The following is a 49,213-nucleotide window of genomic DNA, read 5'->3' on the forward strand; positions in this document are numbered from 1 at the left end:
TTTATTTACATAATCCCTATTATTGGTTCAGGTTGTGCCGCTGCAAAGCCGGTCAGAGCCTGTCCCGGCCGCGTTATCCCGTCCCATCCCGCGCAGGTGTTCAGCCTGACCAGTGCTGACCCGGACCACAGGCCGGTTACGGTTCGGTCCACTGTTCGCACAGTCTGTGATCTGACGATGCGCCCGCCAGTTAGACAGACCCGCTTGACAAAAGATATATACATACATGTAGGTAACACAGTAAGGGCGTAGCCCTGTAAGCGAACTGACGGAGGACGTGACGGATGTCTGATACCCGCACCCGCATTCTTGACCTTGCAAACCAGCTGACCCAGTCGAGAGGTTTCAACGGGTTCAGCTATCTCGATCTCGCAGCCGAAATCGGTATCAAGAATTCAAGCATCCATTACCACTTCAAGGCCAAGTCAGATCTTGCCCTTGCCATGGTTGATCGGCACCGCGAAACGACGGCAGAATCGTTTGCGCGGCTCGATCACGACATCGACGATCCACGTGAGCGGCTGCTCAGTGTCGTAAGGTATTTTGAGGCGGATCTGCGGGATGGGAAAATCTGTTTGTGCGGGATGATGGCTGCGGAATTGCAGTCGGTCAGTGAGGAGGTCCGGCGCGAACTTGCACTCTATTTCCGGAAATTTCAGGACTGGCTGTCCAAACAGCTCTCTGAAATGGGCTATTCGGATCCTCCGCGTGCGGCATTGCAGTTTCTGAGCGCTCTTGAAGGGTCGCTTCTGCTCGCACGGCTTCAGGGTGACGTCACGGTCGTCGGCCAGGCGCTTGACGGTTTTGTGAACGGCTGACTTTCGTTTTCGGCTTGTACCTACATACATGTAGGTTGATATAAGCATCCTGACGAACCTAACCCCTGCCCCCGGAGATTCTCATGACAAGCCTGACACAGATCAACGAAGCCGACGAAGCCCACAGTTTTGCGGAATACAAAGCGGTTGAAGCCGCGCTGAAACCCTACATCGATGCGGCACTGACCGGCGATGGCGCTCTGGTGCGCACTGCCTTTCTGGACCATGCCCACGTCGTCGGGTCGGTCGACGGCACCTTTTACGATATGGACGCCGATACATTTGGTGGCGCCGTCTCCGAAGGCGGCCCGGCCCCCGACGTACAAAGTCACATTGCATGGATCAATGTCTCCGGCCCCGCGGCGGCCGCCCGTGTCGAATTCCTGAACTGGGGTGGCATGCGCTATACCGACTTCTTTGTTCTCTACAAAAAAGACGGCGTCTGGAAGATCAGCGGCAAAGTTTACGACTCGCACGCCAGAAACGAGAACGCTCAAAACCTGACCTCCTGAGGCGTACCTTTGCGCCGGCAGAACTGCACCACGTAACAGTGTCTGCAAGCAGGGCCTGATCGCACAGAAACCGGATCAAAGCGATCAGACCCCGGATCGACCGCTGACCTGATCCGGGACAGAGAAAACACGGGCAAAACCCTGTAATGACCATCGGACCGACCGTTGCTGCTCCAATGTAGACAGCAGCGGTTCCGCCTTCCGGTCTCAGGCGCATTCCCGTTGCTCTGGAGGTAAGCGAAATAACGATCCGCTCGCCTGATCGCGCACTTAACACTTAATACAGGTGTTTTCGGCCTCCGGGCGTCATAACAAAATATCATCCGCGCCACAGAATTCACTGGCCGCACAGGTATTGCGGCAATCACGATCACAATGGTCATTTGTGACGCTGATGCGTTTCGAAACCCTGATGGCTGACGTACCGGTGTGCGATGACGGCATCAGAAAAGACGTCCGGACCCCCCCTGAGAAAGGCTGGACCAGGCCTGCACCCCACCCATAATCAGACAGAAATGAAGGCTTCAGTTCACATTCCGGGATAAATGCGCTTCCAGTGCCGCCAGACCTTCATCAAGGTTCGTGCGCCCGAATCCCAGCCGCAGGCGGTCCGTCGGGGTTGGTCCCAGATCTGATGTGTAAATCGTGCTGGGAAGAAACAGGACTCCGCTTTGCTCGACCAGCGCGGCGCAGAAAGCCTCGACCCCGTCCGGACCTTTGTAGCGCGGAAACGCCATGCAGGATCCATCGGGGCGGCGCCAGTCGAACAGGTCCGGATAGCGGGCAAAGAAGGCATCCCATTTCGACAGATTCTCATCCACAATGGCACAGTTTCGGGCAAGGATCCGGTCCCTGTTGCTGAGCGCAATCATCGTCAGCCGTTCACTCGGGCCGGAATTGCAGATGGACAGATAGTGCTTCAGACGCTCCATCTTTGAGACGATCCCGGAATCCTGACAGGCGATCCAGCCGATGCGCAGCCCCGGAAGACCAAAGGACTTTGACATCACATTCAGCGACAGACCGCGTTCATATACGTCTGCGACAAACGGCAGATGCTGCGTTCCGGTTTCGCCCAGCCCATTGAATATCTCATCGTGCAGGATGTAGATGCCGTGCTTCCGGCAGAGTTCGATCAGGGCCATGTACCGATCCGGAGGTAAAATCGCCCCCGTCGGATTGTGAGGGAAATTTATCGTGACAAGTCTGGTATTCGGCCGAATGGCTGCCGCGACACGATCGATGTCCAGAGACCAGTTATCTTCCGGATCAAGCGGTATGCCTGTCGCCTCACAAATTGATACGGGCAGTGTTTCGTGGGACTGGTAATTCGGCGTGACGACGATTGCGTGACTGTCTTTTTCAAGGATCACATTGTTGGCTGCAAAGATGCCTTCACTCGCGCCGGCAAAGCACAATACATCCGATGCAGTCTGCTTTTCGTAGGTCGCGGCAATCTTCCCGCGCAGATCGGGTGCGCCGAATGTTTCGGTATAGCCCAGCCACATACCCTCAAAGGCGTCGCGTTCTTCGGGTGTTGCCATCGCCAGCAGATCGCGCATGGACATGGCTTCAGCATCCGAGGCGGTCATGTGGTAACGCGCTTTGAATTCCCACTTTGAGAAATGCGTTTCCAGTCGAAAATCCGGTAAAGTAGGCATAGGTTCGCGGACCTGTGTATGGAGTTCTGACATGATTAGCCTGACGCGCTCCGAAATCGAAGCACTTATCGATCTGCCGGCTGCCGCGGATGCAATTGAGGCCGCGTATCGTGCGGCAAGTTCAGGCGACGTCAACCTGCCGCCGGTGGGGCACATTACCTTTCCGGACCGTGATGCGGACTGCCACATCAAGTATGGCCATGTGAAGGGAGACCGGACTTTTGTGATCAAGGTCGCGACCGGCTTTCCCCAAAATGATCAGCGCGGTTTGCCGGGCGGTAATGGCATCGTGCTCGTGATGTCCGCAGAAACCGGCACCGTTCAGGCAATCCTTCACGACGAGATGGTACTGACCGACATCCGGACAGGTCTGGGTGGCGCCGTCGCCAGCAGGACGCTGGCCCGGACTGACAGTAAACGGGTCCTGGTGGTTGGGACTGGGCCTCAGGCGCGTCGCCAGATCGAGGCGCACGCGGTGCTGATGCCACAGCTGAGTTTTGCAGTCTGGGGGCGTGACTCGGGCAAAGCCGCACAACTGGTTGTCGAAATGTCGGACAATTTTGATGTGACGTCCGCGCCAGACCTTCAGATCGCTGCCCGGCAGGCCGACATCATCGTCACCGCCACAGGATCAACAACGCCCTTACTCGTATCGGACTGGGTACAGCCAGGAACGCACATAACGGCCGTCGGCGCCGATGCGCCCGGCAAACAGGAACTGGATGTGGCGCTGATCGCACGGGCCGATGTTCTGGCCGTCGATCTTGCGTCGCAGTGTCTGGACCACGGCGAGGTATCACATGCCGCTCAAAGCGGTCTGATCAGACCGGGTGATCTGACTGAGATAGGCACGCTGCTGCAAGGCTCAGGGTTGGGGCGAACTGATGAGCGACAGATCACAGTCGCTGACCTGACAGGCATCGCAGCACAGGACATCGCCATGGCAAATGCAGTCCTGCATGCGTGGCGCATGCAGAATCTGTGAACCCGCCCCAAAACCATCACAGAGCCGACAGGAAACCCACGACCGGCGTCGCGATCGTGATGCATCCCGGAACCAACCGCCCATAAGCATCTGAAAAACAGTTAAAATAAACCACTCACGAAACCGTTACGGGCAAATCTCTGTTTCCTCTTGAGTAATAAGACGACCGGTCATATTTAGATTTCGTGCTCATATGAACTGTCACGTAATCAATAGGAACTCCCATGTCTGACACACCTGAAAAACTTCTCAACCGCCGTTCATTTCTGTCCAGCGCAGCCACTGTTGCAGTTGGTGGCGCAGCAACAACCTCTCTGGTTTTGCCGGCAAAGGCCGACACTCCGATCGTGGGCGCACAACTCCCGAACGTGTATCGCCGCAAGCTGGGCAACTACGAAATTACTGTGCTCGGCGACGGCTATCTCGATCTTCCGCACCAGATCTGGGCGGGCCTCAGCCCCGAGCAGATCGACGGCTACCTCGATGACGCCTTTGTGCCCACCGGATCATTGCGCAATGGTGTGAATGCATACCTGATCAATACCGGCGAAAAACTGATCCTTGTTGACAGCGGCGCACGCGATTTGTTCGGCCCGAACGCGGGCCTGCTTCCCGGTAACCTCGCAGCAATCGGTGTGAGCCCGGAAGACATCGACGAGGTCCTCATCACACACGTTCACCCCGACCATGTGGCTGGCCTTTATACGGCAGATGGCAGGATAACCGTTCCGAATGCTGAGATTCTCGTGGATGAAGCCGACCTTAATTTCTGGATCAGCGAGGCGGGGCAAGCCCAGGCCATCGACATCGCAAAGCCATGGTTCGACATCGCGCGCGACTGGAAAAACGTCTACGATGGCCGGATCAGGACCTTCCGGGGCGAGACAGATTTCGGTGACGGCATTTCCTCCTTCCCACTGCCCGGCCATACTCCGGGGCATACCGGTCTGCGCATCGAAAGTGCCGGTGAAACGCTGTTGATTCTGGGTGACGCGGTCATCAGTGCCGCTGTGCAGTTTGCGAACCCTGACGCCTCTGCAATCTGGGATACCAACGCAGAAGAGGGTAAAAAGTCCCGTCGTACCATCTTCGATGTTGCGGCCCGTGACCGGACGCTGGTCACCGCCACCCATCTGCCGTTCCCCTCCTTCGGATACGTCGATCGCCGTGCAGACGGGTCTTACCGGTGGGTTCCGGAAGAGTGGCGTTACGCGACCTGATCTGTGTCCCAACACCTGAAACGGGCGGCGGCATGGTCGGCGCCCGAAACACCCCCCTCCCCCAAACCACGGAAAAAAAATCATGCGTGCGATTATCGCAGAAAAGAACGGGGGCGCTGAGGTCCTCAAAGTCAGAGACGTGCCAAAGCCCACACCCGGGATCGGCGAGGTCCTCGTCAGAGTAAAGGCAGCCGCCGTAAATCCATTCGACGCCCAGGTTCGCCGCGGTGACTACGCCGCCTTTATGCCAACGCCCCACAAAATGGGCGTCGATGTGTCCGGCACCGTCGCCGCTGTCGGAGAAGGCGTTGACACTCTCGCGGTTGGTGACGACGTGTTCTACAGCACACGTGTCCTGTCCAACGAAGGGGGTTATGCCGACTATCATGTCGAACAGGCCCGGCTGATCGCAAAAAAGCCCGCAGACCTTTCCTTTGTCGATGCTGCAGCCCTTCCAATCGCCGCCGGCACGGCCTGGGTCTGTCTGATCGAGCGCGGCCGTCTGAAAGCAGGGGATCGCGTACTGATCCATGGTGCCTCCGGCGGAGTCGGGTTGTTTGCGGTGCAGATCGGACGTCTTGCCGGCGCCCAGGTCGTGGCGACCGGTCGCAATGATGCGCACGAGCTTGTCCGGAGCCTCGGCGCTGACACAACAGTTGACTACCGCGATGTCGATGCCTGGGACCAGCTCGCGGCCTGTTCAGGTGGTGGCTATGATGTCATCCTCGACCTTGTCGGCGGGGACACCATCCAGAAATCGCTCAGTCTGCTGGCGTCCGGCGGGCGTATCGTCAGCATCGTCGACCAACCGGATCCGCAAAGTCTGTACGAGGGTTGGGGCGTTAATGCTGAAATCCATCTGGTGTTTCTGACACCTGACGCGGACCGCCTGGCCCGGCTTGGGTCACTGACGGCGCGCGGGTTGCTCAAACCTGTGGTCGAACGCACATTGCCGCTGGAACAGGCCGGCGACGCACACCGTCTGATCGAAGCCGGTGGTCGCCAAGGAAAAATTGTACTCGTCACGTCCTGACAGGACGGTGTACTTGAAAGACAGGTGCGGGGGAGTTCTGTCCCGCGCCTGTCCATCACAGGGTAAAGACCAATGCCAAGACCAAGCCACAAAGACAAAATCATTGATGCCGGTTTAGCGGTCTTTCACGAATTCGGTTACCACGCCAGTGGTGTGCAGACGGTTGTGGACCACGCGGGCGTCCCCAAAGGCTCGTTTTACAATCACTTCAAAAGCAAGGACGAACTGGGGCTCGAAGTCCTGAATGCATACTGGCGACAGTCCGAAGACATGCGCGCGGCGCTCAGGGCCTCAGACAAAAGCCCTCTGGACCGCATTGATGACCATCTTGCGTCCTTTAATGTGACCCGGTCCGGCTGCCTCGTCGGGAACTTCACAAGCGAGATGGCGAATGAACCGCAGTTCCGCGTCGCGCTGCGCGAGGTTTATGCGAGCTGGATTGCAGATTTTGAAGCCTGTATCGCAGAGGGCCAGAACGACGGAAGTATCCGCAATGATGAAACGCCCAAAGCGCTGGCTGCATTCATTGTGACGGCGCTGGAAGGCTCTGTTCTCAAAAGGAAACTGGAAGACGATGAGCAGACGATGGTCAGTTTCCGAAAAACCATGTTGCTCTTCCTGCGCGCGGGATAATCCTCGGCATGATGCCGGCGGGTCGGTGATTTCTGCACAGGCGTAACGGGGCATCTGATCGCCGGCGCACCCACGACAGGGCCAACACATCATCAAAGACCAGTCAGGCACCTGATCCGTCGGCTTTCTTCTCCGGAAACCCGCGCCCTTCTTTGACCTGTCAGCCCTTTTGTGCCGGCCAGGACGCGGAAACCTTGCAGGGCATACAAAAGTCTGGTCACGATGTGCTGAAGAAATCCTGTCCCGTCCGATTCAGTACGTCCAATTTGTCGCATACCATCGTATACCGTCGACCTTCCCGCTGGCTTTCGTTATCAGGGCCCCAACTCTAGTCATTAGGAGCACCTCATGTCCGATATTATTTACACCAAAGTCGACGAGGCACCGGAGCTGGCTTCTGCGTCACTTCTGCCGATCATCCAGAAATATGCCGGCGCCGCGGGCGTCAGCGTCGGAACAAAAGACATCAGCCTGGCCGGGCGCATTCTGGCGACGTTTCCGGAACACCTGAGCGAAGAGCAACGCCAGTCTGACGATCTGGCCGAACTCGGGCGGCTGGTCAAAACGGCCGGGGCAAATGTGATCAAGCTGCCCAATATCTCGGCCTCTGTACCGCAGCTGGTCGGCGCGATCAGAGAGCTCCAGTCACAGGGCTTTGCCCTGCCTGACTACCCCGAAGCACCGCAGACTGACGACGAAAAAGCCATCCGCGCAAAATACGACACCATCAAGGGATCAGCGGTGAACCCGGTCCTGCGCGAAGGCAACTCAGACCGCCGCGCGGCCAAAGCCGTAAAAAGCTTTGCCCAGGCGAATCCGCATCGCATGGGTGACTGGTCCGCCGACAGCAAAACGCATGTGTCTTCAATGTCCGGCAATGACTTCTTCTCCAATGAAACCTCCGCGACCCTCGACAGGGCAACAGGCGCGAAAATTGTTCTCGAAACCGCCGCGGGAGAGACCGTTCTCAAGGACGGACTTGAATATCCCGCGGGGACTGTCGTCGACGCGACGTTCATGAGCGCCGCGGCCCTCAAGGACTTTCTGGCTTCTGAAATTGCAAAGACCAGGGAACAGGGCATTCTGTTCTCGCTGCACCTCAAGGCAACCATGATGAAGGTGTCCGACCCCATCCTCTTCGGACACGCGGTCAAAGCCTTCCTTGCACCGGTTTTCGACAAGCACGGCGACGCCATGGCGGCCCTCGGTGTAAACCCGAATTCCGGCCTGGGCGACCTGCTGGCGCGGGTCGGGGACAACCCAGAAATCATGGCCGATATTGACGCCTGCATGGCAGACCGCCCGCCGATGTATATGGTCGATTCCGACAAAGGCGTGACCAACCTGCACGTCTCGTCCGACGTGATCATCGACGCCTCGATGCCCGCGCTTATCCGCGCCGGTGGCAAAGGCTGGGGGCCGGACGGCAAAGAGGCCGACGCAAACTGCGTGATCCCCGACAACTCCTATGCGCCGGTATATGACGAAGCGATCAGCTTTTTTAAGGAAAACGGCAAACTGAACCCCGCTACTGCAGGGACAGTTCAGAACATCGGCCTTATGGCGCAGAAGGCCGAGGAATACGGCTCGCATCCGACCACATTCGAGATCCCCGAGGCCGGTACGGTAAAGATGATCCTCGATGACGGCACGGTCCTGCATCAGCACACCGTTGACGCCGGCGATATCTGGCGCTCGTCTTCCGCCCGCCAGGCGCCGATCGAAGACTGGGTCAATCTGGCCATCTCGCGCCAGAAGGCCGAAGGCTGCCGCGCCATCTTCTGGCTCGACGAAAACCGTGCGCATGACGCCGAGCTGATAGCTTATGTCAGGCCGATCCTCGAAGCTCAGGGCGTCGCCGGAAAATTCGAGATCATGGCCCCGCGCGAAGCCACCCGCGCGTCGCTGGAAACGATCACCAAAGGCGAAAACACCATCGCCGTCACAGGCAACGTGCTGCGCGACTACCTGACAGACCTGTTCCCGATCCTGGAACTGGCAACCTCTGCCAAGATGCTCTCGATCGTCAAGCTGATGAACGGCGGCGGTCTGTTTGAAACCGGCGCCGGCGGCTCTGCGCCGAAACATGTCCAGCAGCTGGTCGAGGAAAACCATCTGCGCTGGGACAGCCTGGGCGAATTCTGCGCCCTCGGCGAAAGCCTGATTTTCCTGGCCGATGCCAAAGGCAACGAAAAGGCCCGGATCCTGGGCAAGGCTGTCGAGACGGCGACACAGGGCATCCTCGACCATGACCGCTCACCCTCGCGCAAGGTCGGCGAGCCGGATAACCGCGACAGCCACTACTGGTTCGCCCGGTACTGGGCCGAGGCGCTGGCCGCACAGTCGGATGATGCAGACCTCGCCGCGTATTTCACTCCGATCGCCGGCGCGCTTGCCTCAAACGAGGCGCAGATCCTGACCGAGCTCGCAGCCGTTCAGGGGCCGGCAGCAGAACTTGGCGGGTATTACCACACAGACCCGGCCATGACCGCAGCGGTCATGCGCCCGTCGGCGACGCTGAACGGTATCATCGGCGAACCCGCCTGATCCGGGGCTGTGACCGCGTGCCCTCAGCGGGTGCGCGGTCAGGCCACTCACGGCACCCAACCCTGCGATCCGGCATCGCGTGATGCTCAGATACGGCGCTGACGGGCATTCAGCCCCCTTCCGGCCTCTGACACGCACACCAGGCACCCCGGACAACCGCCGACGACAATCCGTGCGGAAACCGGCCTGAAAACCAGGTGACATATTTCGCTCTTTGAAGTTTACTTCTCCCCGGGGAACTTTGGTGAGAGCTGTTGTCGCAGAATAATTTCCGGATTTTCATCTCGTCATCGGGAGATCTGAGTGATGCGAGGATGCAGATAAACGAGCGCCTCACCCGCTGGCTGAAAACAGTTGGCCGCGACAGGGATATCCAGCCCTATCTCTGGGAGGAAGAGACCGAAGAGGGCCTCAAACTCTCCGATAGAATGAAAATCCAGCAGCAGATCATCGACACGATGTCTGCCGAGGTGCCCTTCACAATCTGCATTTTTGGCGAACGCTGTGGCGTTCCCCTGCAGGACGATCTGCCGCCCGAATGGCTGCACCGTCTTGACAGCTGGCGCGCCACAGAGGATCGCCCGGGCCTCGTACATCCATGGCCCGAGAGTAAGGAGAAGCAGGCCCGTCTGCTCAGAAACGGTTGTTTCCCTCTGACCGGAACAGTTTTCGAACTGATTTCCGCCTGCGCCATGCCCGAGGACGACGATAATCTGATCATCGGCTACGCCGCCAGCGGATATGTCGGAGATGCAGATGAGCCGGGCGATCTGTTCTTTAACGAAGAAAAGGAAAAGAAGCGCCTCGAACAGGGTGGCGGATCCCCCAACGACAAAAAGAAGATCAGTCAGGAACGATATGACCCACAGGTTCAGGGCCTTTTCAACCTGCTGAAATATCTCGGCAAAAATATCTGCGACCCGCAATGTTACAGCTGCGAGGCTGAAATGGTGCAGTCCGTTGTTACACGGGCGACCGACAAGCTGCGCGACCGGTATGACCTGACCACGGCACAGAACCCGTTCAAACTGTCGCTGGAACACTGGGCCGTTGATGATCCCAATGACCTGCCGGGCCGCAACAGACTGGTCACAAAGGTGATCGATGATCTCAAAGGTCCCGACAGCCCCTTTGTCCTGATTACCGGGCCCAGCGGATGCGGGAAATCATCCGTCCTGCAGCGGGGGGTCCTGGGAAAACTGCAGCAGGACGGCAGGGCAGTGATTGCAACACGCCCCACAGAGCTGGAGATCCACGGCAACAGGGACAGGCTGGACGCGTTCTGGAACCTGATCTGTGAACAGATCGAAGGTTGTCACCTGACCCGCCTCGTCCGCCTGGGGCGGGACAAAAAGATGGCCGACCATCTTGCGCAGGTTCTGGACCGTACCGGAACAGAGCTGGTGATCGGCCTCGACCAGTTCGAAGAGATGCTCGACGAAATGAACCTGGCCTCTTCTGACGAGGACCGGTCCCGCGGCTGGTGGCTTCTGCTGCGGTTTCTCAGCCGGATTGCCGGACTGCCACAGGTCTCACTCGTGGCAACACTGGAAGCAAAGCGCGAGGCAACATTCCACTCTCTCGACATCGAGAAAGTGATCGGGCTGCGCTATACGACACGGAGCGCCGCGGTCGGACCGGACGATATCGAAGCCATTGCCGCGCACGGGTTTGAACTCGGCAGGCTGCCGCTCGACACGGACATTCTGCAGGAAATCAAGAAAGCCTGGAACAGGTTCACCGGACCGGGCGCACAGCAGGCCAATGCCCCGTCACCACTGCCGCTGGCCTGCCTGTGGCTGGCCGAACTGTACGAAAAATTCGATGACAGGGCCGGCGTCACACCGGCACGGGCCGGCGGCACGGCGGCCGGAGATATGGCCCGCGCCGCCCAGGAGCCGGCAGCTCTGACCCTCGAAGACATCGGTGGCGCGCAGGCCGTTGCCTTTGAAGGTATCATCGCCAGACTTGCCGATCACGCATGGCGGGACGCCCGCCGGGGAAACCTGCCCGAAGGCGACATCGCGGAAAATGCCGAAAAATATATGGGGCTGATCGCTTTCCTGGATCCCCTTGTCGCCATGAGCGGGGACGGGCAGATGCGGCTGCTCAGCGCGCCGCGCGATGGTGGCGGCAGGTACCTCGAGCAGATCTTTGACGCCTTCATCGCGGCAGGCCTGCTGGTGCAGGCGGGTCGGGTCGGGCGCGTACGGCTTGTCCACCAGGCGGTCATCGACCGGTGGCCGCCCGCGCAGCGCTGGTATGCATGGCGCCGCGAGTATCTCGAGATCGAAAGGGAAATGCGCAATGCGGCCAGAAACTGGGCGGCCACAGGACGAAAGACGCCCGTTTACAATGACGGCATGGTCCGGAAAGCCGCACAGGTGCTGAACGCCAAACGGAATGAATGGCGCAAACCCGGCCCCGGAACACTGTCAGCCGAACAGCGTAACTTCCGTCGTTTTTGTCTGGCCTACCTGAAAAAGGCCAGAAACCCTTTGCAGCCCGTCGAAAACTCTGGCGACCTGAAACCGGTCATTACGCTGGCTGCCCAGTACCACCTGACGCAGGAACTGAAACGATGGATCCGGGCAGACGCACAGCTTCTGTTTGCGGAAACCAGCGATGAAACCACGCTCATCAAATCCGCAGCTTTTGTGGATGGTCCGGCGGTGCCGTTTTTACTGTCCGAGGCAAAAAAACACGGACATCCTGAATGGGCCAGAAAAGCCAAAAAAGACGGTTTCCATCCCATTGTCTCGACCATTCAGGAGCATGCGACAGAAAACTTCAGGCACCTTCTGCCATTCTATGACGATGTTAACTGTGTCGTCGCGCCGGGCGAACGGCGCATGCTGCACATCGCTGCAATGAATGACAATACTGATGCCATGATGACTTTGCTGGATCAGCAGGGTGTGGACCTCGGCATAAGAAACCGCAATGGGTTCAATGCGATTGACACGGCGGCGTATCACGGCAGCGAACGCGTGTTTCAGCTGCTTCTGCCAAAAGTGGCGTTCCTGAGCGAGGGCAGGTTCAACCCGCTGCACCGTGCGGCAATTTCCGGGCAGACGGATATTATCAGAAACATTCTGAACAGCGCCGAACTGAGTGAGGCAACCATCCGCCAGGCCCTCACGGACAAACCCGGGCGTAGTTCAGGAACACCCCTGATGGAGGCTGCCAAAGGGCGGCAGCCCGGCGCGCTCTCCATGCTGCTGTCGGTATGTGATCCCACGGACAAAGTCCACCGGACGCCCCGGGGCGATACCATGCTGCATCTCCTGTTCATGGGCTCCGGCAGCGAGCCAACAGCTGACGAAGAGCAGCGCGCCAAAGCCTGTGTCGAGATTCTTGTCGCCACTGACGGCATTGATGTCATGGCCTCTGTCATGGGCAAAACAGCCTATGAGACAGGCAGAAAGGACTGTTTCAGAGCTGCGCGCAGGATCCTGCGACAGCACATGCCGCTGGACTATCCCTCGATGCCGGTTGCGCTGCGCATCTCGGATCTGCTGTCTTCCAGCCCGCGCGAATACAGACGCCTGATCGAAGCCGCGCCAGAGGTGCTCAGCGACAGTCTGGACGGAACTACCGGCATCGACCTGCTGATCGAAAAGAAACGGATCAGGACGCTGACCGAAATTCTCTGCAAAGGCCTCGCGCCCGGAAGACTGCTCAGCCAGCGGTGGGACAAACTGATCGGGCTCGCCAGTGGCAAAGACGCGACAGCACTGCGCGAAGTACTGGTCGGCGTCGTTCCCAAAAGCCGGAATGCCGATCTGTCACCGCTGCTGGACGCCGCACTACGCGCGGGCGACGACGAGCAGGCCCTGACCGACACCCTTGTTGCCCGGGGCGTCAGACTCGAGCGTGGCAGTGCAGAAGCGGGCATGACGGTGTTTCACGAGATGGCCACCACAGGAGACACTGAAAGGTTCACAGAGCTTGCACAGAAACAGCCCCGCGCCCGTCCGCGGGATGACTGGGGGCGGGTCCCCTCAGACCTGGCGGCCCCGTCAGAACAGGCAGAATTCGCGGCCCTCGAAAAGACTTTCTTCAGGGGGCATACCCCCGGACACAGACCGGCCCGAGACCCTGCCCCCTTTCTGGTGTTCGAGACTTCACAGGGCATCGGCCTCGGGAAGTCCGTGCGTCGCCGGGTGCTGGCGGCTGTCCGCAGGATCAAGGGCTTTCCCGGCACAGATGCCGCCAGAACCAGAACGCTGGGCTACGAATTGCCCTTTTACAGGGATACGTTGCTTGTCGAGGTTACCAATCCGGACTGGAACGAAGGCCGGGTCCGTATCTGTTTTCTTTTGCACGCAGACGAGCTCATCCGGCTGAACGGAACCTCGCCTGCCATTCACTCATTCAACACCAGGATCGGGCTGAAAATCCGGAAGTCCGACGCGTTGTCCTATCTCGCGTTTTTCTGTTTCTTCGTCCGGGGCGACGAAGGGCCTTTCTTCGTGGCAGACCGGCGGGACAGCCCCTTTATTCCCGAGGCTGTGCGGTCGGCAGACTTTTCTGACCAGATACGGCCGGTCCGGCTCTGGGGGCGCGAAGAGACCACAGGCAACTGGCGTGCATCCGCCTGTGTGTATTACAGCGACGCCCTGTTTGTCGCCCATTTCCTGATCCGGCCCGGCGGGATGATAGAAATGCTGGCTGATGAACCTGTAGCCGCTGATCTGCCCGCAAAAATTGATGCGCCTCTTGGTTTTGACGATCCGTCAGACTGATGGCGCTCCCGGCATCCGAAACCCTGCCGAACGCCTCAGGTCGCCCGTAGCCGCGCCACTGCAGCCTCGAGTGGCAGTGCGCGCAGCCCCGCCTGCCCCGGCACGTCCCGGTCACCGGCGTATACGAGCAGCCGCTCCGAAACGCCCAGCTCTTCTGCAGCAACATGAAACCCGCGTGTGACTTTGGGCGCTGTGGTCCGCTTGACCTCGATCGCCCAGAGCGCGCCGCCCGGCAGCGTCAGGATCAGGTCAATTTCAGCACCTGCGGAAGAGCGGTAAAACGCAGCCTCTGTACCGCGCGGCGCGGCGGCAATCAGGTTCTCGATACAGAACCCCTCCCAGGACCCGCCGACCACCGGATGCCCCAGCAATGCCTCCGGCGTTTCCAGACCCAGCAGCGCATGGGTAAGCCCCGCATCGCGGATGTAGATCTTTGGTGATTTCACCAGCCGTTTGCCTGCATTGGCATGCCAGGGTTGCAGACGGCGGACCAGCATCAGATCGACCAGCAGATCCAGGTACCGCGCCACGCTCTGTCCCGACACGCCCAGCCCCGCCGCCAGGCGCGCGGCATTCAGCAGACCGCCCTGCTCATGGGCCAGCATCGTCCAGAACCGCCGAAGTGTCTCGGATGGGATTCGCAGACCAAAGGCGGGAATGTCCCGCTCCAGATAGGTGCGGATGAAATCCTCGCGCCAGGTCAGGCTGGCCCGGTCCGATGCGGCCAGAAAACTGTCCGGGAACCCACCGCGCAGCCACAGCTGCTGCAACGCCCCCTGCCCCGTTTCCTCAAGGGTCAGCGGGGTCAGCTCATGATAACTGACGCGCCCTGCCAGCGATTCCGCGCTCTGCTGCAGCAGGCTGTCTGACGCCGATCCCAGCAGCAGAAACTGACCGGTGCGGTGCCCTGCCCTGCGCCGGCGGTCGATCTGGCCGCGCAGTGCACCAAACAGTCCCGGCATCAGCTGAACTTCATCGATCACCACCAGCCGGCCGGCCTGCTCATCAAGGTACAGGTCCGGCTCCGCCAGAACCTGACGATCTGCACTGCGCTCCATATCCAGATAAACGGCGTCCCGCGCCTCTGCGATGTCCAGCGCCAGCGTGGTTTTGCCCACCTGGCGCGGTCCCAGCAGAACGACACCCGCCTGTCCGGACAAGGCGTCTTCGATGAGGGACAGATGATTTCTTGGTATCATACCTTGCATTTATGCCATCATATGGAAGATTTGCAAGGTTAAACCGCGCTGATCCGCACACGGACCATGGTGTTGTTCTGATGCAGATACCTGTGCTCAGCTGGCTTACCCGGCAGAAGTGGCCGGAGGGAAACACCCGTTATTCCGGGTGTTCCTCCGAACGCAGACAGGCCCGCAAGTACACCCGAGCAGAACATCGCGGGTTCACGGCCAGACCTGCGCACAAACCGGCGGTCCAGCCAGACCTTTCTGACGGATCAGCTGCCGCGCAGCGTCGCCGTCGAAGCAAAAAACATCGCCTGGCTCACAGCAACCGTCACCTGCTCCTCGGTATAGGGCTTGGCAATCATAAACGCAGGTTCATGCCGTTTCCCGGTCAGCAGCCTTTCAGGGTAGGCGGTGATGAAAATCACCGGCCGGTCGCCGATATCGCCCAGAATATCCGCCACCGCATCAATGCCCGACGAGTTATCTGCCAGATGAATATCCGCCAGTATCAGATCAGGTGTTTTCTGCCCCGCCAGCGCCACAGCAGCCAGGTGTGTACGGGCAATGCCCGTGACCTCATGGCCCATTCCCGTCACCATGCTCTCCAGATCCATGGCAATGAGCGCCTCGTCTTCGATAATCAGAACAGAGCCTGCGACCGAGGCCTGCATCTCTTTATAGGCAGCCTCCAGAAGCCCCGCGACTTCCCCGGCCGGAACCTGCATGATCCCGGCAATCTCGGCTTCGGTAAACCCCGCCAGAACCGACATCAGCAGCGCTTCGCGGCTGTTGGTGGTCAGTTGCGACAGATGGTTCTGCGCGGCAGCACTCAGATCACTGTCGGGGGTCTGACCGGCCTGCGCCCCACGGTCCAGCCATATCCGGTGAAAAACGCCGAAAAGCGCCGCGCGCACCGGGGCATCACGGTCAATGCACCCCGGATCCGCGACAATCGCCTCGAGCGTGCCGGCAGCCAGATCGTCCCCGGCCTCCTGCCCCCCTGTGAGCGCTCGCGCATAGCGGCGCAGGCCTGGCAGATGACCGGCGATTTCGTCTGCAAAATCGCGCACAGGGATATCGTTGGACATTCGTTTCTCCAGCTTTTTTTGAATTATTTCGGAACCGAACGCCACGAAACGGTGTTTTGTTCCCAGGCGCCTGAAGAAATCCGAAGAGGAGACCGGTACATGAGCCGGGACGACCAGAATAACAGAACGTCAGAGATGATCGACGAAAACCTGCGCAAGATTTTCAGGCAGGACGCCGACAGCGACCTGCCGGACAGGTTTACCGCCCTGCTGGACAAGCTCAGGGCGCAGGATCTTGGCGGAAACAACAAAGGAGACACACGCAGATGACAGCCGACCCGAAAGAGGAAATCACCCAGCACCTGAATGCCCTGCGTGCCTTTTCCCTCAGCCTGACACACAACCGTTCACTGGCCGATGACATGGTCCAGGACACGATCGAAAAGGCGTGGAAAAACATCGACAGTTTCCAGCCCGGTACGAACATGCGTGCCTGGCTTTTTACGATTCTGCGTAACACCTTTTATTCCAACCGCCGCCGCGCCGTGCGTGAGGTGTCCGATCCGGACGGCTTTATGGTCGACCAGCTTTCGGAAAAACCAGCACATGATGGCCGCCTGCAGATGAACGATTTCCGCACCGCGCTGGCACAGCTGCCGGACGAACAGCGTGAAGTGCTCCTGCTTGTTGGCGCCTGCGGATACTCCTACGAAGAGGCCGCAGACATGTGCGGAACTGCCGTTGGCACCGTGAAAAGCCGCCTCAACCGTGGCCGCGCACGTCTGGCAGACCTGATGGACCTCGACGCCGGTGATCCCACCGAAATGACCGACGCGACGACCCTGTCCGTGCTGAGCCAGATGGCCGCCGCCGCGTGACCGCGGACGGTGCCCGCCGAACGGGCGGGGGGATGGGCCTGGCCAACAGGGGCATGCTGCTCGTGACGCTTGCCCTGCTGCCGCTGGGTTTGGTCGCGCTGTGGCAGACAGACCGCATTTTTCAGGACAACCGCGCCAGCGCCGAAGTGGCGCTTCTGGCCGTGACTGAAAAGGCCGCTGCCCGCGAAAGGCTGATCATCGAACGCACCATCGGTGCCGCTATGGCGATGGGCAACACCGCCAGCGCCCTGCTGTCCGAGCCTGAACGCTGCGCGGCTGTTCTGGGCAATTTCCGGGCCAGCAGCCAGTTTTATGCTTTTGCCGGCTTTATTGCGCGGGACGGTCAGACCACATGTATCGCTGCCGGATCGCAGGGGTCACAGGCCACGACCCTGGCGGCCGATGAAACGCTCAGAGAACTGGCAGACCAGCAGGCCCCCGGCCTCTACACCGTGCCCGCAGCGGATGCCGGGGATCCGTCGCTGCTGGTGATTGCCGCACCGGTCTTCAGCGACGAGGTTTACAGAGGCCATATGACCCTGCACATCGCACGCGATAAAATGCAGTCCACCTCTGACGACCTGACCGGCGAACGCCCGCTGGGGCTGGTCACCTTCAGCAGCACCGGGGAAATCCTGACCTCCGAGCGTCAGCTCGCGAACGCCCGGAAACTGCTTCCTGCTGACATGAACCTTGCCGATCTCGCAAACGAAGATCCCTATACGTTCGAGGCCGTCTCAGAACGCGGTATCAGCCGCACCTACGCGCTGTTGCCCATGGTGCCCGACGCTGCCTATGCGCTTGGCACCTGGGACAATGACACCGGCCTGCTGCAGGCGGAAACCTCCTACTGGCGCACCATCGCCCTGGCAGGTCTGACATGGCTGGCCAGCCTGCTCGTGGTGTTTCTCATCATGCAGGTACTGGTGCTCAACGGCATGGAATCGCTGCGCATCCAGTTCCGGCGGTTCCGCGCAACACGCGACCTGCCAACCGGCCCGATCCGCGGACGCGGCGAGCTGTACGATCTGGAAGATGATTTCCGCGAACTGGCCGGAACCATCCTGCAGGACGAGGCCCGGCTGGAGGACGCAGTGCGCGAAAAGAACGTGCTGCTCAAAGAAGTCCACCACCGCGTCAAGAACAACCTTCAGCTCATCAATTCGATCATCAACATGATCCTGCGCGCCCGTCACAGCGATGCCACCAAAACCGTCGTGCGCCGCCTGCAGGACCGCGTCATGGCGATGGCATCCGTGCACCAGTCGATCTATCAGGCACAGTCGATGGAACGCATCGACGCCGCAGAGATTGTACGGGAGATTGTCAGCCAGGCCGTGAACATCGGCCTGCCGCGCGGCTCCGCTGTGTCGGTGAATACCGACCTGACGCCCGTGGTGCTGCACCCCGACCAGGCCATGCCGCTGTCGCTGCTGGTGTCAGAGGCGGTGACAAATGCGCTGAAATACGTGGGCGGCGACGCCCCGGAAATCCGTGTCAGCCTATCGGGAAACACCGAAACTGACGCGGGCCGTACCGCGACCCTTTCGGTTGTGAACACCGTGGGGCCGGAAACCGACGACGGCGAAGGCACCGGCCTCGGAGCGCATCTCGTCAGGGCCTTCTCGTATCAGCTCGAGGGAGATCTCGTCGTGACGCAGCAAGACGGGCTGAACACGGTCAGCATCACTTTCAACATCGCAGAGTATGATCCAACGCTGGAAAAGTCGGTCACCATCGCGGCCTGATCTGCACCGTGGATCACTGCGGGCCCGAAAGTGCACAGCGCCCGGAACAATCCCCGCTGCGACGCGTTATCCTGATGTAACACAATGAAAGGAAGACAATATGTTCAGGATTCTTGCAGTAGTCCTCGCGCTGACAACACTGGCCGCCTGCGAAACGACCAAAGGTGTTGGCAAAGACGTACAGAATGCCGGCGAAGCGCTCGACGAAGCGATCTGAACGCTGCCACAGTCAAAAAAAGAGCGGTCCTCAGCGGCCGCTCTTTTTGTGTCCGGATCACGGTTCCCGCGTCTGCCCCGGTGTGACCGGCACACCGCCACCCGCGCTACTGCGACAGTTCTGCAAGTGCTGTGTCACCATCACCCAGCACGCCGGCATGATCCTCAAGCACCTCGGCTCTGTCCAGATCGGGCCGCCAGTCTTTGCCATGGGCCAGCGTACAGCTCAGCCCGTCCTCGCGATATGATATGAGCGTCCATGTTCCGCCATAGCCCGCCGCCCAGATCCGGCCACCGGAACTGTGCCTGGCCATGAACCTTTCACCATGCCATTCAGTCAGCGCGGCTTCCATTTCGGCTGTTGGCATACAGACCGGCGGCTCTGCGGCGGCAGGCAGTGCCGCACCGGTTGTCAGGGCAAGAACAAGAGCGGTTTTTCTGGCTGTGTGTCTCATACCCGAAAAACGCCTTCAACGGCGGTATGGTTCCCGTAAATATCTGATTTTAAATAATGATCCGCAGAGCCGGACATGCAAAAAGGGCACCCTGTTTCCAGCGGCGCCCTCTCCGGGATCGTTACAGATCAGCTGCGGCTGCGCGACAGCGCCATGCCCAGAACAACGCCGACGGCCAGCGCACCGGCCACGGCCACCAGGGGCTGTTTCTCGACGCCCTCACGCGCCATACGGCCCGCCTCGTTCAGCCCGGCGCGCAGTTCCTCCACGCCTTCACCGGCGCGGGCGATGGCACGGTCCGCCGTCTCCGAGGCGGTTTCCCGCAACTCTGTCGCCTGCCCGGCAACACGCTCGCGGGCCTCTTCGGTGGTGCGCTTGATCCTGTCTCGCGCAGTCTCCCTGTCGGGCAGGCTGGCGTTCGTCAGTGTTTCGGGGCTGGCGGAATGAATGGTTGTCATATCGGTCTCCTGTGTCTCAGGGTGAATGGGGTGGCAGGCGGCAGGCGTCAGCCAGCGCCACGAAGTCTTTCCTGACCGGCACGCAGGCCATCGCGCAGCGCGGCCTCGCCGGTTGCGGTGGCCTGTGCCAGCTCATCGCGCAGCACCAGTTCGGCCTCCTGCAGCAGCGCATCGCGTCTGGCGCCCAGCAGGTCGTCCTCTATCCGGGTCCGCGGCAGCAAAGCGGCCACCACAGCGCCGAGACCCAGGGCAAGCGCACCTGTGGAGAGCGGCTGACGGTGGTGGAACGAGCGGGCCCTGCGTGCGGCAATTCCGGCCTTGCGGTCCAGCTTTTCCTGCGCCTCGATCGCCGCCTTGCGCGCCCTGATGACCCGCTCACGGGCCGGTGCGGGCAGATTGGCCAGACCATCGTTCAGCGCTGCACGCAGGCGGGGCGCCACCGGCTCAGATGACTGCTCTGCATCAGCAGCCGCCACACGGGCGTCAAACTCACCGCTCAGCGGGTCATCGCCGGACTGGCCCTGCGCCACAGCCGTACTGCGGGTGTCATAGGGCGGCTCAGGCACGCGCTTTTTCGGCCCGGCCAGCAGCGCGGCAACGCCGATGCCCACCAGCGCGGCACCCGCCGGGTTGGCGCGCACCATATCGATCGCCGCATGGCTGACCGCGCCACCGCGCATCTGCATTTCGCGCGCAACGGTGCCGGATACCTGCCCGGGGGACAGCGCCTGCGCCAGCTGGCTCAGCGACCGCTCCAGAAGGCTCCGGTCAGTTTCGATGTCCCGTTCGATGTCTCGGATACTGTCAGACATTGGCTGTCTCCTTCAGTGTTTCGATGTCCCGGCGGATGTTCTTCACAGACCGCTCGGGCGTCAGTTGGGTGGAGGTCAGACGGTGGCGCCCGACCACAAAGAACAGGGCAGCAAGCGCCAGTGCCGCGGCGCCAACGATCAGCGAAGACGCCCAGAGCGGCAGACCCAGCGCAGCAATGCCTGTCACCGCCGCAGCGGTCAGCACATCCAGCGCCGACATCACCAGAAAGCCCGCGAAAATCATCATCGCAATCCCGGCAGCGGCACGCGATGCCTTGCTGGCCATTTCGCGCTTCATCAGGGCAAACTCGTTCTGCACCAGCCGCAGCGCCTGCTGCAGCGCCGCCTGGATCAGGCCCGGGGCGTCTGCCGGATCGGGTGTCGCGCCAGAGGATACATGCTCGTCCCTCATGCCGCGCCCCTTTCGCCGGTATAGCTGGTATCGGATTCCTCATAGGCCGGAGAGCCCGCAGGCATGGTGCTCACGTGGCCCGTCCAGGGGTCACCGGCCGTCCTCGCCTGTGGCGCCGGACCTTGCCGGTCACTGGCTTTGAGGAAACGCACTGCGGCAAATCCCAGCAGCGCGGTGCCGCCAAGAAAGAGCAGCGGATTTTCCCGCGCAAACCGGGTCACTTCGCCCGCGGCACTGTTCAGGTCGGTATCGCGCAGAGCGCCGGCAACCTGTTGCAGGCCTGCAGCCATCTGATCGGCGGCCTGAGCCTGCAGAGTGCCCGGCTCGAATTCACTGCGCGCAGCAGCCGCCGCATCAGCGGCATTTCCGACGGTATCGCCGGCACGCGCTGCAACACGACCGGCGGCTTCGCTGGCCTGTTCACGCGCTGTTTCGCTGACAGCTTCTGCCGCGTCATCAATGCGTGCGCGCAGGTCGGATCCGGCAGTTTTTTCTGAAGAGTCTTTCATAGCGTTCTCCATGTTCTGGCTTCACAGGGACAACGCGGGGAAACAGATCTTGTTCCCTTTTTTATTCTCAGACCATTTCCTTTGGCACACCGGGCAGCGGTCTGCCCATTTCGCGTGCAGGTGCAATTTCATAAGGAAGAACAAAGCCCTGGCGGGACCGCGGTGCGGTCGCAGCATTGGTCACCGCAAGCTGCCGCCAGCGCCCGGCCGTCCCGGGCACGGCATCCGTCATCGTTGCATCCGCCCCCTCCGGCAACCAGGCACCCATGGTCCGCGCGCGCAGATGGCGCACCTGTGCGGGATCCGAAATCTCGATCCCGATTTCCGTGTCCCAGCGCATGCTGCGACCGTTCAGATTGGCGGATGTCACCAGCCCGGCACGGTCATCAAATACAGACACTTTGGAATGCACAAAGATAACCGGCGCCCCGTGCAGCAGCTGGCGCCCCTCTTCGTTCTGCGCCTCTCTGATCTGTGCCGGAGCACCCACAAACAGCCGGTCACCATACGCCTGCGTCAGCTGGTCCAGCGCCCTGGCCTGCAGAAACTCGCCATACTGAAGATCAAGGCTGTCCTCGCCGTCAAAGGCCACCTCCATAGGGGCGGCCGGCAACATCACAACCAGCTCCAGGTCAGGGGCTTTGCGCGCCCGCGCTGCAAGCGCATCCGCGATCATCGGGTCGCGCAGAAACTGGCTCTCAAGATAAATCAGCTGCCTGGCCTCACCGATCTGTGTCAGGTGTCGGTCAAGAATGCCGGTGTCACACACATGCGGCGACAGATGCGCCGCCTCTCGCCGTCGCCGCGACGACAGCGTCCGGAGCAGTCCCGGAGGCGGCGTCACAGGTACCTGGCCTGCGCATTCCGCCATGAACCGGTCCAGGTGGTCGCGGGCAGCCCGCGCGCGCACCGGGTCGGTGGTCATCACCTGCACATCATGCCACGTCTGGTCAGAAGGCCCGTGGTGACCGGTGGTATCGATCCGGCGATGATCCAGATCCAGCCCGCCGATATACAGCACCCGGTCGTCGACCACCGCAACCTTCTGATGGTGCGTGACGGGCATCATCGGCACCAGCATGTCCCGCCGGGGTCTCAGCCTGCCGCCTGCCCGCGTTACAAACCGCCGGAACAGCGGCATACAGCGCCAGGCCTCGCGCCGGGCCGCATCCGGCAGCGCATTCAGCCGGTCACAGGTCCCGGCAATCTGCCGCTGGACCTTGGGCCACAGCATCAGCCGCGGCCCCCATCCGACCCGCGCCGGATGGTCGGCCACCCTGGCGCGCAGCAGATCGCCCCGCGACGACAGCTCGGCGATGCCGGCAAACACGCTCAGCGCTTTCCAGCTGCTCTGGTGCATCTCTGCACGCACCACAGGGTCAAAATCGCTCAGGCTGAAGGTTATACGCACACCCTGATCCAGCTTGTGCACCAGCAGATCGATCCATGTGGCGCCGATGGCCCGCGCCCTTTCCGAGCGCAGCGGCGTGCGCGGATCAAAAACACGGAAGCCCGCGTCAATGCGGGTCTTCGCATCCAGAACCGCCTCTTCCAGCGCGCCATAAGCCTCGTCAGCGGTGATCAGAACGCGCAGTTCATTCAGCGGGTCCATGTATTGCCTCCGGTTCGCATCGTTCCCCCCCGGTGCGGTGCACTGGAGCCGTCATCTCTGTCCGGCCTGTGTCCAGCGCCTTGCTGATCTGGCGCAGCCAGACAAGGATCGGAATCGCAATCAGCCCGCCCAGCGGACCCCAGACCCATACCCAGAATACCAGCGACAGAAAGATCAGCAGCGGGTTCACCTTCATATGGCGGCCCACCAGGCTGGGCGTCACGAACTGCCCCTCTGTCATATTCATCATCATATAGAGCACCGGCGGCGCAAAACTCATGGGGCCGTCAAAAACAATGATCCCGCCGGCCGTCAGCACCAGTGCAAAGGCAATCGGCCCCAGATACAGGACATAATTCACCAGAAAGGCCGCCACCCCCCAGTACACCGGGTTGGGCATACCGATCGCAGACAGCATCAGCGCCACAAGACAGCCGAATCCGGCATTGATCGCCGTGATGCTCAGGAAATACCGCGACACCTCCCGCTCGGCCCGGTAGAGCGCTGCGCCCGACAGCGCCGCAGAGCTGCGCTCGATGAATGCATAGAGCTCGGTGCGGGTCAGCAGGAAAAAATAAAGAACGCCCACAAAAATCATGATCTGCGCGGCCACAGAGGGCACATAGGCCAGTATATCGTGCATCCCGGGTACCTGCACACCACCGCCGGCGCTGATCTCTCCGGTATTGTCGGGGTCCAGTGTCTGCGCCACTTCTTCCTGAACGTCACCAACACTCTGCATGGTGCTCTTCAGGCCGCTGAAAGCATCCTGGACCTCATTCCACAGGATCGGCACCCGCAGGATGAATTCGGCAACGACCGGATACAGCAGGAAAACCCCCAGCACGATCGCGGACAGCACAATTACCAGAACCGCCATGGCCCCGGCAACGGGCGGCGCACCGGCGCGGTTGAATGCATCCGCCATCGGCGCAAAAACGATGCCCAGCGTCACCGCCAGAATGAGCGGCAGCAGAACAGCAGTACCCGTCTTGAGCAGCCACACAGAGGCGACAGCGGCCAGAATAAACAGCGCCGCACGCAGGCCGGGCGTCAGGGTCACGGAGTTCTGTGCAGCTTGGTCAGTCACGGGCATCCTCGCGGAAAAAAAGAGCACCAGCGCTGATTGCGCTGATGCCGGTATCTCTCAGGTCACTGTGTTCAGACAGTCACGCGCGACCCGCCGCGCGGGCCTGCAAAGAACCAGATGATAAAGCCGATCACAGGCAGCACCAGGATCAGCAGCGTCCAGAGCAGCTTTGCGCCCAGCGACACCGCGCTCGTCCATGTTTTCACCAGTGCATAGATGTTTGCGATCAGTACGATCAGGCCAACAATTCCATATTCCATTTGTCTTCTCCTCATTATGAACCTGACTGCCCAACGACCCGGTGCGCACAGATGTTCCCGGAAAAACAAAATAAAAAATCCGGAACAAGCAGCAGTGGCGGCCCGTTGTCATGGCGAACGATCAACAAAGGAGATGAACATGAAACCCGGAATTATCATTGCCGCCATCGCCGCTGTCGCTGCCATCGCTTTTGGCGTGTACATGATCGACATTGATCAGACCGAAGAGGCCGCGCTGCCCGATGTCGATGTTTCTGTCGAGGGCGGCAACCTGCCGGAATTCGACGTCGAAACCGGTGACATTGATGTTGGCACAACAACCATCGAGACAACTGTGCCCACCATCGATATCGAAACGCCCGCCGAAGACAACCGCACGGCGGAAAACCAGTAACACGGCCCGCGGGGCACCCCGTTCAGGCGTGCCCCTGCCCTGTGAACCCGTCGCATCCCTGCGACGGGTTCTTTGTGTGATAATCACAGAAAGCGCGCCCCCACGCACTGCAGCGCCTTCCGGGGGCGACGCGCCGCACGGGAAATACGGAACAACTGCGCGGCCCGCGCATTGGTACTCTGGAAGCCCAAAGGAGATAATATGACGACCAGTTGCGAAAAATGCCCGCTCCGGAAGATCGATTTCTTCGATGATATGTCTCAGGACGAGGTAGAGAAAACCCAGCGTTTCAAATCCGGTGAACTTGTGGTCGACGCCGGCACACCAATCCTGATGGAGGGCTCCAACGCCCCCCAGATCTATACGGCGCTGCGTGGCATGGGTCTCCGTTACAAACTGCTGCCCGATGGCAAACGCCAGGTGATCAATTTCATCTTTCCGGGCGACTTTATCGGCCTGCAGGCCGGCATGCTCGGCGAAATGGGTCATTCGGTCGAAGCCACGACCAACATGACCCTCTGCGTTTTTGACCGCTCTGATTTCTTTGATTTTTTCCGCGGATCCTCAAGCCGCGCCTTTGACATCACCTGGATTGCCGCGACCGAGGAACACTTTCTGGGCGGCGCGCTGACCAACGTCGGCCAGCGTGACGCGATCTCGTCAGTGGCCTGGGCGCTTGTCATGCTTTTCCGCCGCGCCGACGCGCTCGGCATGGTTCACAACGACACGATGCCCCTGCCCTTCAAACAGCAGGATCTCGCAGATTCGCTGGGACTGTCTCTGGTGCACACCAACAAAACGCTGACCAAACTGCGCGACCGGCAACTGGCGGCCTGGTCTGATGGTAAATTGACCATCCATGACCTCGGCGAACTGGCACAGGTCGCCGGGATGGAGCTCGAACCCGTCAAAAGCCGCCCGCTGATCTGAACACCGGCCAATGATCTCTCCGGTGGTCAGACAACCACCGGAGCGCGCCGGCGCGTCACCTGCGAACCGCTTTGGACGGCGTTATTATATTGATTTTATTGTATTTTCAGATCACCGCCGGGCCTGAGCCTCCCGATCGACGGTTTCAGATCCGGCACGCCGGGCCCCTGTCCTGCAAGCAGTACGCCGCGTTCGGGCTGACCCGCCGGCCAGCGCCCCTGCCCCTATTTCTTCTTCACCTGATACCGCATGACCACTTTGGCGAGGTCCACCAGCATCGCCTCGAGGTCTTCATCGGCGATCCTCGCCTTGCGCATCCGGATGGCATAGCCGTCCGCTCCGCGCGTGGCCGTCATCGGGATGCCCCGGACGTCAAAAGCCTGAGGTGCATCGCCTGTCAGCACGGGCGGCAGCAGCGGTGCCAGCGGTTCGCCCCGCTTCAGTTTGGGGATGATACTACGGTACTGGCGCTTGGGCGTTTTCGCTACATCGACCTGCTCCAGAATATCGTCGCGCAACTCCAGACAGGCCAGGCCCAGCGAAACGTCCCCCTGCCCTACCCCGAGGCGTGCGGCGATTTCGGTCTGTGACAGCTCCTGCAGGCTTTTTGCCAGCAATCCGACAGAGATCAGTTCCTCAAAACCGTTGAGGTTCCGGCGCATCGTGTTCTCGTGGAACCGCTCTTCCAGATCGGCAAGGGTCTGGTCTCCGCCCTCTGTCGAGATGATCGCCAGCACTTTGCGGCCCAGAATGCGGCAGGCTTCGAGCCGCCGCCTGCCTGACTGGATCAGAAAGCGGTCGTTTGTCTGCAGTGGCGTGGCCTCATCCGCGGCCCAGTCCGGATTTTCCGGCCGCACCCTGACAGGCTGGGTCTGGCCCCGTCTGCGGATGTTCTCGACCAGCGCGGCGAAATCCGCGTCGTCCTGCCAGTCTGTGACCCGGTCACTGCCCACCGCGTCCCCGATCTGGTCGGGATCAAGTTCCAGTGCCACGGTACCGGCCATGACACCGCCGTGCAGCGAGCCATGGGTCTCGTCAATCCGCTGCTTGAGCATGTTCATCGCCGACCCTGCCCACATGCCGCCCATCGTGCTCCTGCGGGTGGCATCTGTTTCATCAGCGGGCGTGTCGTCGGGTATATCCGCGCTCAGCTTTCTCTTGCGTGCCATCAGCTCCAGCGCTCCTCTATGAAGGTTTTGGCATAATCTCTCGGCGGCAGGTCCGGCCAGATACGCTGCACCAGTGCGTCGTTCACCGCATTGGCATTGGTCATAAAGGCCTTCGCAGATGCCCGCCGTGTCTTGGGTGGCAGATACTCATAGATGCTCTTGTATTCCTCGGCCGCATTGGCAATTGCATCAGACCGGCTGTACCAGACCTGCAGCACGTCGCGCGGGGCTTTTCGGTACAGGTCCAGGATCTGGTCGGTGTCCTGATCGTTCTGCTCCTGGACAATCGTCGGAAGCACCATATGCGCTCCGCCGCCGATTTCGATGTCGGACTCAAAGCCCATAATGAACTCAAGGTACTCACCGATGTTCGACACATAGGTCGACAGTGTCGCAAGATCGAACCCCTTCATCGTCTGCGGGATGACCACACTGTCTGCGGCGACCAGACCATTGAGCTGCATCAGCGTCAGCGATGGCTGCTGGTCTATGACGATCACATCAACGGTTTCGTGCAATGCGCGCTGGTAGGCGTCCAGATCGAAAACACCATTATCTCCGCGGATATAATCTGTGGATGTCCTTGGCGGGCAGGCCGCTGACCAGCGCGCGATGGCATCCTTCAGGACCCGGTAAACAGGCACGCCCGACTGTCGGGACATGAAGAACAGGCTGATATCGCCATTCTGGATGTTCGCCCCGCCGGGGATCAGCCGGATACCGGGCCACGGCGTGTTGTGCCAGATCCGGTCCAGGTCTTCGCCCGAAGGCTCTGAAATGTCCTGCGCACCAGGATCGTCTACTCCCATGAAATCAGCAAGTGTCGGCGTTTCAGCATCAAAAAGCGGCAGTGTCTCATCCGCGAAATAGAGACTGACTGTCGCCTGCGGATCAGCATCGATAACACCGACGCGGAGCCCGTAGTGCAGATTGACATACTGCGCGAAATGCGCGGCACTCAGCGACTTGCCGGTCCCGCCTTTCTGGGCGCCGAATGTGACGACCTTGACCGGCTCGCCCGGGCGGCGCCAGTGCAGATAGGGCCGCTTCGCGGCAGGATTTGAGCCGATGATCGCCCGGATCAGCATGACCTCAGAAGGCGAAAACGTGCGCTCTCTGCCACGGCGCTCACCTTCGGGAAAGGCGGGATCCTCGGCGGATATGCGCGTGAGATATGTGGTGTCAACGGCAAGCAACTGCGCGGTTTCCACCATCGAAAAGCGACGTGCAACGCGTGTGCGCAGGGTCAGATCACGCTGTAACCGCGTGTTCACCGTCCCCATAACGCGGCTCATGTTGCGGATAAACTGTTCGAACTGCCCGTATGCCATCACTTATATCCGCGGATATATCATTTGCCCGGCATTGTCCGGCGCCGGTTTGTCTTTGCCCACAGAACAGGAGCGGGGACCGCGACGCAAGGTCTTTTCGGCAAGCTGCCACCTTTTGAGAAACCCGTTCAGCACAGCTGTTCTGCTGCTGCGCGAGGATCTGACCGTCGCTTTCAGAAGCTTGCTGAATGCCTCTGCCGAGGGTTCGCGGTGCCAGTGACGGGGCCAGGATTTCCGGATGTCCTGCAAGCCTGTGACCAGCTCTGCTTCCGTGAGTTTGCTGGCACGGATAAATGCCACCTGATCATTGAGGGTCATGCCCCCGACGGAGACCTTCAGCTGCTGCCAGAGCGCGAGCAGAGCCTTTTTGACTGTCTCGTCTGACAGTACCGTCCGGGCAGGACCCGTTGCGAGCTGTTCTCTGGTCTGCACCAGCAGTTTTTCAGGAGGCGGATGGCTCACAGCAGGGTAGGGAGCGCCGGCGAAACAGCGTGTCCAGCCCCTGATGAGTTTATCCGTATCATCCTCCTGATGATTTATATGGATATGTTTTTTAGACTCTTTAAGGCGTTCAGCAGGCTGATCACTGCGTTCACTTTTCCGGGCCGGCGCCGGCCTGAGAGAGGCGCGCCAGTCTTCCCAGAATGTGACCCTGTACTTCAGACGGTAGTTGTACCCGTTCGCAGTGGTCTGACGGACGGTTTCCACCAGTCCGTCGCGCCGCAGATCATCTACATATCCTGAAATTGCGGCTCTGGACCGGCCAAGGCGCTCGCTGAGCTGAGCAAGGGACGGCCAGCACTCCCCCTGGGCATTGGCCATGCGACACAGCTCGGCCAGTGTCCGGAAGGCTCCGGGTGAAAGGTCGAGATCCATGATCCCGACGGGCAGGGCGACAAACCCGTTGTCGCGGCTGAAACGCGGCTGCTCGGACATATTTTCCTCGTTCCCGCAATGCAAAAAGCTTGCAGGTTATGCTGCGCCGGACTATTCTGGAGGTGTAAGAACCAGATAACCGACAGGTTATTTTCTATAAGCCCGGGTGGTTGCAGCCGCCCGGGCTTATTGTTTTTAACGCACTACTCCGGCGCCTCCCGCGTGATGGCAGGAAGACAACGGTCGCCACAGCGACCGGATCGGTGTATCACTGGCAATGACATTGCACGGCCTGCTCAATGCACGGCTTTACGCCGCTTATTCGTGGTATTGAGAGCAATATAGCCCCAAATACCATGTATGACGCAAGACATTCTTTGTTTTGAGGCCGGTGTACACCCGCAAATCGCAAAGAATCCACAGAAAACGGGTGCCTGGGCGACCTCATCCGGCGCGCGCCAGGCGTTTGGCGGTCTGTGCCGCCGCGAATCGGATGCACGGGAGCGCAGGATTCAACCGCCGCCACCGGGCAGGGAACGAATGCGCCCTGGTCCGCGTTTCACCTCGGACAGTCCGGACAAGGAGACCCCCATGCGACCTTTATCAGCCCTGCGATCAGTCGCAGTGATCTTTGCCACAGGTGCCGCGTCTGCCGCGCAGGCCGAGCAGGTGGGGAATGTCGATGTCGACTGGCTGGGCAATGATATCATCATTGAGGCCTTTGCCGATCCGGGGGTGTCGGGCGTGACATGTCACGTGGCCTATTTTGAGCGTGGCCTGATTGATCGCCTGCAGAAAGGCAACTGGTTTGAGGATCCGTCCAATTCGTCCATTGCCTGCCGCCAGACCGGTCCGGTGGAAATCGGCGGTATCGATATGTCGGATGAGGGCGAATCCGTGTTTTCCGAGCGCCGGTCGATTATCTGGAAATCACTGCAGATCAGGCGGATCTTTGACGCGGACAGTCAGACACTGATCTATGTCGCCCACGCGCGCGACGTACAGAACGGATCGGCCAAGATGTCCATTTCCACCGTGCCGCTGTTTCAGCCCGGACAGACCACTGCTGCGGCAGAGTGACCGCAGGGCAGGACGCGGAAACCACGGGGGCTGTGTCACAGTTAATAGCGGACGGCTGCCGGGGGTGCCATTGTGCGCGCCTGAAATCCGCAGCACACACAGGACCGGACAGACGCCATGACGTACGAACCGCAGCCGGTCTCTGACCGCGACCCTATACCGGCTCTGCAGCAGATCCGCGAGGCTCTGGATTGTACAGCTGTCTTTCTCAGTCATGCGGGGCAGGCGCAGCATGTGGTGGCCGCAGAGGTTGGTCTGGACCGTCTGGGCGCACAGCCCCTGAAAAGCCTTTCTGAAGACAGTCTGCCAGGCGCGGTGCGCGCCATGAACTATCCCATGGTCATCGACAATGTGCATGCGCATCCTGCGGTGGCGGACCGGGCATTGTGTCTCCGGCAGGGTATCTGCGGCTATCTCGGCGTGCCGGTGATGTGTGCCGGCACCGGCGCGTGTTGTGGCACGCTGTCCGCGGTTACCGGCAGGCCGCGACACTGGAGCATGCAGGACACCGGGCTTTTGCTGGCCTGTGCTGCGCGTTTCGGCAGAAGCGGTTCTCTGGCATGGAGCGGGCTGCCGCAGGGCCGGACACGCAGCTGACAGCTATGTCACAGTTTAATGCGCGCCCCGGCCGCTTCTGCCAGGCTGCCGGTCTGCATTTCGGTGTCGGTTTTGGTTTCGGGGTTCGACGGGTGACGATGGGCGAAGGCCCTGAATATGCAGGAGCGCGCGGGGTGCCCCCGGCTTCACTTCACCCCGTGCGCTCTGATCACTCCGGCGGGCGCGGGTCTGGCACAGGCGTGCAGGTGACCCCATATGGGGGCGGTGGCGTGGTGCAGGGGGTTTTACGGTGCAGGAAAGAGACAACGAGGGACTGCGTGAGGCGCAGGAGCTGGAATCGCACGTGGCGTGGCTGGACAGTTTCACCGCCGCTGCCCTGGGGGTGCTGGCGGTGGCCTCCGGAATTTACACGTATCTCGGGGTATCATCGCTGCTGGATGACAACGGATCGCTGAGCTTTTTTGCCGCGATCAGCTATTCGGTCGCGGTCTCGGTCGGGATATTTGTGTTCTGGTCCTACATGATGCGGCTGCTGCCCGCGGTGCGCTCAAGGGCGTCGCGTATGGGGCTGATGCTGTCGATGGGTCTGGGGTCTGCGGCGATCATTGCAATGTCGTCATGGCTGAATGCGGCGGCACTGGCAGGGGCGGCGGCGGTCGAGCAACACCTTGCGCGGACAGTGCAGGAGTATCAGGGCGCGCTGGAGCGCGCGAACGAGATAGCAGTCTCTGCACAGGGGCTTGAGCGGGATGTGGCGCGGGTGCGCCAGTCGTTTGAGGATCTGTCCGAACAGGAGGCCACGGGCAATCTGTCCGGTCTGGCGGGGGAGGGCGCGGTTTTCCGTGTGCTGCGCCAGAAATCTGACGAGCTGGCCGGGCTGGAGGCGCAGATTGCCACCCAGCAGCCGCTGGTTGATGCAGCCTTTGCCGAAGGCAACGCTATTCTCAGCCGGATGCGGGCTCTGACGGTGGCACCCGGTGCCATCGAGGCGCGGTCGGTCGAGTTTTCCGAGGAGGCCGTGCGGCTGGCCGGGGTGATCACCACGCTGCGGCAGTTGTCTGTCGCGCCGCTGGTGGCGCGGGCGGCTTCTGATCTGAGTGCTTCGGTGGTGCTGCCGGAGCTGGACGGGCGCACCGCAGAGACCCGCGAAGGGCAGCGCAGTACCATCGTGTCAGTGCTGGAGCTGCTGGGCCAGCGGGCAGAGACGCTGCGTGCAGCCGCGGGCGAGGTGATGGCAATGCCGCCTGCACCCGATACGATCTATACGCCGATCAGCACGGCGGATGCGGTGATCATTTATGCGCGCAACTTTGTGCCCTCCTGGGCTGGTGCGATTGCCATCGATCTGCTGCCGGCCGTGCTGGTGTTTATCCTGGCCGTGACACAGAACGCCATCCGGGCGGGCAGGGCGGATCAGCCGCTGGCCGACAGTCTGACGGTGGCGCAGATGCGCGCGGCCCTGAAAGCAGCCCAGGAGCTGGACCCCGACACACCCCCCGCACGGGATCCGGCCGAACGGGCGGCCCCGGTGGTTGTGAGCGCCGGGGCCGAGCGCGGGTCTTCATGAGTACGCGGCGCGGGATCACCACACGCGGGGCGCTGACCGGCCTGCTGGCACTGCAGATCCTGCTGGCATTGCTGCTGATGGGCCGGGATCTGCTGGCAGCGTTGCCGGGCATGATGCGCAGCGCGGACCAGCCGGCCTTTGATACGCCGGTTGCGCCCGGAGACCAGCGCAGGCAATACGCGCCGCGCGATCTGCCCCTGCGTCCGGCAGACGGCCCCAACGTGCAGCGGTTCACGTCGAGCGGTGACATGCCCCGGCGGCTGGATTTTGACCGGCAGGGCGGGGTTCTGGTGCTGACCGGTCAGATTGCCGAAGGAGATGCGGCGCGGTTTGCCGGGACACTGGCGGAACAGACCGACGGGCTGGCCGTGGTACGGCTGAACTCGCCCGGCGGGTCGGTCACGGACGCGCTGGAGATCGGGCGTGCGCTGCGGGCGCAGGGGCTGGGTACGGTGGCCGGGGCAGGGGACATCTGCCTGTCGGCCTGCCCCTATATCTTTGCCGCGGGCACGGGACGCACAGCACATGAAGATGCACAGATCGGTGTGCATCAGCACTTTTTCGGCGCAAGTTCCGCTCTGCCGGCCTATTGGGCGGTGGAGGTGATCCAGCGCGGACAGGCGGATGTGATGCGGTATCTGGACGGTATGGGTGTAGACACGCTGGTCATGCAGCACGCGATGGCCACGCCGCCAGATGAGATTTATGTGCTGCTGCCCGAAGAGCTGGCGAAATACCGGATGGTGACAGAACAGGCCGGCGACGACGGCTGAGGCACGTTGCTCAGCGCGGGCCGAGCAGATCGTCTGCGGCATCTTCTGCGTCGGGGGGGCTTTCGGGGGCCGGGGTTTCGGACAGCAGATCGCCCTCGCCTTCGGTGGCATCGGGTTCCGCCGCTGGTGTCGCCGGAGGCAGACTGACGTCTTCCTGAGCGATTTCCGGATCACCTGCGTCCAGCACGCGCACGCCTTCGGGGAAGATCACTTCGCGCGCTTCGTCCGGCATGGAGATACCCGCGTTTGTCAGAGCGGTTTTGACTGCCCGCAGCAGGGCCGATTTCAGTTTGACCGCCGAGATCAGATGACCGTCAAACCAGTAATAGGTGCGGATATTCACGGTCGATGCCCCCAGCTCATCAACAAGGACCATGGGTTCGGGGTCGGACAGAACCGCTTTGTGACCGGCCAGACAGTTCATGATGATTTCCTGCGCCTCGGGCACGGTGGCGTCATAGCCGATACCCACCAGAAAATCGCCGCGCCGGTTCGGTGAAGAGGTGTAGTTTTCGATGACATTCTTGAAGATGGTGGCATTTGGAATGTGGATTTCGTTGCCTTCGACGGATGAGATCAGGGTGCTGCGGGTGCTCATGCTTTTGACCGTGCCCATGATGCCGGCGACCTCGATGAAATCGCCGCGCTGGAACGGACGGCGGACGCTGAGTATGAGCGAGGACAGAAAGTTTTCGGCGATGTCGCGAAAGGCAAAACCAATCACGATACCGATGACACCGGCACCCCCGATCAGGGAAACGGCCAGCTGTGTCAGCCCCGCAACCTGCAGCACGATGTAAAGGCCCACCAGAAACACCGGAAAGGCGATGGTGCGGGCGATCACCACCCGCAGAAACGGGGAACGGACGCGGTTGGCCAGCAGCAGTTTTGCAAGTTTCGAGACCAGGCGGGCAGCAAACCATGCCAGCGGCAGGACCAGCAGTGCGAGCAGGACCAGCGGCAGCACCGTCACGGTTTTGCGGGCCAGAGCCTCGAGCTCGGCCAGGGCCGGGTCAAAGGACCAGACAACGGCCTCCTGGACTGTGATCCGGTTGACGACCGCCACGACGCCTGCGGTTTTTGACCCCAGGCTCTGGGCCCAGGTGCGGCGGGCGTCGGTGCCGGTGGTGCCGTCGAGAAAAACCACGCCTTCGTCAACTGTCACCTGCAGGCCGGTGTACCAGTCTGTGGCTTCGAGAATGCGGGTGATCCGCGCCGCAATGGCGGTGTCAGAGGCCACAGGGTCGATTTCCACCTGTTGTTCCGGGGCAGAGGCAGTATCGGCGGTGTCCGCTGTGGTGGTCTGCGCCGGAGCGGCCAGGGCCGTCATCAGCCAGAGGGCGGATGCGAGCATGGCGATGTGCAGCAGGAACAGACCCCGGACGACGGGGGATAAGGCGCGGGTGGTGGCATGTCTGTGCACGTGTGATCTCCTGTCAGGGCGTCCGCCGGATGCTTTTCCCGGGCTGGCGCACTCTTAAAAGCGGTGAAACCCGGTTCTGGTTCCGACAATTTTGCACGAACTGTGCGCGCGGCAAACCACGTCGCGCGGGTGACGCAGGATCACCCGCGGGCAGGGGGCAGATTCCGCAACCGCTATGTCATAGTTTAATGCGGTCCGGCAGTGGAGGTGGCAGCCTTGCCCCTTACAAAAAGGACACCCCCATGACCAGAAGGCTTGCAGTATGTGTCGTAGAGCGAAACCTTTTTGTGGCTGCGGACATTGCTGAGATGCTGCGCATGGCCCTGCCGGAGGCTGATCTGGCGGTCTTTCATGAACTTGGCGCGGCGCGGACCGCTTCTGTTGCGCCACCGGATGTTCTGATGATCGCGGCCAATGCACAGGGAACATTCGATATGTCACCGGAGGATGCGGCCTGGATCAGCAGCTCGGAGGTGATTGCCTTTGATGCAGCCGACCGGTCAGCCTTTCCCGGGTGGCTGCATCTGAGCAAACCTTTTGCCGAGGAGGATCTGACGGAGGCCGTGCTTGGTCTGATCGCCGGACGGTCGGAAGAGCGGATGGGCTGATCCGTCAGAGTACAAGCGACAGGCCCATCCCCAGCGAGAGCATCAGTGTCACCCCGAGTGCGGTCCAGAGCCCGTCGAGCGTGAGCATCGCAATGCTGAAAAACGCGATGGTGGCGGCAACGATCGAGGATGAGAACGGAATAAACTCCAGCAGGGGCATTATGGCGCCCCCACACAGCGCGTAGGCGTAGAAAACCTTGCGTGCCGGCCCGCGCGCGAGCCATTCCAGGCGGCGCGTGGTCCAGCCGTCGAGCAGGGCTGCGAAACGGCGCAGCAACGGGATGGCGTTCTGCAGCGGATGGTTGCTGACTTTGCGGCGCTTCAGAAAGCCGGGGAGCCAGAGAACACGCCGCCCGGTGAACGCCTGCACGGATATGAGAGCGATCGTCAGCCCGCAGATCGCGGAAAAGGTGGGGATGCCACTGAGCGGTGTCGACGCCAGGGCGGAGAAGACGAAAATGAGGGTGAGGTGCGATCTGCTGCCCAGCGTGTTTACCAGCTCGGAGAGCGATGTCTCGTCGCCGCAACGGCTGACGCCGTCGACGGCATCCACGGTTGCCCTGAGGGATGCGTTTTCCATTCTGACTGACATCGAACTGATCCTCTCTGCGGCGGCGGCGGTGGACGTATCACCCCAGAGGTAACACCCGCGCCCGCAGAATGTTCCGTCCGGCCCCGTCGGAACAGCGGTCGGTGCGGCAGGGTGTTCTGAGGGATTTGCGCAACCGGCAGCAGGTACAGGACGAGGCAGAACAGGTAGCTGCTGCCGGTTGCGGATCACGCCACGCCTGTGGTGTGAAGAGACGAAAGCCGGGGGGACAGTCTTTGTCTCCTGCAGCCCTAACGTGCCCGGGCGTAATTGGTTCCGGCAGATCAGAATTTTTTTCACGGGAGCATCGGACCGGTTGTACGCAACAATGTCCGGCGCTGTGCGCGGGGCAGGCCGGGTGCGCAGAAAATTTTTGCTGCGGGCGTGTCCGGCTGCGCCGGCGTTCATCTGGTGGTCTGATGTTTTTCGGGTGTAAGTATCTGATAGATAATGGTAAAGTATCCGGTTCTCTGACCCCGGTTATTCCCGGCGCTGGCCGCTCCGCTGATGCTGGGCCTCGGGAACCGATGTGAAAAAGTTCAGAAATTTTTGGGAACGAATTTCGCACATGGGGTGTTGTGGGGCCGAACGGCGATGACTGCCGTGAGCAAAAAAGGAGGATCACACAATGAGAAACTTCATGACAACAACCGCACTGGTTCTTGTGACTGCCCTGCCGGCCACAGCCGGAATGGACAGGGATGATCATACCTTCACAGGCTATGCGACTGCTGAAGCCGCTTCGGCTGAACTGCTGGCGTCTGATCTGATCGGCATGCGTGTCTACACGAGCGAAACCGATGTGGACGCAGGCGCGATGGCAGAAGCAGGCACCGACTGGAACGACATTGGTGAGGTCAGCGACGTGGTGATGACGCGTGATGGCGAAACCCGTTCGATCCTGCTGGACATCGGTGGTTTCCTCGGGATCGGCGAGAAAACTGTCGCTGTGAACATGGATGCGCTGAGCTTTGTCGCGGACAAGGATGACGCGGGTGATTACTTCCTCGTGTTCAATGCATCGCGCGAACAGCTGGAGAATGCAGAGCCCTTCAGCTTTGAGCGCGTCGGTGAGTGGACCCGCGAGACCTGGAATGAGGCAAGCGCAACGGCCGCAGAAGCAGCGGATACTGTCAGAACGACGGCGTCGGACGCCATGGACAAGGTCGGTGCAAAGGCCACAGCTGCCGGCGCGGCTGTGTCTGATGCGGCGTCTGATCTGACGGCCCGGACACCGGATGCAGGTGAGTACGAGGTCTATGAGCGTTCGGCGCTGACGGCCGAGATGCTGACCGGTGCGCCGGTCTATGACGCCCGCGACGAATGGATCGGTGAAGTGTCCGAAATCCTGATGGATGATCAGGGCGAGGTCACAAAGGCCGTGCTTGATGTGGGCGGTTTTCTGGGCATCGGCGAAAAGGCCGTAGCCAAGGAGATGGACGCCCTGAAGGTTGTCCGTGCCGACAGCGAAGGTGACCTGCGCGTCTATGTGGACGCCACAAAATCCGAACTTGAAGCCATGCCGGCCTACAGCGGCAGCTGATACGGGATAGTATGGTAACGAGTGAGCGCCCGGGGCCCTGTGCCCCGGGTGTTTTCTTATGTCTGGCGGCACGGGAACGCCGAGCAGGCTGCATGGGGAAGGTACACACGGGGCAGGGGGACATGGGGCAGGGGGCAGACACAGAAACGCCGGGCGTGTGCCCGGCGTTTTTCCTGTTGAACCATGCTGCCCGCAGGCGGCACCGCCTTTTTGTCCTTGGGAACGCCGGCCCCGCATCGCGGGCGGCTGAACCCGGGGCCGGATACCGGCCCGCCGTCAGGTGTTTTACGCCAGACCGACCAGCGAGAGGATGGCGATGACAACAACGACGAGACCGATCAGATAAATAATGCGATGCATTTCTGTTTCCTTTCATATTGGCGTTCCGGCTGCCTGCCGGGATTACCTGTTTAACCATCCGGCCCGCAGAATGTTCCGGACTGATCCCGGGTTGTCCGGATAATCCTGGTTCTGCAGTGGGAACAAAACGACGGCCCGGGGGGTTCTGCCGGTAACATCCAACCCCGCGGCGGCGCCGGTCATCCGGTCTGTCGCACAGCAAGGAGCAACAGACATATGATCCGCTTTTCCCATGGTGCCGTCGCACAGATCCCGACAACGTCTGAAACCGTTTATGCCTTTCGCATCGATGGCCATCTGGACGCAGATGCTGCAGAGGCGATGGCAGAGTATATGAATGATGCCTTTGACCGGCATGACAGTGTGAACATGCTGCTGGATCTGTCCGGATTTACCGGCAGTGACTGGGACAGCATGCTCGACGATGATGTGCTGGAGTCGCGCTTTCGGGCTCTGAGCAGCGTTGGCCGCTATGCGGTGGTCGGTGCGCCGGACAGGGCGTCGCGGATGATCGGCTTTATGAACCGTTTCATCCCGGTCGAGGCCAGGACCTTTGACGCAGACGACATCTCGTCTGCCTGGGCCTTTGTTGATCCGGAAAGCCGGTCGGCGGCCTGAGGCACGCTGCAGGGTGTGCTTGTGAATATGCAGTGCCCCGCGTTAGACTGACGGGGGCGCTGAAAACTGATCGGACCAATGCATGAGTAAGCGCGCACTGCTCGCGAAAATAATCCAGGATATCAGGGCCAGTTACTGGTTCCTGCCAACCATTCTTGTGCTGCTGGCCATCGTGCTGGTCCAGGTCACTCTGCGCATTGATTACAGTGCACAGCTGCTGCCCGATGAATGGCGCACCACCCAGGTGGCCGGCGCGCGGGCGGTGCTGTCGGTCATCGCGGCAGCGGTCATCGGCGTTGCCGGGGTGATGTTTTCGCTGACCATTGTTGCAGTGTCCTTTGCCTCGGGCAATTTCGGGCCCCGGCTGATCGGGAATTTCATGCAGGACCGGGGCAATCAGTGGAGCCTGGGCATACTGATTGCGACTTTTGTCTATGCGTTGCTGACACTGCGCGCGGTGCAGAGCCCGTTCGGATCGGAACCCTCCGAGGCCTTTGTGCCGCATTTTTCGATGCTGGTGGCCTTTGGTCTGACCGGTGTGTCGATTCTGACGATGATCTATTTCGTGCACCACATCCCCGAAATCATCAACGTGTCGAATATCTCGCATACCCTCGGTCGGCGGCTGCGCGACGCGATCACTGCGCTGATAGACGGCCAGCCAGAGGATGCCCCCGACAGCCAGGTCGAAGCGCCCGCAAACGCGCAGTCAGACGGGATCTGTCTTGCGGGCGACGGCTATATCCAGACCTGGAACCTTGGGCGTCTGACCCGGCTTGCCGGCGACAATGATCTGGTGGTCGAGGTCTGCCATGAGGCGGGGTCATTTGTGTCGCGGTTTACACCGGTGCTGCGCGTGCAGAGTGACGGGGGTATCGGTGATGATCTGCGCCAGGAACTGCGGGACTGTTTTGCCATCGGGCCGAAACCTACGGAAACACAGAACCTTCTGTTTGTGGCCCGGCAGCTGTCCGAGATGGTGGCGCGGGCGCTGTCGCCGGGCGTGAACGATCCCTTTACAGCGATCAACTGTCTGAACTGGATGTATGTGGGGCTGGGTGCGGCTGCCTGTCATGGTGAGGGGCTGAAGCATCGCCCGCGCGGCAGGGTGCTGTATCCGACGGTAACCTTTGACGACCTTCTTGAGGCGACCTTTGCAAACAGCCTGCCCTATATCCGGACTGACAGCCTGGTGATGAAACACCTCGAAAGACTGCTGGAGCGGCTCATCTCTGAGACCGGCAACGATGACGCGCGGGCATCGCTTGAGGCGTTCGCCTCTGAGGTTGCAGAAACGGGCGGATGAGCCGGACGCCGCCGCGGTTACACACCCGCGCGGCGTCTGAGGTTCCGGACCCGTGCCCGGACCGAGGCCGCGCTGTCCGATTCCATCTGATCCAGAAGAGATCTGATTTCCGGCGTGTTTCCGTACAATCCGACCAGGGCATCCAGCGCCCAGGCCCGCAGAAAGGGGCGCGGTGCATCCAGCCGTGCTCTGAGCCAGTGCCCGAGGGCCGGGACAAGCGCGGCAGGGATATCAATACAGCCGATGCTCTGACAGATATGCAGTTGCGCCTGCCATGCCGTAATGCGGGGCAGGACCTTTGTCAGGGTGCGCACGGATCGGGGCGAAAGGGTTCGACCCGCCTCAAGCTCTGCGCGGAGGATCCAGGTCGCACCGTCTGATATCGTGGTGTCCTGGTCAGGGGCGAGTGCGACGAGGGCGGTCAGAAAACCCGGCTGATCCCGGTGGCGGCGCGTAATCTCTGACAGCGTTGAGGTGTCCCGCCCGTCATATTCTGCCAGTTCTGTCCGCAGGTCTTCGGGCGTCACCATCATCATCCCTGTCTGTCCGGCTGCGGTGTGCAGTTTACACGACCGGGGCAGGATACCGGAAGCTTCCGGTCTGTCAGACGATGATCGGTGTCCTGCCCATATCGGTTTCCCAGACTCCGGCAGCCCGGACCGTCCATGCGGCCTGTCCGTTGCGGGTGTCGAACACCATATGGTCTGCCAGGTTCATCATCGCGTTCTGGATTTCGCCGATAACCTGCTGGTAGGCGGCGGCGTTCTGTTCAAGGTCGGCATCTGACATGCCCGGTGGACGCATGTCGATCTGCCGAACCGTATGGCCGCTGGCCGCGAGATCCAGCAGAGCGCGGGCATTGTCGTGCATGGCGGCAAGCACACGCTGCCTTTCGGGGTCTGCCGCACCTGCGGCTACACGGTCGGCTGCTATTCTGTCGACGGTTCTGGTCCCGGCGGCATTCATCAGAACCAGCCGGGCGGGTCGCCGGCAGCGGCTCTGCCAGGCCTCGGCCAGATGCAGCGCGGCAATTCTGTCAAACCCGGGAGCATTCGGCGTCAGGATTTCCAGCGTCTGTTCCTGCAGGGCAGGGGTGTCCTGTAACAGTGTCCCGAGAACCTGCTCCATGGCCTTTTTTGTCGCGGTGTTGTCAACGGTCAGCGGACCTATCACCCCGATACGCACCAGTTTGCGCCAGCAGGGTTTGTCCGGCTCTGCCTCGTGCCGTTCGATCCCGATGTTCAGGGCGGCCCGGACATTTGCCTCGTCTTTTTTCCTCTGCGCGGCGGCAAGGTTTTTCCACGAGACCAGCAGGGGATGTTTCTTCTTTTCGTTGTCGCGCACTCCGTTCCGGGCCTGGACAAATCCTTCGAGCCGCCGCTCGGCGTTCCAGCGGTCATGTTCTGTGCGGGACAGATCCTCTGTCAGGGCGTCATTGCCCAGGGTCGCATTCCCGGCGAGTGGTTCCAGCCGCAGCCCGGCGAGGCAGTCGTCCGGGGGCGGCTCAAAACCGGCGGCGTAAAAGAGTTCAACGGCCGACAGGGCAGCGCGGTAGCTCGCCCGCCGGGCAGATGTGTTCATGTTTTCCCATTTGTTCTCAGGCGTTTTTTCGACATCGGGCGCGTTGCGCCAGCGGTTGTGAATGCCGCTTGCCAGCTCCTGGTAGATGGCCTCCAGGCTCCTATCCTCGGTGTCGAGCGTCCTGCCGCCAAAGGGCACGACCCCGCCGGTCAGATCGCGGAAGCGGGCGGCGGCAACGGAACTCTGACTGTCGCTGCGCATGAAGACAGGGGCCTTGAGGCAGAGCTGCTCGACCTGCAGCTGTCGCAGGCGCATTGCGATGGCAACATTGCGTGCGTCATTGCCGGCCGCGACAACGACGGCGGTGATGGGCAGATCTGTTTCGATGCTGCGGATGGCGGTGGCTTTCTGATGTGAACAGCACTCCAGCGCGTTCATCTCAGCAAAGTCCAGCCGGAAGCCTTCATCGCCGAAATCCTCGTTTTCCAGATCAGGCCTTTCGCTGCGGATGCGCGCGCGTGCAGCATCGATGTCCCGGTCGACGATTGTCAGCCGCAGCGGCGCGAGGGCCTGGTGGTGACACCGCAGCGCCAGCTCTTCGGCCACCGCAAGGTTGATGCTGCCCATTCCAATGAGCACGATATGCACGCGCCGGTGCCCGCGCAGGAGTGCCAGAGAGGTGGGTGCCATGGAGGTGACCAGAGCCCTGGCAACGGTTTCCGAGCGGGAGATCAGCGTCGCCTGTTCAAACTCCGGCGACAGCAGATGCAGGTCCCGGGCGACCGAGTTGTCCTCTATCCGCAGCGACAGTCTGATCCCGCTGTTGCGCCCCTGCGTCCCTGCCAGCCAGGTCCGTGCGCGTTCGACGTTGGTCGCGGTATCGGGGTCTCCGAAAACAATCTGGGCCGGGGATCCCAGTGTTCTGCCGGTTGCGGTGTCACCGCTCATCTGATCCGGGATCAGAAGCACCCTGCCTGTGCGTTTCGGAACCGTCAGGTTTTCGAGCATTTCGCGGGTGTCGAACACGACCATAGCCTGATCGCTGCCGACCATATCCATCGCGTAGCGGGATGCGCCGATAAGGATTGCGTGGCCCTTCATCCGTCCCGCCTGCCAGCGCCGGATGCGCAGCTGCAGCACCGAAAAGACAACACTGGCGATGGCCGATAACGTGGTGAGCAGACCACTGAACCGCGCAACACTGATCCAGGGGTTGAGTTCGTGAGAGCCGGGCACGGCGATGTAGCTGTCGTCACCGGTAAAGGCCAGAAAGGAGTGATAGAGCGCGTCCCAGAAGGTGCCCCTGTCACCGGTGGCATAATACTGTGTCCACCCGATCAGCCCGCAGGTCAGTGTGACCACGGTACATAAGGCCAGAAAGATCAGGGTGATCCGCGAGGTTTCATTCATGGCAGGTCTTTCCTGAAGAAGCTGTCGAGCGACTGGTCAATCTCAGGCTTTGCCGTGATGAAGGCCCGGGTGAGGTCATAGAGTGGCGCAATTACCGCCGGGTCGTCAAACCTGTGGAACCGGCGCAGGTCGCGCGGCGGCACGGACAGTCCCGCAGCGCGCAGCGGCCCGTGGTCCAGCGGCAGGTCCAGCCGGAGGTGGGAGAAGGCGGGTTGGGGCGTCAGGTGCTCGTCAGCCAGCGTGCCGAGTTCTGAATTGATTTCCTCGGGCAGCTGCGCCTTTCCCAGCCATTGCATCATGGCCAGCGTATCGGTCTCTGCATCTCCGGCCATGCCGCGCAGCGCAAAATATGCAAGGCGCAGAGGGCCAAGACGCGCGGCGAGGTGCGGGGAGACGCGCTGTCTGAAACGGCCGGCACCGACGGACAGAACACCGAGCTGATCCGCGCCGGGTGCCCAGTTGAGGCCAAAGGCCCGGACCCTCGCAATCCGCAGGAGTGCCAGGCTGGGGTCATTATAGGGAGACAGGCCACCATCCACGAAAGTGCCCTGCTGGCCATCACCGATATCCAGTGTCTGCTGGTCAAAGAACGTTGGCGCGGCGGTCGCGGCCCGCAGGATGCGTGCGACGTCATAATGTCTGTTGCCGGTATAGGAGCCATCCGGCGGGTCATCGAAATAGGGCGCCGAAGGGATATTGTTCAGTACCCACGGGCTGCCTGTATCCAGCCGCTTGGTGACGATAGCCAGGTAGGTGCGAAAGCTCTGATCACCCAGGGTCACGTCTCCTATTGTGCTGCGGAACTCCTGTTCCAGCAGAGCACCGTCAAACAGCGGCGCCTGACCAATCATGCCGCGCCAGCGGCGTTTCGAGAAAAACGTGGCGGCACGGTCCAGATAGAACGCCCGGATGTCGGACAGTGGCAGCCCCAGTGCGATGGCAGTTGCAATCAGCGCCCCGGTCGATGTGCCGCCGACAAGATGAAAGACATCGCACAGCCGGGTTCCCTGGCCGAACCTGCGCTGGCAGGCGGCTTCTGCCGCTTCGAGAAAAGCCACTTCGACGATGCCGCGGACGCCGCCTCCTGACAGCGACAGAATACGTCTGGGAGAGGATTGCGACCGTGTCACGCTGTGCAGACGCCTCTCGTTTCACCGGGCCGGCGCGTATCTGCCTGTGACAGGCAGCGGCGGCGGGCAGGCACCGGTTGTTCTGCGTGGGTTATGATCATCTGTCTCACTCTGACGAAAGACTACTGAGCCTGTGGTCCGGCCGGAAGTGAATTCTGCCGGATTGCGGTGCCGGAGACTGCGCCGGGATTTCAGTCGCCGGCGCTGTCTGCTGCAGCATCAGTCCGACAGTTCCCGTGTGACACGTTCGAAGATGTGACTGTCCAGGGCATTTGGTTTCAGCCGTGCCCGGGCGGGCGGCGAACTGTCTGCGATGCTGCCGGTCTCGCGCAGATAGGTGCGCGACATGCGGGGCGGCGGCAGCGGGTCCTGGTCGGGATCAAAAAACGGATTTGGGTCGAACTGTCCGGCAAACACCGGATCGGTCAGATAATTGGGGAGGCGTGCGACAACGGCCTCGTCCCCCGCGATCTGCAACAGCATTTCGCCCTGTTCCATTTCCAGAAACTGCCGTCCGGAGATAAAGCCCACAAGGCCGGCCATATCCTCGGCCGCGCCCAGGTTGTTGGCCCCGAATGCCTGAAACACCCGGCTGTTGTTGACCATGGTCTGCCAGTCCAGCGGATAGAGTGTTTTGAGCTGGCTGACGTCCTGCCAGAAACTCCATGTCTGCAGCCCGTACCCCCGCAGAAGCGTGATCGCTGTGCGCAGCTGTTCAAGCGTGCCGAGCTGGGCGGCCTCGTCGAGGATAAAGAGAGTGGAAGTGGACGGTTTGCTGCGCCGGCGCAGGATCAGCTGGATCAGCGAGCCGATCCACAGCCGCAGCACCCGCCCGTGGCTCTGAAGCATGTGCGGCGGCATCACAATATAGATCGACGTCGGCCCGCCGGTGACAATCTCGTCAATGTCGAAGGTTGTGCGCTCCAGACAGTGCTGGATCAGCGGCCCGCGCACAAAGTCGATGCCTTCCTGGGCGAAGGCGATGATTCCGCCCAGAGTTTCCGAAGCGCCGATGGACAGCGCTCCCTCGATCAGGCGCACTTCGGGGTGGCGGGAGTTTTTCAGCCGTTTTGCCACCAGTTTCTGGTTGGCCGTCAGTTCGTGCACGACCCGGCGGACTTCACTGAGGGTCTGCTTTTCCTTTGGCAGGTCAGTGACCACATGCAGCACAATACCCAGCAGCAGCTGCTGGGCGCGGGACACCCAGAACTGGTTCTTGGCGCTGTCGATGCTGTTGGGCAGAAGCGCCATCACCAGAGCGGCCGCCTCGTCGACACTTTCGGGTCTTTCGGGGCGGATGAGGTCCAGCGGGTTAAAGCCGCCCGGGTCCTCTCTGGTGATACCCATCGGGTCCAGCACGACAACATTTTCCCCGCGTTCCCGGCGCGCACGGGCGGTAACGGCGGCATTCTCGCCCTTGGGGTCGACAACGATGACAGGCCCCTGGTGCCGCAGAAGAGCCGGAATGATGCATCCGACACCTTTGCCTGCGCCGGTTGACGCAACGGTTATCAGGTGGCCCTCGTCCTCCATAAGGATCGGATCGATGAACCCGTCTGCCGGTGTCACGGCCGGATCGCCGAAACTGAACCCGACGGGCGAACGGGCGTGTTCCGTTTCCATCGACCAGCCGACGATCAGACCATCATCCGGCAGGTTTGGCGGGTATTTCAGGGCGGCGGTATCGGGGGGGAAGGGTATGGAACGCATGGGCATGGTTCAGGTCTCCTGTCGCAGGCGGCGGATGGCGCCATCGAATATCAGCGCCGGATTACGCGCGACGTCCTCGCGGAGCGGGGTGTCCGCTTCCATGCTGATATGACCATCGTCCGCGATGCGGAACTGAGCTTCGAAAAGGGTCGAGCCATACAGAACACTGGCTGTCCACAGATTGCTTTCCGTATCCAGTGCCGGCTGTCCGACAGGCAGGTCAATGTCCTCTGCCAGCTGATCCGGTGTCGTGATGATCTCGAACGGGCCTTCCTCGCCATGGACGAAAAAGCAGAAAAACTTCAGATAGGCGCGCTGAACCTCCGGGTCTTCAAGACCAGGTCCGACGTCGGCGTTCAGCCCGTGAATGACCGAGGAATCCCCGTTGAGTTTGCGGAAACCATCGCGACCGTAAAGACAGCAGACCCATTCCACAGGTTCTGCCGGAGCTTCGGTTCTGATGTCGCACAGGATGTGATCGGGATAAAACGCCAGCCGGCAGGTTCTCATATTCGTCACCTGCCGTGATCGCCGGATGATCTGAAAATCGAAAAGCCGTTCTGTGAGCAATGCCGTTGTTTCCGGCGTCAGTTCACGCCAGCCATCATCCGGCACCGGGGAGATCGGGTGTTCTGTCACGGTTGTTTCCTCTGTTCGACGCGCGCTGTGCTGTTTCTGTCGCCGGTGACATCCTGATGGGTAACAATGACCTGAACCGGCCCGATGCCATTGCGTGTCTGTGCGGCGGCCTTTACGGCTTTTCTGAACTCTTTTTTGAAGCCGAAATCTGTCCATATTTCCGGCGATTCCGCCTGAACGATCATGCACAGAGATGTAGGCTTTTTCATCCATGCCCTGATCCTGTTGACGGCCTCACGGAGCGCCAGCCGTTTTTCGTCTTCCCATGCTATGACCTGCGGGATCCTGATCGTCAGCCGGTAGATTTCACCTGTCAGTTCGGGCAGATCGAAAAGATCGCAGGGCGGATGGTCGCGCTGTGGCCTGGCCTGAGCGTCGCTGTCCGTTTCGCACAGCGCCGTCAGAATGCCGCGGACCGCAGCGGCGTCCAGCCTGCGCAGGTTTGTCTCATCCAGCAGCCGCCGGTTGTCACCTTCGAGCTTTTTGCTTTTGTTGTACCGGTCGACCCGGAGCTTTTCCGCCCGTGCGGCATCAAAAAGGTCGCGGTAGGGTCTGAAATCCGGATGAAGCCGCAGCGCGTTGCTGCGCTCATTTTCCCTGGCCGCCGACCAGCCGCGCAAAGCCCGCTCGACCATCCAGCGCCGGTGTTCTGCCTCGGACACCTGGCCCAGACGTGTGTCCGGACCAAGCTCTGACAGTGCCTCTCCGGTAAAAATCCCGGAAACATATTCGTTCTGGAGACGTGGCAGAGCACCGGCGTACCGCCCCGGCCAGTCAAATCCCAGTTCCCACAGTCTCAGCGCGGCATGATGGGCAGAAGACAGATTGGACAGACGGCCCTCATCACTCAGAAACGCCCAGTCGCTTTTGTACTTCTGTCTTTCCAGATCGAAAGCCCGGGCAAAGGCGGCATGCTGCGCGGGGTCGGCGAGGCCCGCGTCCTCACCCCAGGGAGGTGGCCCGTATTTCTGCATCAGATCCTTCAGGCCCGACTTTTCGAGGTTCTCGCGGGTAGTGACCTGGTATTCAGCGTGAATCCTGCGGGCCAGTGCCGGCAGTCTGTCATCAAAGAAACTCAGGGAGGGAACGACGTCCTGCATCCCACCGAAGGGCGCAACCAGATGTACCGGATCATCCTGTCCGATCAGTGTGCCGCCCGGCGCGCGCACATTGCCCTGCCACTGTCGCGGGTAGACCGGGCAGGGCGCGCGTTTGCCTGACAGCATTTCGCGTTCGAGCTGCATGGCGAGCGCCATGTTGGTGGCATCATCCGTACAACAGATGACCCAGGCGGTGACGGCCACATCCCTTTGCCAGACGTCCTCAGCCGCCTCATCGGGCGGGTTGTCCCGGTCGTCTGGCCAATGTCTGGTACAGACCTCTTCCGCGCGGGCGCTCAGAAACACGAGTTCCGGGCGGTCCTGTTCGGGGATTGTGGTATCAAAGATATGTGGCATCGCCGAGCGGAACCGCTCGCGGCAGCCATCCCTGTCCCTGTCAATAACGGTGATCAGTGGACGGCCGAGCCGGCTGCAGCACCCGTGCATCATCGCTTCGCGGGCGATCGCCATGCCAAGATCACCCCCGCCGACAACCACAACATGCAGTCTTGGTTTTTCCCCTGGTGCAGCGTCCGCCAGCGCGGCGCGTTCGGCCAGCCATGTGCGTGCAAAAAACTGCTTTGCCGTTTCCTCACGGATTGCAAAGCCGGTGAACTGTCGTTCCCGTTCCAGGCCTGCTTCGCGCGTCATCTGAAGCTGATGATGCATTTCGGTACTGGTAAAATGCGCGAATACCATCTCTTCCGGGGCGGCAAGGCGGAAAAAACCGAGCATCCAGGCGGCTGCCTTTGACAGGCTGCCTGCATCCTTCTGCGCCGTATTTTCGAGGGTTCGGATGACCTTTGTACGCATTTTCCGTGTTCTGTTGCGGGCATGAACCCCGGCGATCCTGCTGCCGACCTGTTGCGCCAGTTCGAGGGTCAGGCTGTCGTCACCGCAGGCGATGACCACCTTTTTCGCGCGGTGAATGAGCAGCCCCCGGAAAGCCTGTTCGTCGCGGGCATCCCGTTCGACAAGAATGATCCGGTACTTTGCTGCGAAACTTTCCGCGGCCTGGTCAAAGGTCCGTGCCAGGATTGTCAGCGGCCTGCCGTCGGCGGCAAGGTCGCGGGCAATCTCTTCGTTCAGCGCGCCATGGCCGATCAGGATGTGCCGGTTCTGTGCCCGGAACGTGGCCTGTGACCAGATCTTCAGCCGGTTCCAGGGATGTGCAAACAGCAGCCGCACGACCGCCAGAGCCAGCAGGAAAGCTGCCAGAATCCGTGCAAAACCCAGGGCACCGTTCGGGGGATCGCAGGCGTTGTCGTATGCAAGCGCAAAGAACTGAACGGATTTGTAGAATGCATCGCCCAGCCGTAAGCCGGTGTCGCAGTTCAGATAGCCCCAGGTTCCGGTGACGACGACAACCACAGCGCCGATCGGGCCAAAGAAGCGGAAGAAAAAGTTGGTGGCCCTTCGGACCGCAATGCCCCAGCGGTCGCTCGTCGGTAAATACCTGTGCATTAAATCACTGTCTGTAATATCTGTTCTGGCCCCGGCAAACCCCCGGAGCGGTGACCCTGTTGTGCAGTGAACAACAACTATTCTTTTTCGCCCAGCTTTTTCTGACAGGACTGGCCGGAGGTGCCCGAATGTCTGCGGCCAGTGTGGGCATGCGCATTCACGGTCCGGGCAATCAGGCTGGTGATTGCGGGGAATGACCAGCCTGCAACAGCAATTTTATTTACATAATCCCTATTATTGGTTCAGGTTGTGCCGCTGCAAAGCCGGTCAGAGCCTGTCCCGGCCGCGTTAT

Annotated in this window: 44 protein-coding genes; 22 read left to right on the plus strand and 22 right to left on the minus strand. The window is 61.0% G+C overall.

The window, feature by feature from the left end:
* The first annotated feature begins 284 nt into the window (after positions 1-284).
* Entirely contained in the window at positions 285-818 is a 534-nt protein-coding gene (locus Q0792_RS19780; RefSeq protein WP_298845183.1) for a TetR/AcrR family transcriptional regulator, read from the plus strand.
* An 83-nt stretch (positions 819-901) separates the two neighbouring features.
* Positions 902-1,330 carry a nuclear transport factor 2 family protein gene (locus Q0792_RS19785; protein WP_298845186.1) on the plus strand — a complete coding sequence of 143 codons (429 nt, stop codon included), beginning with the start codon at positions 902-904 and terminating at the stop codon, positions 1,328-1,330.
* A gap of 524 nt (positions 1,331-1,854) precedes the next feature.
* Here the strand turns inward: Q0792_RS19785 and Q0792_RS19790 are convergent.
* Positions 1,855-2,991: a pyridoxal phosphate-dependent aminotransferase gene (locus tag Q0792_RS19790; protein ID WP_298845188.1), complete on the minus strand. Its 1,137-nt coding sequence runs from the start codon at positions 2,989-2,991 to the stop codon at positions 1,855-1,857.
* 31 nt (positions 2,992-3,022) lie between these two features.
* Here Q0792_RS19790 and Q0792_RS19795 point away from each other — a divergent pair, with 31 nt between their 5' ends.
* The 6 genes from Q0792_RS19795 (at position 3,023) to Q0792_RS19820 (ending at position 14,157) form a co-directional block, all read left to right on the plus strand.
* On the plus strand, positions 3,023-3,976 hold the full coding sequence (locus Q0792_RS19795; protein ID WP_298845191.1) for an ornithine cyclodeaminase family protein: 954 nt from the start codon (positions 3,023-3,025) through the stop codon (positions 3,974-3,976).
* A gap of 224 nt (positions 3,977-4,200) precedes the next feature.
* Positions 4,201-5,196 (plus strand): MBL fold metallo-hydrolase, encoded by a 996-nt coding sequence (locus Q0792_RS19800; RefSeq protein ID WP_298845194.1) that lies wholly within the window; start codon positions 4,201-4,203, stop codon positions 5,194-5,196.
* Positions 5,197-5,278: 82 nt separating this feature from the next.
* Complete coding sequence (locus tag Q0792_RS19805; RefSeq protein WP_298845197.1) at positions 5,279-6,229, plus strand: NADP-dependent oxidoreductase; 951 nt, start codon at positions 5,279-5,281, stop codon at positions 6,227-6,229.
* 72 nt (positions 6,230-6,301) lie between these two features.
* A complete protein-coding gene (locus Q0792_RS19810; RefSeq protein WP_298845200.1) occupies positions 6,302-6,862 on the plus strand; it encodes a TetR/AcrR family transcriptional regulator in 561 nt (186 codons plus the stop codon).
* A 348-nt stretch (positions 6,863-7,210) separates the two neighbouring features.
* Positions 7,211-9,409, plus strand: coding sequence for an NADP-dependent isocitrate dehydrogenase (locus tag Q0792_RS19815; RefSeq protein WP_298845202.1), 2,199 nt, complete (start codon positions 7,211-7,213; stop codon positions 9,407-9,409).
* A 254-nt stretch (positions 9,410-9,663) separates the two neighbouring features.
* Complete coding sequence (locus tag Q0792_RS19820; RefSeq protein ID WP_298845205.1) at positions 9,664-14,157, plus strand: ankyrin repeat domain-containing protein; 4,494 nt, start codon at positions 9,664-9,666, stop codon at positions 14,155-14,157.
* 35 nt (positions 14,158-14,192) lie between these two features.
* On the opposite strand, the gene Q0792_RS19825 is transcribed toward Q0792_RS19820, so the two are convergent.
* Positions 14,193-15,356, minus strand: coding sequence for an ATP-binding protein (locus tag Q0792_RS19825; protein ID WP_298845207.1), 1,164 nt, complete (start codon positions 15,354-15,356; stop codon positions 14,193-14,195).
* Positions 15,357-15,613: 257 nt separating this feature from the next.
* Positions 15,614-16,432: a response regulator gene (locus Q0792_RS19830; protein WP_298845210.1), complete on the minus strand. Its 819-nt coding sequence runs from the start codon at positions 16,430-16,432 to the stop codon at positions 15,614-15,616.
* Positions 16,433-16,531: 99 nt separating this feature from the next.
* On the opposite strand from Q0792_RS19830, the gene Q0792_RS19835 reads away from it, so the two are divergent.
* The 4 genes from Q0792_RS19835 (at position 16,532) to Q0792_RS19850 (ending at position 19,215) form a co-directional block, all read left to right on the plus strand.
* Entirely contained in the window at positions 16,532-16,702 is a 171-nt protein-coding gene (locus tag Q0792_RS19835) for a NepR family anti-sigma factor (RefSeq protein WP_298845213.1), read from the plus strand.
* Entirely contained in the window at positions 16,699-17,250 is a 552-nt protein-coding gene (locus tag Q0792_RS19840; protein ID WP_298845216.1) for an RNA polymerase sigma factor, read from the plus strand. The genes Q0792_RS19835 and Q0792_RS19840 overlap by 4 nt, the downstream gene beginning before the upstream one ends.
* A 32-nt stretch (positions 17,251-17,282) precedes the next feature.
* The gene (locus Q0792_RS19845) at positions 17,283-18,998 is read left to right on the plus strand and encodes a sensor histidine kinase (protein ID WP_298845219.1); all 1,716 of its coding nucleotides are present in this window, start codon (positions 17,283-17,285) and stop codon (positions 18,996-18,998) included.
* 100 nt (positions 18,999-19,098) lie between these two features.
* On the plus strand, positions 19,099-19,215 hold the full coding sequence (locus Q0792_RS19850; RefSeq protein ID WP_298845221.1) for an entericidin A/B family lipoprotein: 117 nt from the start codon (positions 19,099-19,101) through the stop codon (positions 19,213-19,215).
* A gap of 106 nt (positions 19,216-19,321) precedes the next feature.
* Here the strand turns inward: Q0792_RS19850 and Q0792_RS19855 are convergent, their stop codons facing one another.
* The 8 genes from Q0792_RS19855 to Q0792_RS19890 form a co-directional block, all read right to left on the minus strand.
* A complete protein-coding gene (locus tag Q0792_RS19855) occupies positions 19,322-19,669 on the minus strand; it encodes a hypothetical protein (protein WP_298845224.1) in 348 nt (115 codons plus the stop codon).
* A gap of 128 nt (positions 19,670-19,797) precedes the next feature.
* Positions 19,798-20,127, minus strand: a complete 330-nt coding sequence (locus Q0792_RS19860) for a hypothetical protein (protein ID WP_298845227.1) — start codon at positions 20,125-20,127, stop codon at positions 19,798-19,800.
* Positions 20,128-20,174: 47 nt separating this feature from the next.
* Positions 20,175-20,939, minus strand: coding sequence for a DUF3618 domain-containing protein (locus tag Q0792_RS19865; protein ID WP_298845229.1), 765 nt, complete (start codon positions 20,937-20,939; stop codon positions 20,175-20,177).
* A complete protein-coding gene (locus Q0792_RS19870) occupies positions 20,932-21,351 on the minus strand; it encodes a phage holin family protein (RefSeq protein WP_298845231.1) in 420 nt (139 codons plus the stop codon). The genes Q0792_RS19865 and Q0792_RS19870 overlap by 8 nt, the downstream gene beginning before the upstream one ends.
* The gene (locus Q0792_RS19875) at positions 21,348-21,860 is read right to left on the minus strand and encodes a hypothetical protein (RefSeq protein WP_298845234.1); all 513 of its coding nucleotides are present in this window, start codon (positions 21,858-21,860) and stop codon (positions 21,348-21,350) included. The genes Q0792_RS19870 and Q0792_RS19875 overlap by 4 nt, the downstream gene beginning before the upstream one ends.
* A 67-nt stretch (positions 21,861-21,927) precedes the next feature.
* Positions 21,928-23,472, minus strand: a complete 1,545-nt coding sequence (locus Q0792_RS19880; RefSeq protein ID WP_298845236.1) for a phospholipase D-like domain-containing protein — start codon at positions 23,470-23,472, stop codon at positions 21,928-21,930.
* On the minus strand, positions 23,456-24,562 hold the full coding sequence (locus Q0792_RS19885; protein ID WP_298845239.1) for an AI-2E family transporter: 1,107 nt from the start codon (positions 24,560-24,562) through the stop codon (positions 23,456-23,458). Before Q0792_RS19885 ends, Q0792_RS19880 begins: the two co-directional genes overlap by 17 nt.
* 71 nt (positions 24,563-24,633) lie before the next feature.
* The gene (locus Q0792_RS19890) at positions 24,634-24,822 is read right to left on the minus strand and encodes a PLDc N-terminal domain-containing protein (protein ID WP_298845242.1); all 189 of its coding nucleotides are present in this window, start codon (positions 24,820-24,822) and stop codon (positions 24,634-24,636) included.
* A gap of 139 nt (positions 24,823-24,961) precedes the next feature.
* On the opposite strand from Q0792_RS19890, the gene Q0792_RS19895 reads away from it, so the two are divergent.
* Positions 24,962-25,216 (plus strand): hypothetical protein, encoded by a 255-nt coding sequence (locus Q0792_RS19895; RefSeq protein WP_298845245.1) that lies wholly within the window; start codon positions 24,962-24,964, stop codon positions 25,214-25,216.
* Between the two features lie 201 nt (positions 25,217-25,417).
* Positions 25,418-26,146 (plus strand): Crp/Fnr family transcriptional regulator, encoded by a 729-nt coding sequence (locus tag Q0792_RS19900; protein WP_298845248.1) that lies wholly within the window; start codon positions 25,418-25,420, stop codon positions 26,144-26,146.
* 224 nt (positions 26,147-26,370) lie between these two features.
* On the opposite strand, the gene Q0792_RS19905 is transcribed toward Q0792_RS19900, so the two are convergent.
* From Q0792_RS19905 to Q0792_RS19915, 3 genes are read right to left on the minus strand one after another with little or no spacing between them, the layout of a single operon-like run.
* Positions 26,371-27,315 carry a ParB N-terminal domain-containing protein gene (locus tag Q0792_RS19905; RefSeq protein ID WP_298845251.1) on the minus strand — a complete coding sequence of 315 codons (945 nt, stop codon included), beginning with the start codon at positions 27,313-27,315 and terminating at the stop codon, positions 26,371-26,373.
* Positions 27,315-28,646 (minus strand): AAA family ATPase, encoded by a 1,332-nt coding sequence (locus Q0792_RS19910; protein ID WP_298845253.1) that lies wholly within the window; start codon positions 28,644-28,646, stop codon positions 27,315-27,317. Before Q0792_RS19910 ends, Q0792_RS19905 begins: the two co-directional genes overlap by 1 nt.
* Positions 28,647-28,649: 3 nt before the next feature.
* Complete coding sequence (locus Q0792_RS19915; protein WP_298845256.1) at positions 28,650-29,582, minus strand: helix-turn-helix domain-containing protein; 933 nt, start codon at positions 29,580-29,582, stop codon at positions 28,650-28,652.
* A gap of 531 nt (positions 29,583-30,113) precedes the next feature.
* Between Q0792_RS19915 and Q0792_RS19920 the strand changes: the two genes are divergently transcribed.
* The 4 genes from Q0792_RS19920 (at position 30,114) to Q0792_RS19935 (ending at position 33,500) form a co-directional block, all read left to right on the plus strand.
* On the plus strand, positions 30,114-30,602 hold the full coding sequence (locus tag Q0792_RS19920; RefSeq protein ID WP_298845259.1) for a CreA family protein: 489 nt from the start codon (positions 30,114-30,116) through the stop codon (positions 30,600-30,602).
* A gap of 117 nt (positions 30,603-30,719) precedes the next feature.
* Positions 30,720-31,199, plus strand: a complete 480-nt coding sequence (locus Q0792_RS19925) for a GAF domain-containing protein (protein ID WP_298845261.1) — start codon at positions 30,720-30,722, stop codon at positions 31,197-31,199.
* A gap of 250 nt (positions 31,200-31,449) precedes the next feature.
* Positions 31,450-32,727 (plus strand): hypothetical protein, encoded by a 1,278-nt coding sequence (locus tag Q0792_RS19930; RefSeq protein WP_298845264.1) that lies wholly within the window; start codon positions 31,450-31,452, stop codon positions 32,725-32,727.
* A complete protein-coding gene (locus tag Q0792_RS19935) occupies positions 32,724-33,500 on the plus strand; it encodes a hypothetical protein (protein WP_298845266.1) in 777 nt (258 codons plus the stop codon). Before Q0792_RS19930 ends, Q0792_RS19935 begins: the two co-directional genes overlap by 4 nt.
* Before the next feature lie 10 nt (positions 33,501-33,510).
* On the opposite strand, the gene Q0792_RS19940 is transcribed toward Q0792_RS19935, so the two are convergent.
* Positions 33,511-34,923, minus strand: a complete 1,413-nt coding sequence (locus Q0792_RS19940; RefSeq protein WP_298845269.1) for a mechanosensitive ion channel family protein — start codon at positions 34,921-34,923, stop codon at positions 33,511-33,513.
* 242 nt (positions 34,924-35,165) lie between these two features.
* Between Q0792_RS19940 and Q0792_RS19945 the strand changes: the two genes are divergently transcribed.
* Entirely contained in the window at positions 35,166-35,531 is a 366-nt protein-coding gene (locus tag Q0792_RS19945) for a hypothetical protein (RefSeq protein WP_298845272.1), read from the plus strand.
* A gap of 4 nt (positions 35,532-35,535) precedes the next feature.
* Here Q0792_RS19945 and Q0792_RS19950 read toward each other — a convergent pair whose 3' ends face one another.
* Positions 35,536-36,123 (minus strand): exopolysaccharide biosynthesis protein, encoded by a 588-nt coding sequence (locus Q0792_RS19950; RefSeq protein ID WP_298845274.1) that lies wholly within the window; start codon positions 36,121-36,123, stop codon positions 35,536-35,538.
* Positions 36,124-36,760: 637 nt separating this feature from the next.
* Between Q0792_RS19950 and Q0792_RS19955 the strand changes: the two genes are divergently transcribed.
* The 3 genes from Q0792_RS19955 to Q0792_RS19965 all read left to right on the plus strand — a co-directional run bounded on the left by Q0792_RS19955 (position 36,761) and on the right by Q0792_RS19965 (position 39,947).
* Positions 36,761-37,663 (plus strand): PRC-barrel domain-containing protein, encoded by a 903-nt coding sequence (locus tag Q0792_RS19955; protein ID WP_298845276.1) that lies wholly within the window; start codon positions 36,761-36,763, stop codon positions 37,661-37,663.
* Positions 37,664-38,239: 576 nt separating this feature from the next.
* Positions 38,240-38,641 carry an STAS/SEC14 domain-containing protein gene (locus tag Q0792_RS19960; protein WP_298845279.1) on the plus strand — a complete coding sequence of 134 codons (402 nt, stop codon included), beginning with the start codon at positions 38,240-38,242 and terminating at the stop codon, positions 38,639-38,641.
* An 82-nt stretch (positions 38,642-38,723) separates the two neighbouring features.
* The gene (locus Q0792_RS19965; protein WP_298845282.1) at positions 38,724-39,947 is read left to right on the plus strand and encodes a DUF2254 domain-containing protein; all 1,224 of its coding nucleotides are present in this window, start codon (positions 38,724-38,726) and stop codon (positions 39,945-39,947) included.
* A gap of 17 nt (positions 39,948-39,964) precedes the next feature.
* Here the strand turns inward: Q0792_RS19965 and Q0792_RS19970 are convergent, their stop codons facing one another.
* The 6 genes from Q0792_RS19970 to Q0792_RS19995 form a co-directional block, all read right to left on the minus strand.
* Entirely contained in the window at positions 39,965-40,483 is a 519-nt protein-coding gene (locus tag Q0792_RS19970) for a hypothetical protein (RefSeq protein WP_298845284.1), read from the minus strand.
* Between the two features lie 67 nt (positions 40,484-40,550).
* Positions 40,551-42,878, minus strand: a complete 2,328-nt coding sequence (locus tag Q0792_RS19975) for a hypothetical protein (RefSeq protein WP_298845288.1) — start codon at positions 42,876-42,878, stop codon at positions 40,551-40,553.
* The gene (locus Q0792_RS19980) at positions 42,875-44,008 is read right to left on the minus strand and encodes a patatin-like phospholipase family protein (protein WP_298845290.1); all 1,134 of its coding nucleotides are present in this window, start codon (positions 44,006-44,008) and stop codon (positions 42,875-42,877) included. Before Q0792_RS19980 ends, Q0792_RS19975 begins: the two co-directional genes overlap by 4 nt.
* 219 nt (positions 44,009-44,227) lie before the next feature.
* A complete protein-coding gene (locus tag Q0792_RS19985) occupies positions 44,228-45,724 on the minus strand; it encodes a type IV secretory system conjugative DNA transfer family protein (protein WP_298845293.1) in 1,497 nt (498 codons plus the stop codon).
* A 3-nt stretch (positions 45,725-45,727) separates the two neighbouring features.
* Positions 45,728-46,357, minus strand: a complete 630-nt coding sequence (locus Q0792_RS19990) for a hypothetical protein (protein WP_298845296.1) — start codon at positions 46,355-46,357, stop codon at positions 45,728-45,730.
* Complete coding sequence (locus Q0792_RS19995) at positions 46,354-48,921, minus strand: hypothetical protein (protein ID WP_298845299.1); 2,568 nt, start codon at positions 48,919-48,921, stop codon at positions 46,354-46,356. The genes Q0792_RS19990 and Q0792_RS19995 overlap by 4 nt, the downstream gene beginning before the upstream one ends.
* Positions 48,922-49,213: the final 292 nt, after the last annotated feature.

The sequence above is a fragment of the uncultured Roseobacter sp. genome (assembly GCF_947495025.1).
Classification (GTDB): Bacteria; Pseudomonadota; Alphaproteobacteria; order Rhodobacterales; family Rhodobacteraceae; genus Roseobacter.

What these genes read in the sequence shown, in the direction of transcription:
- Q0792_RS19800 (WP_298845194.1), top strand. Translation starts at nt 4,201, where the DNA reads ATGTCTGACACACCTGAAAAACTTCTCAACCGCCGTTCATTTCTGTCC.
- Q0792_RS19960 (WP_298845279.1), top strand. Translation starts at nt 38,240, where the DNA reads ATGATCCGCTTTTCCCATGGTGCCGTCGCACAGATCCCGACAACGTCT.
- Q0792_RS19855 (WP_298845224.1), bottom strand. Translation starts at nt 19,669, where the DNA reads ATGAGACACACAGCCAGAAAAACCGCTCTTGTTCTTGCCCTGACAACC.
- Q0792_RS19860 (WP_298845227.1), bottom strand. Translation starts at nt 20,127, where the DNA reads ATGACAACCATTCATTCCGCCAGCCCCGAAACACTGACGAACGCCAGC.
- Q0792_RS19835 (WP_298845213.1), top strand. Translation starts at nt 16,532, where the DNA reads ATGAGCCGGGACGACCAGAATAACAGAACGTCAGAGATGATCGACGAA.
- Q0792_RS19870 (WP_298845231.1), bottom strand. Translation starts at nt 21,351, where the DNA reads ATGAGGGACGAGCATGTATCCTCTGGCGCGACACCCGATCCGGCAGAC.
- Q0792_RS19780 (WP_298845183.1), top strand. Translation starts at nt 285, where the DNA reads ATGTCTGATACCCGCACCCGCATTCTTGACCTTGCAAACCAGCTGACC.
- Q0792_RS19995 (WP_298845299.1), bottom strand. Translation starts at nt 48,921, where the DNA reads ATGCACAGGTATTTACCGACGAGCGACCGCTGGGGCATTGCGGTCCGA.
- Q0792_RS19880 (WP_298845236.1), bottom strand. Translation starts at nt 23,472, where the DNA reads ATGGACCCGCTGAATGAACTGCGCGTTCTGATCACCGCTGACGAGGCT.
- Q0792_RS19970 (WP_298845284.1), bottom strand. Translation starts at nt 40,483, where the DNA reads ATGATGATGGTGACGCCCGAAGACCTGCGGACAGAACTGGCAGAATAT.
- Q0792_RS19875 (WP_298845234.1), bottom strand. Translation starts at nt 21,860, where the DNA reads ATGAAAGACTCTTCAGAAAAAACTGCCGGATCCGACCTGCGCGCACGC.
- Q0792_RS19905 (WP_298845251.1), bottom strand. Translation starts at nt 27,315, where the DNA reads ATGGCACGCAAGAGAAAGCTGAGCGCGGATATACCCGACGACACGCCC.
- Q0792_RS19810 (WP_298845200.1), top strand. Translation starts at nt 6,302, where the DNA reads ATGCCAAGACCAAGCCACAAAGACAAAATCATTGATGCCGGTTTAGCG.
- Q0792_RS19785 (WP_298845186.1), top strand. Translation starts at nt 902, where the DNA reads ATGACAAGCCTGACACAGATCAACGAAGCCGACGAAGCCCACAGTTTT.
- Q0792_RS19975 (WP_298845288.1), bottom strand. Translation starts at nt 42,878, where the DNA reads ATGAATGAAACCTCGCGGATCACCCTGATCTTTCTGGCCTTATGTACC.
- Q0792_RS19865 (WP_298845229.1), bottom strand. Translation starts at nt 20,939, where the DNA reads ATGTCTGACAGTATCCGAGACATCGAACGGGACATCGAAACTGACCGG.
- Q0792_RS19955 (WP_298845276.1), top strand. Translation starts at nt 36,761, where the DNA reads ATGACAACAACCGCACTGGTTCTTGTGACTGCCCTGCCGGCCACAGCC.
- Q0792_RS19920 (WP_298845259.1), top strand. Translation starts at nt 30,114, where the DNA reads ATGCGACCTTTATCAGCCCTGCGATCAGTCGCAGTGATCTTTGCCACA.
- Q0792_RS19850 (WP_298845221.1), top strand. Translation starts at nt 19,099, where the DNA reads ATGTTCAGGATTCTTGCAGTAGTCCTCGCGCTGACAACACTGGCCGCC.
- Q0792_RS19890 (WP_298845242.1), bottom strand. Translation starts at nt 24,822, where the DNA reads ATGGAATATGGAATTGTTGGCCTGATCGTACTGATCGCAAACATCTAT.
- Q0792_RS19915 (WP_298845256.1), bottom strand. Translation starts at nt 29,582, where the DNA reads ATGTCCGAGCAGCCGCGTTTCAGCCGCGACAACGGGTTTGTCGCCCTG.
- Q0792_RS19945 (WP_298845272.1), top strand. Translation starts at nt 35,166, where the DNA reads ATGACCAGAAGGCTTGCAGTATGTGTCGTAGAGCGAAACCTTTTTGTG.
- Q0792_RS19795 (WP_298845191.1), top strand. Translation starts at nt 3,023, where the DNA reads ATGATTAGCCTGACGCGCTCCGAAATCGAAGCACTTATCGATCTGCCG.
- Q0792_RS19895 (WP_298845245.1), top strand. Translation starts at nt 24,962, where the DNA reads ATGAAACCCGGAATTATCATTGCCGCCATCGCCGCTGTCGCTGCCATC.
- Q0792_RS19830 (WP_298845210.1), bottom strand. Translation starts at nt 16,432, where the DNA reads ATGTCCAACGATATCCCTGTGCGCGATTTTGCAGACGAAATCGCCGGT.
- Q0792_RS19950 (WP_298845274.1), bottom strand. Translation starts at nt 36,123, where the DNA reads ATGTCAGTCAGAATGGAAAACGCATCCCTCAGGGCAACCGTGGATGCC.
- Q0792_RS19900 (WP_298845248.1), top strand. Translation starts at nt 25,418, where the DNA reads ATGACGACCAGTTGCGAAAAATGCCCGCTCCGGAAGATCGATTTCTTC.
- Q0792_RS19965 (WP_298845282.1), top strand. Translation starts at nt 38,724, where the DNA reads ATGAGTAAGCGCGCACTGCTCGCGAAAATAATCCAGGATATCAGGGCC.
- Q0792_RS19840 (WP_298845216.1), top strand. Translation starts at nt 16,699, where the DNA reads ATGACAGCCGACCCGAAAGAGGAAATCACCCAGCACCTGAATGCCCTG.
- Q0792_RS19925 (WP_298845261.1), top strand. Translation starts at nt 30,720, where the DNA reads ATGACGTACGAACCGCAGCCGGTCTCTGACCGCGACCCTATACCGGCT.
- Q0792_RS19910 (WP_298845253.1), bottom strand. Translation starts at nt 28,646, where the DNA reads ATGGCATACGGGCAGTTCGAACAGTTTATCCGCAACATGAGCCGCGTT.
- Q0792_RS19985 (WP_298845293.1), bottom strand. Translation starts at nt 45,724, where the DNA reads ATGCCCATGCGTTCCATACCCTTCCCCCCCGATACCGCCGCCCTGAAA.
- Q0792_RS19815 (WP_298845202.1), top strand. Translation starts at nt 7,211, where the DNA reads ATGTCCGATATTATTTACACCAAAGTCGACGAGGCACCGGAGCTGGCT.
- Q0792_RS19935 (WP_298845266.1), top strand. Translation starts at nt 32,724, where the DNA reads ATGAGTACGCGGCGCGGGATCACCACACGCGGGGCGCTGACCGGCCTG.
- Q0792_RS19790 (WP_298845188.1), bottom strand. Translation starts at nt 2,991, where the DNA reads ATGCCTACTTTACCGGATTTTCGACTGGAAACGCATTTCTCAAAGTGG.
- Q0792_RS19825 (WP_298845207.1), bottom strand. Translation starts at nt 15,356, where the DNA reads ATGATACCAAGAAATCATCTGTCCCTCATCGAAGACGCCTTGTCCGGA.
- Q0792_RS19805 (WP_298845197.1), top strand. Translation starts at nt 5,279, where the DNA reads ATGCGTGCGATTATCGCAGAAAAGAACGGGGGCGCTGAGGTCCTCAAA.
- Q0792_RS19845 (WP_298845219.1), top strand. Translation starts at nt 17,283, where the DNA reads ATGGGCCTGGCCAACAGGGGCATGCTGCTCGTGACGCTTGCCCTGCTG.